At 64.0% G+C, this 55,362-nt stretch carries 59 protein-coding genes, 1 tRNA gene, 1 other RNA gene and 2 pseudogenes (1 of these 63 only partly in view); 43 read left to right on the top strand and 20 right to left on the bottom strand.

Annotation, left to right across the window (positions count from 1 at the left end; all coding sequences use genetic code 11):
* Positions 1–84: 84 nt before the first annotated feature.
* Positions 85–174, bottom strand: a tRNA-Ser gene (locus LB551_RS23350).
* Between the two features lie 325 nt (positions 175–499).
* Here LB551_RS23350 and LB551_RS23355 point away from each other — a divergent pair.
* From LB551_RS23355 to LB551_RS23365, 3 genes are all read left to right on the top strand, one after another.
* Entirely contained in the window at positions 500–1,168 is a 669-nt protein-coding gene (locus LB551_RS23355; protein WP_224660550.1) for a 50S ribosomal protein L21, read from the top strand.
* Between the two features lie 100 nt (positions 1,169–1,268).
* On the top strand, positions 1,269–1,538 hold the full coding sequence (gene rpmA, locus LB551_RS23360) for a 50S ribosomal protein L27 (protein WP_140493012.1): 270 nt from the start codon (positions 1,269–1,271) through the stop codon (positions 1,536–1,538).
* Positions 1,539–1,675: 137 nt separating this feature from the next.
* Positions 1,676–2,263, top strand: coding sequence for a GNAT family N-acetyltransferase (locus tag LB551_RS23365; protein ID WP_140729415.1), 588 nt, complete (start codon positions 1,676–1,678; stop codon positions 2,261–2,263).
* Positions 2,264–2,364: 101 nt separating this feature from the next.
* Here LB551_RS23365 and LB551_RS23370 read toward each other — a convergent pair whose 3' ends face one another.
* The gene (locus LB551_RS23370; protein WP_224660551.1) at positions 2,365–3,234 is read right to left on the bottom strand and encodes an endonuclease/exonuclease/phosphatase family protein; all 870 of its coding nucleotides are present in this window, start codon (positions 3,232–3,234) and stop codon (positions 2,365–2,367) included.
* 128 nt (positions 3,235–3,362) lie between these two features.
* Here LB551_RS23370 and obgE point away from each other — a divergent pair, with 128 nt between their 5' ends.
* The 5 genes from obgE (at position 3,363) to LB551_RS23395 (ending at position 9,067) form a co-directional block, all read left to right on the top strand.
* Positions 3,363–4,394 carry a GTPase ObgE gene (gene obgE, locus LB551_RS23375; RefSeq protein ID WP_224660552.1) on the top strand — a complete coding sequence of 344 codons (1,032 nt, stop codon included), beginning with the start codon at positions 3,363–3,365 and terminating at the stop codon, positions 4,392–4,394.
* Between the two features lie 4 nt (positions 4,395–4,398).
* Positions 4,399–5,538, top strand: a complete 1,140-nt coding sequence (proB, locus tag LB551_RS23380; RefSeq protein WP_224660553.1) for a glutamate 5-kinase — start codon at positions 4,399–4,401, stop codon at positions 5,536–5,538.
* 3 nt (positions 5,539–5,541) lie between these two features.
* A complete protein-coding gene (locus LB551_RS23385; RefSeq protein ID WP_140550796.1) occupies positions 5,542–6,828 on the top strand; it encodes a glutamate-5-semialdehyde dehydrogenase in 1,287 nt (428 codons plus the stop codon).
* Between the two features lie 251 nt (positions 6,829–7,079).
* Complete coding sequence (locus LB551_RS23390) at positions 7,080–7,667, top strand: nicotinate-nucleotide adenylyltransferase (protein WP_224660627.1); 588 nt, start codon at positions 7,080–7,082, stop codon at positions 7,665–7,667.
* 101 nt (positions 7,668–7,768) lie between these two features.
* Positions 7,769–9,067, top strand: a complete 1,299-nt coding sequence (locus LB551_RS23395) for an MFS transporter (RefSeq protein WP_224660554.1) — start codon at positions 7,769–7,771, stop codon at positions 9,065–9,067.
* On the opposite strand, the gene LB551_RS23400 is transcribed toward LB551_RS23395, so the two are convergent.
* Positions 9,068–9,919: a mechanosensitive ion channel family protein gene (locus LB551_RS23400; protein ID WP_140550798.1), complete on the bottom strand. Its 852-nt coding sequence runs from the start codon at positions 9,917–9,919 to the stop codon at positions 9,068–9,070.
* 241 nt (positions 9,920–10,160) lie between these two features.
* Between LB551_RS23400 and rsfS the strand changes: the two genes are divergently transcribed.
* The 10 genes from rsfS (at position 10,161) to LB551_RS23450 (ending at position 19,760) form a co-directional block, all read left to right on the top strand.
* Positions 10,161–10,538, top strand: coding sequence for a ribosome silencing factor (gene rsfS / locus LB551_RS23405; RefSeq protein WP_010912111.1), 378 nt, complete (start codon positions 10,161–10,163; stop codon positions 10,536–10,538).
* Between the two features lie 84 nt (positions 10,539–10,622).
* A complete protein-coding gene (rlmH, locus tag LB551_RS23410) occupies positions 10,623–11,105 on the top strand; it encodes a 23S rRNA (pseudouridine(1915)-N(3))-methyltransferase RlmH (protein ID WP_140550799.1) in 483 nt (160 codons plus the stop codon).
* 167 nt (positions 11,106–11,272) lie between these two features.
* Positions 11,273–12,634 (top strand): murein hydrolase activator EnvC family protein, encoded by a 1,362-nt coding sequence (locus tag LB551_RS23415; protein WP_224660555.1) that lies wholly within the window; start codon positions 11,273–11,275, stop codon positions 12,632–12,634.
* A gap of 1 nt (position 12,635) precedes the next feature.
* Entirely contained in the window at positions 12,636–13,967 is a 1,332-nt protein-coding gene (locus tag LB551_RS23420) for a S41 family peptidase (protein ID WP_224660556.1), read from the top strand.
* 198 nt (positions 13,968–14,165) lie between these two features.
* A complete protein-coding gene (locus LB551_RS23425; RefSeq protein WP_224660557.1) occupies positions 14,166–15,341 on the top strand; it encodes a divergent polysaccharide deacetylase family protein in 1,176 nt (391 codons plus the stop codon).
* 30 nt (positions 15,342–15,371) lie between these two features.
* Positions 15,372–15,893 carry an RNA pyrophosphohydrolase gene (locus tag LB551_RS23430; RefSeq protein WP_224625273.1) on the top strand — a complete coding sequence of 174 codons (522 nt, stop codon included), beginning with the start codon at positions 15,372–15,374 and terminating at the stop codon, positions 15,891–15,893.
* Between the two features lie 92 nt (positions 15,894–15,985).
* Positions 15,986–17,125: an alanine racemase gene (gene alr / locus LB551_RS23435; RefSeq protein ID WP_224660558.1), complete on the top strand. Its 1,140-nt coding sequence runs from the start codon at positions 15,986–15,988 to the stop codon at positions 17,123–17,125.
* Between the two features lie 275 nt (positions 17,126–17,400).
* A complete protein-coding gene (gene rnk / locus LB551_RS23440; protein ID WP_224660559.1) occupies positions 17,401–17,823 on the top strand; it encodes a nucleoside diphosphate kinase regulator in 423 nt (140 codons plus the stop codon).
* Positions 17,824–17,837: 14 nt separating this feature from the next.
* Positions 17,838–18,380 carry a nucleoside-diphosphate kinase gene (locus tag LB551_RS23445; protein WP_224660560.1) on the top strand — a complete coding sequence of 181 codons (543 nt, stop codon included), beginning with the start codon at positions 17,838–17,840 and terminating at the stop codon, positions 18,378–18,380.
* 123 nt (positions 18,381–18,503) lie between these two features.
* The gene (locus tag LB551_RS23450) at positions 18,504–19,760 is read left to right on the top strand and encodes a D-amino acid dehydrogenase (protein ID WP_140566787.1); all 1,257 of its coding nucleotides are present in this window, start codon (positions 18,504–18,506) and stop codon (positions 19,758–19,760) included.
* 44 nt (positions 19,761–19,804) lie between these two features.
* Here the strand turns inward: LB551_RS23450 and LB551_RS23455 are convergent, their stop codons facing one another.
* Positions 19,805–19,954 carry a hypothetical protein gene (locus tag LB551_RS23455; protein ID WP_224660561.1) on the bottom strand — a complete coding sequence of 50 codons (150 nt, stop codon included), beginning with the start codon at positions 19,952–19,954 and terminating at the stop codon, positions 19,805–19,807.
* Positions 19,955–19,998: 44 nt separating this feature from the next.
* A complete protein-coding gene (locus LB551_RS23460; protein WP_224660562.1) occupies positions 19,999–20,880 on the bottom strand; it encodes a LysR family transcriptional regulator in 882 nt (293 codons plus the stop codon).
* 210 nt (positions 20,881–21,090) lie between these two features.
* Between LB551_RS23460 and LB551_RS23465 the strand changes: the two genes are divergently transcribed.
* Complete coding sequence (locus LB551_RS23465) at positions 21,091–22,587, top strand: CoA-acylating methylmalonate-semialdehyde dehydrogenase (RefSeq protein ID WP_224625202.1); 1,497 nt, start codon at positions 21,091–21,093, stop codon at positions 22,585–22,587.
* Positions 22,588–22,833: 246 nt separating this feature from the next.
* Entirely contained in the window at positions 22,834–23,133 is a 300-nt protein-coding gene (locus LB551_RS23470) for a hypothetical protein (RefSeq protein ID WP_140550808.1), read from the top strand.
* 84 nt (positions 23,134–23,217) lie between these two features.
* Here LB551_RS23470 and LB551_RS23475 read toward each other — a convergent pair whose 3' ends face one another.
* Positions 23,218–23,862: a GntR family transcriptional regulator gene (locus tag LB551_RS23475; RefSeq protein WP_224660563.1), complete on the bottom strand. Its 645-nt coding sequence runs from the start codon at positions 23,860–23,862 to the stop codon at positions 23,218–23,220.
* Between the two features lie 116 nt (positions 23,863–23,978).
* On the opposite strand from LB551_RS23475, the gene LB551_RS23480 reads away from it, so the two are divergent.
* From LB551_RS23480 to LB551_RS23540, 13 genes are all read left to right on the top strand, one after another.
* Positions 23,979–24,872 (top strand): dihydrodipicolinate synthase family protein, encoded by an 894-nt coding sequence (locus tag LB551_RS23480; RefSeq protein ID WP_224660564.1) that lies wholly within the window; start codon positions 23,979–23,981, stop codon positions 24,870–24,872.
* A 48-nt stretch (positions 24,873–24,920) separates the two neighbouring features.
* Positions 24,921–26,213: an NAD(P)/FAD-dependent oxidoreductase gene (locus tag LB551_RS23485; protein ID WP_411970963.1), complete on the top strand. Its 1,293-nt coding sequence runs from the start codon at positions 24,921–24,923 to the stop codon at positions 26,211–26,213.
* Positions 26,214–26,229: 16 nt separating this feature from the next.
* A complete protein-coding gene (locus LB551_RS23490) occupies positions 26,230–27,231 on the top strand; it encodes a 4-hydroxyproline epimerase (RefSeq protein WP_224625206.1) in 1,002 nt (333 codons plus the stop codon).
* A 335-nt stretch (positions 27,232–27,566) separates the two neighbouring features.
* Entirely contained in the window at positions 27,567–28,469 is a 903-nt protein-coding gene (locus LB551_RS23495; protein WP_140493067.1) for a branched-chain amino acid ABC transporter permease, read from the top strand.
* 52 nt (positions 28,470–28,521) lie between these two features.
* Positions 28,522–30,072, top strand: a complete 1,551-nt coding sequence (gene livM / locus LB551_RS23500) for a high-affinity branched-chain amino acid ABC transporter permease LivM (protein ID WP_411970964.1) — start codon at positions 28,522–28,524, stop codon at positions 30,070–30,072.
* Positions 30,072–31,574 carry an ATP-binding cassette domain-containing protein gene (locus LB551_RS23505; protein WP_224660567.1) on the top strand — a complete coding sequence of 501 codons (1,503 nt, stop codon included), beginning with the start codon at positions 30,072–30,074 and terminating at the stop codon, positions 31,572–31,574. Before livM ends, LB551_RS23505 begins: the two co-directional genes overlap by 1 nt.
* Positions 31,574–32,302 carry an ABC transporter ATP-binding protein gene (locus tag LB551_RS23510; RefSeq protein ID WP_140493077.1) on the top strand — a complete coding sequence of 243 codons (729 nt, stop codon included), beginning with the start codon at positions 31,574–31,576 and terminating at the stop codon, positions 32,300–32,302. The genes LB551_RS23505 and LB551_RS23510 overlap by 1 nt, the downstream gene beginning before the upstream one ends.
* Positions 32,303–32,319: 17 nt before the next feature.
* On the top strand, positions 32,320–32,667 hold the full coding sequence (locus LB551_RS23515; protein WP_140493080.1) for a DUF6867 family protein: 348 nt from the start codon (positions 32,320–32,322) through the stop codon (positions 32,665–32,667).
* A gap of 137 nt (positions 32,668–32,804) precedes the next feature.
* Positions 32,805–33,923 carry a branched-chain amino acid ABC transporter substrate-binding protein gene (locus tag LB551_RS23520; RefSeq protein ID WP_140550815.1) on the top strand — a complete coding sequence of 373 codons (1,119 nt, stop codon included), beginning with the start codon at positions 32,805–32,807 and terminating at the stop codon, positions 33,921–33,923.
* 272 nt (positions 33,924–34,195) lie between these two features.
* Positions 34,196–37,654, top strand: coding sequence for a pyruvate carboxylase (pyc, locus tag LB551_RS23525; protein WP_224660568.1), 3,459 nt, complete (start codon positions 34,196–34,198; stop codon positions 37,652–37,654).
* Between the two features lie 167 nt (positions 37,655–37,821).
* Positions 37,822–38,082: a DUF2312 domain-containing protein gene (locus tag LB551_RS23530; RefSeq protein ID WP_140493089.1), complete on the top strand. Its 261-nt coding sequence runs from the start codon at positions 37,822–37,824 to the stop codon at positions 38,080–38,082.
* Between the two features lie 32 nt (positions 38,083–38,114).
* Complete coding sequence (locus LB551_RS23535; protein ID WP_224660569.1) at positions 38,115–38,555, top strand: DUF4268 domain-containing protein; 441 nt, start codon at positions 38,115–38,117, stop codon at positions 38,553–38,555.
* A gap of 7 nt (positions 38,556–38,562) precedes the next feature.
* Complete coding sequence (locus tag LB551_RS23540) at positions 38,563–38,874, top strand: hypothetical protein (RefSeq protein WP_224660570.1); 312 nt, start codon at positions 38,563–38,565, stop codon at positions 38,872–38,874.
* Positions 38,875–38,935: 61 nt separating this feature from the next.
* On the opposite strand, the gene msrB is transcribed toward LB551_RS23540, so the two are convergent.
* The 5 genes from msrB to LB551_RS23565 all read right to left on the bottom strand — a co-directional run bounded on the left by msrB (position 38,936) and on the right by LB551_RS23565 (position 42,847).
* Positions 38,936–39,337 carry a peptide-methionine (R)-S-oxide reductase MsrB gene (gene msrB, locus LB551_RS23545; RefSeq protein WP_140525027.1) on the bottom strand — a complete coding sequence of 134 codons (402 nt, stop codon included), beginning with the start codon at positions 39,335–39,337 and terminating at the stop codon, positions 38,936–38,938.
* A 113-nt stretch (positions 39,338–39,450) separates the two neighbouring features.
* On the bottom strand, positions 39,451–40,248 hold the full coding sequence (locus LB551_RS23550; protein WP_224660571.1) for an MBL fold metallo-hydrolase: 798 nt from the start codon (positions 40,246–40,248) through the stop codon (positions 39,451–39,453).
* Positions 40,249–40,273: 25 nt separating this feature from the next.
* A complete protein-coding gene (locus tag LB551_RS23555) occupies positions 40,274–41,464 on the bottom strand; it encodes a vWA domain-containing protein (RefSeq protein ID WP_224660572.1) in 1,191 nt (396 codons plus the stop codon).
* A 7-nt stretch (positions 41,465–41,471) separates the two neighbouring features.
* Positions 41,472–41,918 carry a GNAT family N-acetyltransferase gene (locus LB551_RS23560; protein WP_224660573.1) on the bottom strand — a complete coding sequence of 149 codons (447 nt, stop codon included), beginning with the start codon at positions 41,916–41,918 and terminating at the stop codon, positions 41,472–41,474.
* A 65-nt stretch (positions 41,919–41,983) separates the two neighbouring features.
* On the bottom strand, positions 41,984–42,847 hold the full coding sequence (locus tag LB551_RS23565) for a LysR family transcriptional regulator (protein WP_224660574.1): 864 nt from the start codon (positions 42,845–42,847) through the stop codon (positions 41,984–41,986).
* Between the two features lie 144 nt (positions 42,848–42,991).
* Between LB551_RS23565 and LB551_RS23570 the strand changes: the two genes are divergently transcribed.
* A complete protein-coding gene (locus tag LB551_RS23570; protein ID WP_224660575.1) occupies positions 42,992–44,557 on the top strand; it encodes an MFS transporter in 1,566 nt (521 codons plus the stop codon).
* Between the two features lie 40 nt (positions 44,558–44,597).
* On the opposite strand, the pseudogene LB551_RS23575 reads toward LB551_RS23570, so the two are convergent.
* Positions 44,598–45,432, bottom strand: a pseudogene (locus tag LB551_RS23575) (AAA family ATPase).
* A 159-nt stretch (positions 45,433–45,591) separates the two neighbouring features.
* Here LB551_RS23575 and ssrS point away from each other — a divergent pair.
* From ssrS to LB551_RS23595, 4 genes are all read left to right on the top strand, one after another.
* Positions 45,592–45,747, top strand: a non-coding RNA gene (gene ssrS / locus LB551_RS23580) — 6S RNA.
* Between the two features lie 95 nt (positions 45,748–45,842).
* The gene (locus LB551_RS23585; RefSeq protein WP_140550825.1) at positions 45,843–46,430 is read left to right on the top strand and encodes a 5-formyltetrahydrofolate cyclo-ligase; all 588 of its coding nucleotides are present in this window, start codon (positions 45,843–45,845) and stop codon (positions 46,428–46,430) included.
* A gap of 61 nt (positions 46,431–46,491) precedes the next feature.
* Positions 46,492–47,316 carry a YmdB family metallophosphoesterase gene (locus tag LB551_RS23590; RefSeq protein ID WP_224660576.1) on the top strand — a complete coding sequence of 275 codons (825 nt, stop codon included), beginning with the start codon at positions 46,492–46,494 and terminating at the stop codon, positions 47,314–47,316.
* A gap of 70 nt (positions 47,317–47,386) precedes the next feature.
* On the top strand, positions 47,387–48,154 hold the full coding sequence (locus LB551_RS23595) for a TerC family protein (RefSeq protein ID WP_224660577.1): 768 nt from the start codon (positions 47,387–47,389) through the stop codon (positions 48,152–48,154).
* 12 nt (positions 48,155–48,166) lie between these two features.
* Here the strand turns inward: LB551_RS23595 and LB551_RS23600 are convergent, their stop codons facing one another.
* The 4 genes and pseudogenes from LB551_RS23600 to LB551_RS23610 all read right to left on the bottom strand — a co-directional run bounded on the left by LB551_RS23600 (position 48,167) and on the right by LB551_RS23610 (position 49,732).
* A complete protein-coding gene (locus LB551_RS23600; RefSeq protein ID WP_224660578.1) occupies positions 48,167–48,628 on the bottom strand; it encodes an SRPBCC family protein in 462 nt (153 codons plus the stop codon).
* A gap of 26 nt (positions 48,629–48,654) precedes the next feature.
* Positions 48,655–48,842 (bottom strand): annotated as a pseudogene (locus LB551_RS30170) (hypothetical protein); the annotation flags it as partial.
* Positions 48,843–49,232, bottom strand: coding sequence for a VOC family protein (locus tag LB551_RS23605; protein ID WP_224660579.1), 390 nt, complete (start codon positions 49,230–49,232; stop codon positions 48,843–48,845).
* A gap of 17 nt (positions 49,233–49,249) precedes the next feature.
* Entirely contained in the window at positions 49,250–49,732 is a 483-nt protein-coding gene (locus LB551_RS23610) for an SRPBCC domain-containing protein (RefSeq protein WP_224660580.1), read from the bottom strand.
* Between the two features lie 51 nt (positions 49,733–49,783).
* Between LB551_RS23610 and LB551_RS23615 the strand changes: the two genes are divergently transcribed.
* The 3 genes from LB551_RS23615 to LB551_RS23625 all read left to right on the top strand — a co-directional run bounded on the left by LB551_RS23615 (position 49,784) and on the right by LB551_RS23625 (position 51,377).
* Positions 49,784–50,107 carry an ArsR/SmtB family transcription factor gene (locus LB551_RS23615; protein WP_140493140.1) on the top strand — a complete coding sequence of 108 codons (324 nt, stop codon included), beginning with the start codon at positions 49,784–49,786 and terminating at the stop codon, positions 50,105–50,107.
* A gap of 211 nt (positions 50,108–50,318) precedes the next feature.
* Entirely contained in the window at positions 50,319–51,068 is a 750-nt protein-coding gene (locus LB551_RS23620) for a YebC/PmpR family DNA-binding transcriptional regulator (protein WP_224660581.1), read from the top strand.
* Positions 51,069–51,080: 12 nt separating this feature from the next.
* On the top strand, positions 51,081–51,377 hold the full coding sequence (locus tag LB551_RS23625; RefSeq protein WP_224660582.1) for a SelT/SelW/SelH family protein: 297 nt from the start codon (positions 51,081–51,083) through the stop codon (positions 51,375–51,377).
* A gap of 21 nt (positions 51,378–51,398) precedes the next feature.
* On the opposite strand, the gene LB551_RS23630 is transcribed toward LB551_RS23625, so the two are convergent.
* Together LB551_RS23630 and LB551_RS23635 are read right to left on the bottom strand one after the other, a co-directional pair.
* Positions 51,399–51,560, bottom strand: coding sequence for a hypothetical protein (locus LB551_RS23630; RefSeq protein WP_181172467.1), 162 nt, complete (start codon positions 51,558–51,560; stop codon positions 51,399–51,401).
* Between the two features lie 52 nt (positions 51,561–51,612).
* The gene (locus LB551_RS23635; protein WP_224660583.1) at positions 51,613–52,092 is read right to left on the bottom strand and encodes a DUF1772 domain-containing protein; all 480 of its coding nucleotides are present in this window, start codon (positions 52,090–52,092) and stop codon (positions 51,613–51,615) included.
* A 220-nt stretch (positions 52,093–52,312) separates the two neighbouring features.
* Between LB551_RS23635 and LB551_RS23640 the strand changes: the two genes are divergently transcribed.
* Positions 52,313–52,969, top strand: a complete 657-nt coding sequence (locus LB551_RS23640) for a TetR/AcrR family transcriptional regulator (protein WP_224660584.1) — start codon at positions 52,313–52,315, stop codon at positions 52,967–52,969.
* A gap of 73 nt (positions 52,970–53,042) precedes the next feature.
* Here the strand turns inward: LB551_RS23640 and rpmE are convergent, their stop codons facing one another.
* The gene (rpmE, locus tag LB551_RS23645; RefSeq protein WP_006327661.1) at positions 53,043–53,264 is read right to left on the bottom strand and encodes a 50S ribosomal protein L31; all 222 of its coding nucleotides are present in this window, start codon (positions 53,262–53,264) and stop codon (positions 53,043–53,045) included.
* A 208-nt stretch (positions 53,265–53,472) separates the two neighbouring features.
* On the opposite strand from rpmE, the gene LB551_RS23650 reads away from it, so the two are divergent.
* On the top strand, positions 53,473–55,272 hold the full coding sequence (locus LB551_RS23650; protein WP_224660585.1) for an ABC transporter transmembrane domain-containing protein: 1,800 nt from the start codon (positions 53,473–53,475) through the stop codon (positions 55,270–55,272).
* A gap of 19 nt (positions 55,273–55,291) precedes the next feature.
* On the opposite strand, the gene LB551_RS23655 is transcribed toward LB551_RS23650, so the two are convergent.
* Positions 55,292–55,362 carry the 3' portion of a carboxypeptidase M32 gene (locus LB551_RS23655; protein ID WP_224660586.1) on the bottom strand. The gene runs 1,417 nt beyond the window's last position, so only the last 71 of its 1,488 coding nucleotides appear in the window; its start codon lies beyond the right edge, outside the window; its stop codon occupies positions 55,292–55,294.

Below are 55,362 nucleotides of genomic sequence, written 5' to 3' on the forward strand. Positions count from 1 at the left end.
TCGACAATCCGTTCGGCACGAGATTGTCACCCATGTCTTAGGTACAATACGTTACCTATGTCTCCGGGTTGTACAAAGCAGAAATGGCGGAGAGGGAGGGATTCGAACCCCCGATGGGCTTGCACCCATGCCGCATTTCGAGTGCGGTGCATTCGACCACTCTGCCACCTCTCCGCGGTCATGGTCCGCCGTTGCCGGCGCGGCGCACTAGATAACGGCTCGCCCGACAGGTTACAAGGCCAAATCCGTCCCGGTATCCCGGTTCTTTTCGCGGTTGTCAGGCACACGCCGGTGCTTGCGGTGTTGCCGGAGCCAAAAGCCCCACGGTTCGATGGCTCCTTTGCCTTGACTCGCAACGAACCTTCGGTTAGGGACAGCGCGCAATCGGCGTGGAGGGTTCTTCCGCGCCGCTTGTTTTTTGAACCCGCAGACTGACAAAAAGACGGCCGAACCGCCACAGGCGGTTCATCGAGGCCGACCGAACAGCGAAAGGCAAAAAATGTTCGCAGTCATCAAAACGGGCGGCAAGCAGTATCGCGTCGCCGCCAACGATCTCCTGAAGATCGAAAAAGTCGAAGCCAATGTCGGCGACATCGTCGAGATCGGCCACGTGCTCGCGCATGGCGAGGGCGAGAATGTCACGTTCGGCGCACCGTTCGTCGACGGCGCGGTTGTCACCGCCGAAGTCGTCGAGCAGGGCAAGAACCGCACGGTCATCGCCTTCAAGAAGCGCCGCCGCCAGAATTCGCGCCGCAAGATCGGCCATCGCCAGTTGCTGACCACGGTCCGGATCTCCGAGATCCTGCTGGGCGGCGCCAAGCCGGCCAAGAAGACCGCTGCCAAGGCGGAAGCCAAGGCCGAGGTAGCCGCCGACACGGCGCCGAAGGAAGCCAAGGCCAAGAAGGACGCCCCGAAGGAAGAGGCAAAGGCCGAGACCGCGGCAGCGCCGCTGTTCAAGGCGCCGAAGGGTGAGCCGGACGATCTGACCGTGATCAAGGGCATCGGCCCGGTTGCAGCAAAGGATCTCAACGAACAGGGCATCATCACCTTCGCGCAGCTCGCCAAGCTGACCGAGAAGGATGTGGCCAAGATCGACGAGAACATGCCGTTCAGCGCCGACCAGATCAAGGACTGGCGCGAGCAGGCCAAGGAACTGGCAAAGAAGTAAGGCGAACCGGCGCGAAACGTCGCCGGATCGGACTTGAAACGGAACGCGAACGCGTTCATAAGACCATTCAAGCGCCCTTGGGCGCATCGGAGTTAGTTAGATGGCACACAAGAAAGCTGGCGGCTCGTCGCGCAACGGTCGCGACTCGCATTCCAAGCGTCTGGGCGTGAAGAAGTTCGGCGGCGAAGCCGTCATCCCGGGCAACATCATCATCCGTCAACGCGGCACCACCTGGCATCCCGGCGTCAATGTCGGCATGGGTACCGACCATACGCTTTTCGCGCTCGAAGCCGGCGCCGTGACGTTCAACAAAAAAGCCAACGGCCGAACCTACGTATCGGTCAACCCGATTACCAAAGCAGCGGAGTAGCCGGTTCCGCACCACAACACCGGCAGCCCATCTCGGGAACCGGTGTCTGGAAGCCAGAAGGTTTGGCAAAGCCAGGAAAAGGATCAGGGGAGATGGGTTTCCATCTCCCCTTTTTCTTGTGCCTGGAGGACTTTGACATGGTTGCCGAAGCGGAAGACTCAGAAGACGAAAGTTATGCCATCGATTGCCCGGTGCTGGTCACCGAGCGGCTGGTGATGCGGGCTCCGCGCGAAAGCGACATCGCGCAACTGGTCGAGCTCGCCGACAACCGTCATGTCGCCGAGATGCTGGCGCGCATGCCGCATCCCTATGGCGAGGCGGAGGCCCGCGCTTTCCTGGCCATGACCAAGTCGCGCCGCGCCGGCATCGCCTACGCGCTGACGCTGGCCGGCACCGAAACCTTCGTCGGCTGCGCCGGATTGAACACAACCGACCGCGGACTGGAGCTCGGCTACTGGATCGGTGAGCCCTACTGGAAGCGCGGCTTCGCCACAGAGGCGTCGCACGCCCTGGTAGATCTCGCGTTCCAACGGACAAATATCCAGGTGCTGCATGCCTCGACGCGGGTCATCAATCCGGCCTCGCGCCGGGTGATCCACAAATGCGGCTTCCAGTATGCCGGCCAGGGCATGCTCAACTCGATCGTCGCCGGCCAGGTGCCGGTCGAGCGCTACCGGCTCGACAGGAAGACGTGGACCAGCCTGCGCAACTGGGTGCATTTTTGATGTGCCGATATTTCAGGTGAGGCCGGCCTCACCTGAATCTCAGCACATCGGCGCTGGGCCTCCGGTCAAAGGTTCGGAAAGAATCGTGCATCGATTTGGGCTCAGCCCAGTTCGGCCCATACCGGCAGATGGTCCGAGCCGACAGCCTTTCGGTCGACCCACAGGCGCTTCAGCGACCGGGCAAGCGAGGCGCTGGTGAAGATATAGTCGATGCGCTTGTGACGGTCGGTATTGCCGGGATCCTTGGGGTCGACCCAGCTGACGAGATCGTCGCCGGCGACATTGAGGCGAAGGGCGGCGTCGACGGCGAAATCAGCGGTCAGCGGCATGCCGAATTCGTGGTCCGGCCGGCCGGCGAGTTCGACATATTCGGGCGATCCGGCCAGCATGTTGAAGTCGCCCATGCCGACGAAGGCCTCGGGATGCGGCAGTTCCGGCAGGCCGATCTCGGCGACGCCGGACAGCGCGCCGCCTTCAAGCGCATAGTTCAACAGGCGCCGGCGCAGGAACTGGATCTGGCTGGCGCGCTCGACCGGGCTGCGGTGATCGAGATGGATGGAATAGAAGCGGATGAAACCAAGCGGCGTCTCGATCAGCGCCTCCAGCGCGCCGCGCTGGAAGTTCATCATCTCGAAGCTGCGGCTGCGCGGCAGGAGCAGGTTGCGCGACAGATGAATGGGCGTCTTCGACAGCACCATGTTGCCGAGCTGGAAGGTGATGGTGATGGCGCGGCCGTTCTCGATGCGCGAGCCGATATTGGCCTCGAAATTGCTGCCATAGACGGCAAAATAGTCGGGCAGCGCCTCGCCGATCTCGGCGACCATGTCGCGTCCGCCGTTCCTGGGATTGTTGCGGGTGACCTCCTGCAGCGCGATCACGTCGGCACCGCGCACGGCTTCAGTGATGCGCGCGACATCGTACTGCCCGTCAAGACCGATGCCGTACTGGATGTTGTAGGTTACAAGCTTCATCCGTCATCTCCGGCCAACCCCGCGCGGCCATTGTCATAAAACGGCCTCGCCCTTCGCCGCGCCTTGGTTTAGAGCAAGGCGCAAGGTTTAGAGCAATGCCGCAAGGCCAATAAAGAAACTGCTGTCCGATGAAATTTCTCGATCAAGCCAAGGTCTATGTCCGCTCCGGCGACGGAGGCGCCGGTTCGGTGTCGTTCCGGCGCGAGAAATTCATCGAGTTCGGCGGACCGGACGGCGGCGATGGCGGACGCGGCGGCGACGTCTGGCTGGAAGCGGTCGACGGGCTGAACACGCTGATCGACTACCGTTACCAGCAGCATTTCAAGGCCAAGACCGGCACCCATGGCATGGGCCGCAACATGACCGGCGCCAAGGGTGCCGACGTCACGCTGAAAGTGCCGGCTGGAACGCAGGTGTTCGAAGAGGATAACGAGACGCTGATCTGCGATCTCACCGTGGTCGGCCAGCGCTTCCTGCTGGCCAAGGGCGGCAATGGCGGCTTCGGCAACCAGCATTTCAAGACCTCGACCAACCAGGCGCCGCGCCGCGCCAATCCGGGTCAGCCCGGCGAGGAGCTCAACATCTGGCTCAGGCTGAAGCTGATCGCCGATGCCGGGCTGGTCGGGCTGCCCAATGCCGGCAAATCGACCTTTCTCGCCGCCGTCACCGCCGCCAAGCCGAAGATCGCCGATTATCCCTTCACCACGCTGCATCCCGGCCTGGGGGTGGCGCGCATCGATGCGCGTGAATTCGTCATCGCCGACATTCCCGGCCTCATCGAGGGCGCGCATGAGGGCGTCGGCATCGGCGACCGTTTCCTTGGCCATGTCGAGCGCACGCGCGTGCTGCTGCACCTGGTGTCGGCGCAGGAAGAAAATCCCGGCAAGGCCTACAAGACGGTGCGCGCCGAACTCGAAGCCTATGGCCACGGCCTGACCGACAAGGCCGAGATATTGGCCCTTTCACAGGTCGATACGCTCGATGCGGATGAGCGCAAGAAAAAGATCGCCTCGCTGAAGCGCGCCGCCGGCCGCGCGCCGATGCTGCTGTCGGCGGTCACCGGCGAAGGTGTCGAGGCGGTGCAGCGCGCGCTGATGGCGGTGATCGCGGAGGCCCGCGCGCAGATCGCCGCCCCGATCGAGACGCGCTGGGAAAAGTAAGGCCATGCAGTCGCTGAAGAAATACCGGCGCATCACCGTCAAGATCGGTTCGGCGCTTCTGGTGGACCGCACGGCCGGGCTGAAGCGCGACTGGCTGGCCTCGCTGGCCGACGACATCGCCGTGCTGGCTCAGGGCGGTGCGGAAATCCTGGTCGTGTCGTCGGGCGCCATCGCGCTTGGCCGTACCATTCTCGACCTCGGAAAAAGGGCGCTGAAGCTCGAGGAGAGCCAGGCGGCGGCCGCCGTCGGGCAGATCGCGCTGGCCGGCGCCTGGTCGGATGCGCTCGGCAAGGGCGGGCTGAAATCGGGCCAGATCCTGCTCACGCTTGGCGACACCGAGGAGCGCCGCCGCTACCTCAACGCCCGGGCGACGATCTCGACGCTGTTGAAGATGAAGGCGGTGCCGGTCATCAACGAGAACGACACCGTGGCGACCTCCGAGATCCGCTATGGCGACAATGACCGGCTGGCGGCGCGGGTGGCGACGATGATGGGCGCCGACCTTTTGGTGCTGCTCTCCGATATCGACGGGCTCTACACCGCGCCGCCGGCGCGTGACCCGGAGGCCAAATTCGTCGCGGTGGTCGACCGCATCACGCCTGAAATCGAGGCGATGGCGGGCGCCGCGGCTTCCGAACTGTCGCGCGGCGGCATGCGCACGAAGCTCGACGCCGGCAAGATCGCCACCGCGGCCGGCACCGCCATGATCATTACCGCCGGCACGCGGCTTTCGCCGCTGATGGCGGTCGAGCGCGGCGAGCGCGCCACCTTCTTCCGGCCGAGCGCCAACCCCGTGAAAGGCTACAAGAGCTGGATCGCCGGCCAGCTCGAACCGGCGGGAAGGCTCACCGTCGATGCCGGTGCCGTCGGGGCGCTGACATCGGGCAAGTCGCTGCTGCCGGCCGGCGTCAAGCTGGTCAGCGGCAATTTCTCGCGCGGCGATACGGTGGCGATCCTGTCGCCCGAGGGCCGCGAGATCGCCCGCGGGCTGGTTGCCTACGATGCCGCGGATGCCGTAAGGATCGCAGGCCTGAAGACGACCGAAATCGAGACCGTGCTCGGCTACGAGGCGCGTTCGGCGATGATCCACCGCGACGACCTTGTGGTCAGCCTCGCGGGCGACCAAGTAACGAGCGGAGGATGAGCCATGCTGAAGCTGCATGAAAAATCCCGGAACGATACAGTGGCGACAATGGCCGACCTCGGCCGCCGTGCCCGCGCCGCCGCACGACCGCTGGCCATCGCCACGACAGCCGCCAAGAACGCGGCACTGGCCGCCATGGCGGAGGCGATCATCGCCCGCGAGCGAGCCATACTCGACGCCAACGCCATCGACATCGCGAACGGTCATGAAGCCGGACTGTCGGCGTCCTCCATGGACCGGCTGAAGCTCAATCCCGCCCGCATCCGCGCCATGGCGGACGGCATTCGCGAGATTGCCGAACTCGGCGATCCCGTCGGCGACGTGATCGCCAGTTGGGAGCGGCCGAACGGCCTCAGGATCGAACGCGTGCGCACGCCGCTCGGCGTCATCGGCGTCATCTATGAGAGCCGGCCCAACGTCACGGCGGATGCCGGCGCGCTCTGCCTCAAGGCCGGCAACCCGGTGATCCTGCGCGGCGGCTCGGATTCGCTGAACTCGTCGTCGGTGATCCACGCCTGCCTGGTCGACGGCTTGAAGACAGCCGGCCTGCCGCAGGACGCCATCCAGCTTGTGCCGACCACCGACCGCGCCGCCGTCGGCGAAATGCTGAAAGGCCTCGGCGGCAATCTCGACGTTATCATCCCGCGTGGCGGCAAGAGCCTGGTCGAGCGGGTGCAGACCGAGGCGCGGGTGCCGGTCTTCGCGCATCTGGAAGGCATCTGCCATCTCTATGTCGACCGCTCGGCCAAGCTCGACATGGCGGTCGGCATCGCCGTCAACGCCAAGATGCGGCGCACCGGCGTCTGCGGCGCGGCCGAAACGCTGCTGGTCGACCGTGCGGTTGCCTCCACCCACCTGGTGCCGATCCTCGATGCCTTGCGCGCTGCCGGCTGCGAGATCCATGCCGATGCCGAGGTGCTGAAGCTGTTCTTCGACGCCAAGCCGGCGACCGATGCCGACTGGGTCACCGAATATCTGGACGCCGTCATCGCGGTGAAGCTGGTCGACGGCGTCGACGGCGCGATCGAGCATATCGAGACTTTCTCCTCACACCATACCGAGGCGATCGTCGCCGAGGATGCGCAGGCGGTGGAACGGTTCTTCAACGAGATCGACTCGGCGATCCTGTTGCACAACGCCTCGACACAGTTCGCCGATGGCGGCGAGTTCGGCATGGGCGCCGAGATCGGCATCGCCACCGGCAAGATGCACGCGCGCGGGCCCGTTGGCGTCGAGCAGCTGACCTCGTTCAAATACCGCGTGCGCGGCTCGGGACAGGTGAGGCCTTGACGTTTTTCGCCGTTAGAGTCTGAGAGGCGTGTGCGCGCGGACCCCCCTCTGCCCTGCCGGGCATCTCCCCCTCAAGGGGGGAGATGGGCTGTTGTTTCTGATTTCGCCAATCGCTGTCGTCGCAGAATTTCTGCAGTCGGTGACGTTGCCAATCTCCCCCCTTGAGGGGGAGATGTCCGGCAGGACAGAGGGGGGCACCTAGCACCATGCTTTCCCTGCCTGAACAACCTATCCCGTCCAGCTACCTCAAAATGCCGCATGCCGGCAAAGGCCTTGCTGTCGGCCTGTTCGGCGGCTCGTTCAATCCGCCACATGCCGGCCACGCGCTCGTCGCCGAGATCGCGCTCAGGCGTCTGGCTCTCGATCAGTTGTGGTGGATGGTCACCCCGGGCAATCCGCTGAAGAACACGCACGAGCTGGCGCCGCTGGCCGAACGGCTGCGCCTGTCCGATCGGATCGCCAAGAACCCGAAGATCAAGGTCACCGCCTTCGAAGCGGCGCATCATGTGCGCTACACCGCCGACGCGCTGGCGCTGGTCAAGGCGCGCAATCCCGGCGTCGACTTCGTCTGGATCATGGGCGCCGACTCATTGCGCGATTTCCACCGCTGGCAGCGCTGGCGCGAAATCGTCATGACCTTCCCGATCGCGGTCATCGACCGTCCGGGCGCGACGCTGTCGTTCCTGTCGTCGGTCGTGGCCAAGACCTTCGACTATGCCCGCGTCGACGAAGGCGATGCGCCAAGGCTCGCCCGCATGAAGGCGCCCGCCTGGACCTTCATCCACGGCCCGCGCTCGTCGCTCTCGTCGACGGCTATCCGCAAGCAGGCGAAGGGCTGATCGGCACGCACGGCGCCCTTTCTTCGCAAGGAAGAAGGCAAGTCCGGCAATGTCGCTTTTACGGCGGTCTTTCGTCATCGAATGGATGATCTTGCGCTGACATGGCCACTCTCGTGAAAAACCAGACCGAAGCGGAATCGAGCCACGGCGACACGCCCACGCCGCTGATCGCGATTGCCAGCGTCGTGGTGTCGATGGCGCTAATCGCCATCGGCAACGGGCTGATGTTCGCCTACATTCCTGTCCGACTCGGGGTGGAAGGTTTCGATCCGACCTGGGCCGGTCTGATCGTCACCGGCCTGTCGGCCGGCGGCCTCGCCGGCTGCATCTTGACCGGGCCGCTGGTGCGCAGGGTTGGCCATGCCCGCGCCTTCATGGTGCTGTCGGCGCTGATCGCGCTGTCGAATGCCGCAATCGGCGCCGGGCCGCACCCCCTGTCGTGGATCGCGGCGCGCGCTCTCTACGGCTTTGCCATATGCGGGCTTTTCATCGTCGCGCAGAGCTGGCTCAACGATGCCGTCGCCAACGCCATACGCGGCAGGGTAATGGCCGTCTTCTACGTCGCCTATGTCGGCGGGCTCGGCATCGGCTATGCGACGCTGGCGCTGGTCGACATCAGGACGGCGGATGCATCGTTGATCGGCATAGCCTTCACCGCGCTATCCATCCTGCCCGTCGGGATGACCCGGCTGGCCCAGCCGCCGGCGCCGCAGGCGGCATCGGTGGCGCTGCGCCGGGCCTGGCGGATTTCGCCGGTCGGCGTCGCCGGCATGCTGGCGGTCGGTGGCCTGTCCATGTCGATTTCCGGCTTCGCGCCGATCCACGCCACCGCGAAAGGGTACAGCCAGGCCGACGTGGCGCTGTTGCTGTCGGTGATGCCGCTCGGCACGCTGATCCTGCAGGTTCCGCTCGGCTGGATTTCCGACCGCACCGATCGCCGCTATGTGCTGGTAGCGGCATCCGCGATCGCCGCGGCGGCAGGGATGTTCGCGCTCGGCTTCGACGGCGGTACGCTGGCACTGCTGCTGGTGGTCTATGTGATGTGGGACGGCGCCTCGGAATCGATCTACTCGTTGGCCAGTGCGCATGCCGCCGACCGCGCCGGCAAGGACGACATGGTGGCGCTGTCGAGTTCGCTGTTGTTTGCCTGGTCGCTGTCCGGCTTCATCGTGCCGGGCATCGTGACCGCGCTGTCGGCCGTCTTCGGCACGCAGGCCTTCATCTATGTGACTGTGGTCATCGCCTGCGTCTTCTGCCTGTTCGTGCTTTTGCGCGTGTTCACCACGCGGCCGGTGCCGGCAACCGAAACCGGCAGCTTCGCGCCGATGACGGCGCAGGCGCCACTGCCGGTGGAACTCGCCTTCGCGCCGGACGAACAGCACCGGCACAGGGGCGATTGACTATTGCCGGCGGGTTTCCGGTGCCGGGGCCTGCGGTGGCGGCAGCGGGATCGATATGCGTTCGCGGTCGAACTCCTGCTTGGCCCGCTTGGTGAGATCGGCCTGGGCGGCGAAGAAATCCGCCGATGATGTCCAATAGCGCAAGGTGATCGAGACGGTGCTTTCGCCCAATGCCGCGACAAAGGCGGTCGGCGCCGGCTCACGCTTGATGCGGCGCTCGGCGGCGGCGATCGCAAGCAGCGTCTTCTGGGCGCGGTCGATGTCGTTCCAGGAGCCGATCGAGAGCGTGATGTCGCCGCGCCGCACGCCGTTGCGCGAAAAATTGCGCACCGGCTGGTTCCACAGCGTCGAGTTGGGCGCCAGGATGTAGACGCCTTCGGATGTCCGGAGCTTGGTGGCGAAGAGGCCGATTTCCTCGACCGAGCCGGCAATGGACCCGACTTCGACGGATTCGCCGATGCGGAACGGCCGCAATGCCAAAAGCATGATGCCGGCGGCGATGTTCTGAAGCGTGCCTTGCAGCGCCAGGCCGATGGCCAGGCCGATGGCGCCGATCGCGGCGATGATCGAGGCCGTCTGCACGCCGAACTGGCCGAGCACCATGATGACGACGAGGACGAGGATGGCGTAGCGGACGATCTTGGAAAAGAAGTGCCGCAGCGTCTGGTCAAAGCCATGGATGTGGCCCAGGCCGGCAAAAATCGAACGCTCGGCAAAGCCGGCGACGATGTAGCCGACAACCAGAAGGATGACGGCGCCGACCGCCGAGAGGGAATAGGAGACAATGAGTGCGCTGAGTTGAGAGAGCCCCGCCTGCACGGTCAGGAGGGCATTTTGCGGGTCGATCGGCATAATGGGATTCCGGTTGATCAATCAGCCGATAACCGCTGCGGAACGCCTGGGTTCCGATCTTTTGCGTGTCGCGCGGAACAAGCGGGGGCTCAATGAGTTCGCATGGAAGCGGGGCTCCGTCTTGAAACTGCAACGGAACTCTGCCTATCTAAGCGGTGTCACCCGCTTTAAGGGTGATTTGGTTGTTCTTGCTGCGAAAGGAAATACACTGAGAACAGCACTGCGGAAGAAGGCCGACATCGTGCCTTCGCCGGCCGGGATCAGCGTAAACGACGCCGTGTCCCGCGCCATCAACACAGTCCTTGCCAGTCTGGAAGACTCCAAGGCCGAAAACATCGTCTCAATCGACATTCAGGGAAAATCGAGCCTCGGCGACTACATGGTCGTCGCGTCGGGCCGATCGCACCGCCATGTCTCGGCTGTTGCCGACCATCTCCTCAAGGCGTTGAAGGATGCCGGCCTCGGCACGGCGCGCGTCGAGGGGCTGTCCGGCGCCGACTGGGTCCTGATCGATTCAGGCGACATCATCGTCCATGTCTTCCGCCCCGAAGTCCGCGAATTCTACAATCTCGAAAAGATGTGGCAGGCGCCGGACCTCGAGGAAGAGACCCTGCACTGAGCCGGTTGGTTCGGATGCGTGCCGTGGTTCCAGGCCTATTGACGATTTTCGGGCGACACGCATCGGCGGCCCTCTGAGGCGAGGATGAAGATTACCGTTCATGCCGTGGGCCGGATGAAAAGCGGCCCCGAGAGAGAACTCGCCGACCGCTATTTCGAGCGTTTCTCCAAGAGCGGCCCGGCTGTCGGCCTCGAATTCTCCGGCATCGCCGAGATCACCGAAGGCCGCGCCCAGAACGCCGATGAACGTCGGCGCGATGAAGGGGCAAGGCTGCAGGCGCAGTTGCAGCCCGGCTCGGCGCTGGTCCTGCTCGACGAGCGCGGCAAGAACCTGTCCTCGGAAGAGTTCGCCGGCCGCATCGGGCAGTTGCGCGACGCCGGTCGCAAGGCGCTGGCGCTGGCCATAGGCGGCGCCGACGGCCACGATCCATCGCTGCGCGCCCAGGCCGAGCTGGTGATGTCTTTCGGTGCGCTGACATGGCCGCACCAATTGGTGCGGGTGATGCTGGCAGAGCAGCTTTACAGGGTCTCGACGATCCTGTCCGGCCACCCCTATCACAGAGCCTGAAGGTCGCATCGCACCGAATTCCGCCCCAATGCCGCGCAAGATCACGGCTTTGGGCCGGCTTTTCCTGTTTTGTTAACCGGTGTGCGAAACCGCTGCACATTTTTGGGCGATGCGCATTAATATGGTTGATGGTTCGTTAACGAAGCCGCAGATAGAGTCCATCCCGCATGGCTGAAGGCTGGAAATCGACGACGGGCTCATCGACAGCGGGCTCCTGGCGCGCGCGCTGCGGCATCGCGGCGGCGGCGGTCATCCTGTCGCTCAATGCCGTGTGGGCCGAGAACACGCTCGACATGGCCCCCGATCCGGACCAGAGCCGCGCCGAATACGAACAGATCTCCAAGGAGATAAGCCTATCGTCCGAACGATTGGCCAAGCTCGCCGCCGACATTGCCGCGGTCAAGAAGGACCACGCTTCGATCACCGCCGCGCTGATCCAGTCGGCGATGACCGAGCAGAAGCTTGGGCAGGACATCGAGGACATCGGCGCCAAGCTGGAAGGGCTGAAGAGCCAGCAGCAGAAGATCCGCGCCTCGTTGATGGCGCGGCGCGACGTGCTGGCGGAGGTGCTGGGCGCATTGCAGCGCATGGGGCTGAACCCGCCGCCGGCGATCCTGGTCAAGCCGGAGGACGCGCTGTCGTCGGTGCGCAGCGCCATTTTGCTTGGCGCCGTGGTGCCTGAATTGCGCCAGCAGACCGACAGGCTCCTGGCCGACCTCAAGGAGCAGACGAGGGTGACGGCCTCGATCGAGGCCGAGCGGGCACGGCTGACGACGGCGGTCGGCGAGCAGGCGGCGGAGAAGAAGCGGCTCGGCATGCTGCTGGAAGCCAAGCAGAAGCTCGAAGCCGACACGCAGGCGCAGTTGTCGGCCGAGCGACAGCATTCCGAGACGCTGGCGGCCAAGGCCAGCAGCCTGAAGGAGTTGATCGCTTCGCTCGAAGCGCAGGCCGAGCGCAACCGCAAGGCCGCGGATACCGCAAAGGCCGCGGATGCCGGTCGAGCCGGCGACAAGGCAGGCGGGGATAAGGCGGGCGGCGATCTGACGGCGTCGCTGCCGCTTCCCGAGGCCAACCGGCTTGCCGCGGCGGCACCCTTCTCGGCGCTGCAAGGACAGATCGCGCTGCCGGTCATCGGCCGCATCAAACGCCGGTTCGGCGCCGAAGACGGTAACGGCGCGGTGATGCTTGGGGACATGGTTGCGACACAATCGGGCGCCATCGTCACCGCACCGGCGGATGGGAATGTGCTTTATGCGGGGCCGTTTCGCTCCTACGGTCAACTCTTGATCCTGAATGCCGGCGACGGTTATCATGTCGTCCTGGCGGGGATGAGCAGAATCAGCGTCGCCACCGGCCAATCAGTGCTCGCAGGAGAGCCGGTCGGTGCGATGGGGGAGGCCCGGGTGGCAAGCACCTCGGCTTCGAAGAATGGAAATGCCACGCCGGAGCTCTATGTCGAGTTCCGCAAGGATGGAAAACCCGTCGATCCGGCCCCATGGTGGGCGGACCGTTTTTCTGGAAGGACGTGAAATGATGCGGAAACTGTCGCTTCTGTTTGCCGGTGCGCTGATGGGCGCGTCCGCCATGAGCCTGGTCTATGGCGCGCCCGGCTCGGCAGCGAACGCTGCGGGGTCGGAGACCTACAAGCAACTGGCGATCTTCGGCGATATCTTCGAGCGGGTGCGGGCGCAGTATGTGACGCCGCCCGACGACAAGTCGCTGGTCGAGAACGCCATCAACGGCATGCTTGCCTCGCTCGACCCCCACTCCTCCTACATGAACGCCGAGCAGGCGCAGGACATGCGCGTGCAGACCAAGGGTGAGTTCGGCGGCCTCGGCATCGAGGTCACCATGGAGAATGACCTGGTCAAGGTGATCACGCCGATCGACGATACGCCGGCCGCCAAGGCGGGCGTGCTGGCCGGCGATTACATCGCCAAGATCGACGGTGAGGAGGTTCGTGGCCTGACGCTGAACGACGCGGTCGACAAGATGCGCGGCCTGGTCAACACGCCGATCAAGCTCACCATCCTGCGCCAGGGCGCCGACAAGCCGATCGAGCTGACGGTGGTGCGCGACATCATCAAGGTCAAGGCGGTCAAGTTCCGGGTCGAGAACGACATCGGCTACATGAAGATCACCTCCTTCACCGAAAAGACCTATGACGACCTCGAGAATGCCATCGACACCATCAAGAAGCAGGTGCCGAACGACAAGCTCAAGGGCTATGTGCTCGACCTGCGCCTCAATCCCGGCGGTCTGCTCGACCAGGCGGTAAGCGTATCGGACGCCTTCCTCAACCGCGGCGAGATCGTGTCGACGCGCGGTCGCGATCCGAAGGATGTCACCCGCTTCGACGCCAAGTCCAAGCAGGTCGACGATATCGGCGGTAAGCCGCTGATCGTGCTGGTCAATGGCGGATCGGCCAGTGCGTCCGAAATCGTCGCCGGCGCGCTGCAGGACCTGCGCCGCGCCACGGTGGTCGGAACGCAGTCCTTCGGCAAGGGTTCGGTGCAGACCATCATCCCGCTTGGCGAGAATGGCGCGCTCAGGCTGACGACGGCGCTCTATTACACGCCGTCCGGCAAGTCGATCCAGGGCAAGGGCATCACGCCCGACATCAAGGTCGACCAGCCGCTGCCGCCGGAATTGCAGGGCAGGGACCTGACGCGCGGCGAATCCGACCTCAAGGGCCACATCAAGGGTGCCGACGAGAGCTCGACCGGTTCGGGCTCGGCAGCCTATGTGCCGCCGGATCCGAAGGACGACCTCCAGCTCATCTATGCCGAGCAGCTTCTGCGCGGCCAGAAGACCGATCCGGCCTTCCCGCCCAATCCGCAGAAGGCCGTCCTCAACCAGTAACAGGTGGCGGCCAACAACGGGTCTGGCCGCCCGATGGAAGCAATGCGATGCTGCCGGGACCGAAAGGTTCCGGCAGTTTGATTCGGGGGCAAGGCGAATCCCTCGCTGCAGGGCGCCAGGGGTGCGCCGGGATGAAGAATTCACGCATGTCTCTTCGAAAGGGTTCCATGTTCGAAGCCATGCGGACGGGGACAGGGCTTGGCTGATATCGGCAAGGACATCGAACGACCGCTCGGGCTGACTGTCCGTCCGCCGCGCACCGCCGGCAAGGTCAGCGCGGGTGCGCTCGTGGCTGCGTTCGTCGTGCTGGCGATTGTCGGCGTCTCCGGCGCGATCGCGCTCAGGGACAAGCCGTTTCGCAAGCCCCAGGAAGTCGCCGTTTCGACGCCGAAGATGGTGCCGGAGCCGACCGCTGCGCCGTCCGCTTTGGCGCCGGTCACGACGCCAAAGGCGGAAATGCCGGCCAAGGCTGGAGGCCCGCAGATCATCCATGTGCAGACGGAGGAAGGCGATGGTCCGCCCAAGGCGGCAATCGTCATCCGTGATCCGTCGACCATCGGCCAGAACCTGAAGATCGCGCATATCCCCGACAGGGCACTGATTGAGGCAAGCGAAACCGGCCCCTTGCCGGTGCGCGCCGCAGACGGAAGGCGGCCGTTCGATGTCTATGCGCGGCCATGGTCGGGCGCGCGCGGCGCCCGCGTGGCGATCGTCATCGGCGGGCTCGCTGTCTCACAGACCGGCACCCAGGCGGCCATCGCCAAGCTGCCGGCGGAAGTGACGCTGGCCTTCGCGCCGCAAGGCAATAGTATCGGCCGCTGGATGCAGGCCGCCCGGCAGAGCGGCCATGAGATCGTCATGCAGGTGCCGCTCGAACCATTCGACTATCCCAACGTCAACCCCGGGCGCAACACGCTGACGGTGGCGGCGAGCGCGGAAGAAAACCTGAAGAGCCTGCGCTGGGCGCTGTCGCGGACGACGAATTATACCGGCGTCATGAACTATATGGGCGCGCGGTTCTCCGCCGACCCGGCGGCCATGGAGCCGTTCATGGCCGAGCTCGGCAAGCGCGGGCTCGCCTATATCGACGACGGCTCGTCGGCGCGCAGCCTGGCGCCGGATCTGGCGCTGAAGGACGGCGTGCCCTTCGTCGCCGGAGACACGGCGATCGACGCCGTGCAGGATCGCGGCGCCATCCTGAAGAAACTGGACAGCCTGGAGGCGACCGCCCGTGCCAAGGGCACGGCGGTCGGCATCGGCTCCGCTTTCGACCTGACGGTCGACACGGTGTCGTCATGGGCGGCCGAGGCCAAGAAACGCGGCATCGAGATCGTGCCGATTTCAGCGGTGGCGATCGATCCGCAAAAGGGCTAGCCACCGGGAAACAGCTTGAAAGACTGAATGATGCCGAAGACGAAGAAGGTCGACCGCGAGACGCTGCCCTACCGTCCCTGTGTCGGGCTGATGATCCTCAACGCCGAGGGCCTGGTCTGGGTCGGCCATCGCATCGCCGAGCCGGACAGCGAGTTCGCCGGCACCACGCAGCTCTGGCAGATGCCGCAAGGCGGCATCGACAAGGGCGAGGAGCCGCTACAGGCGGCGCAGCGGGAGCTCTATGAGGAGACCGGTATGCGCAGCGTCTCGCTGCTTGCCGAGGCGCCGGATTGGATCAACTATGATCTGCCGGACAACCTCGTCGGCGTCGCCTTCAAGGGGCGCTATCGGGGTCAGACGCAGCGATGGTTCGCCTTCCGCTTCCATGGCGATACCAGCGAGATCCAGATCAATCCGCCGCCGGGCGGCCACACCGCCGAATTCGACAAATGGTCGTGGCGGCCGATGCAGGATCTGCCCGGCCTGATCGTGCCGTTCAAGCGCAAGGTCTATGAAGACGTGGTGACGGCGTTCCGTCACCTTGTGCCATAGCTGGACGGGCCGCGGCCGCAGTTCAAACGCCCGCGGTTGCCGCGCCGGTTCGACCGTCTTATTGATGTCCATCCGCCACAAGAAGGGTCGCCATGCACGACGCCCCCAAAAGATCGCTGCCCGAAGAAGCCGACGTCACAAGCGAGGCTGCTGCCGGGGCCATCCTCACCATCGACCTTGGCGCGATCCGCGAAAATTACCGGCGGCTGAAGGCGCGACTGGGCGGCGTGCGCTGCGCGGGCGTGGTCAAGGCCAACGGCTACGGTCTCGGCGCCGCGCGAGTGGCATCGGCGCTGATGAAGGAAGGCTGCGACATCTTCTTCGTCGCGCTGCTGTCCGAAGGCATCGCGCTGCGCAAGGCGGTGGGGGCCGGACCGGACATCTACGTGCTGAACGGGCTGCCGCCGGGCTCCGAGCCGGAAGCGGTGGCGGCTGGCTTGTGCGCCGTCATCAACAGTAGCGCACAGTTGCAAGCCTGGCGCGCAGCGATACACCGCGCCGGGCGCCGGCTCCCGGCTGCCGTCCAGGTCGACAGCGGCATGTCGCGGCTTGGGATGGCGCCAGCCGAGGTCGAGGCGATGGCCGGGGATGTCGGCGCTTTCGATGGCATCGACGTCAGATATGTGATGAGCCATCTGGCCTGCGCCGATGAACCGCGCCACCCGGCCAATGAACAGCAGAGGCTGGCATTCGAGCGGTTGCGCGCCATGCTACCCGTGGCGCCGGCCTCGCTTGCCAACTCCTCCGGCATCTTTCTAGGCCCGCCCTATCATTGCGATCTCGCCCGGCCCGGTGCCGCCCTCTACGGCATCAACCCGACGCCTGGCGAACCCAACCCGATGCTGCCCGTGGTGCGGCTGCAGGCCAAGGTGGCGCAGACGCGCAGTGTCCAAAAGGGCACTGGCGTCGGCTATGGCCACAGCTACCATGCGCAGGGCCCGCTCAGCCTGGCGACGATTTCATTCGGCTATGCGGACGGCTGGCTGCGCCGCTCCGCTTCGGCCGCATGGTTCGAGGCGGTGCGCCTGCCTTTCCTCGGGCGCGTGTCGATGGATTCGATCATTCTCGACATTTCCGCCTTGCCGCCCGGCCGGCTCGGAGAGGGCGACCTGGTGGAGTTGCTAGGGCCCTCACAGAGCGTCGACGATGCTGCCGACCATGCCGGCACCATCGGGTATGAAATCCTGGCCAGCCTCGGAACGCGTTTTCACCGGCGCTATCTGGGCGGTTGAGCGGTTTGGCCGCGCTTGACAAGCGGGCGCCATTCGGCAAGCTTTGGCACATGAGCAAGCTCGCTTATATCAAAACCTTCTTCAGGGTCTGCCCGATCGCGGGATCGTAGCCCCGGCGCGGCCGCCTTCCGGCGTCCGTCCGTACCGGGGCATCCATACTTCCACAACCGCCATCAAGCCGAACAGCCCTTCGCGGCTGCCGGCCTTTCATCACGCCGTCGCCAACGCGCCGGCAGGCGCGCATCCGCTCGATGCGCCGATCCATGAGGTTTGCCATGCGACACGCAAAAGAACTGCATCCAAACAGCCATATTCTGATCAGTGACGCCGACCATGACAGGCTGACGGGCCTGGCGAGGGCTTTGCTCGATCGCGCGCCCGAGACGGCCGAGGAGCTGCTTTCGGAAATGGACAGGGCCGTCGTCAGGAGCGCGGCGGCGATGCCGGCCGGTGTGGTGCGAATGGGTTCGACGGTGATCGTGCGCGGCGAAAGCGGCGACGCCCAGCGCATCATGCTGGTCTATCCGGGTGAGGCCGACATAGCCGAGAACCGCATTTCGGTGCTGACACCGATGGGAACCGCGCTCATCGGCGCCAGCGTTGGGCAGGCGGTTTGCTGGAACGCTCGTGGCGGCCGGGAACTGTCAGTGACCGTCGAAGCCGTCGATGCGCCTGCTTGCGGCCCGCAACGAGCTTGATGGCGGAGGCGGTGATGACGAGCACGAATTGCTGCCTGACGACGAAGGATTTCGCCGTTCTCGAAGTGATGCTGGAGCGCCGGCGGGCGTTCGCGGATCCGATCGTGCGCATGCTCGAACACAAGCTTTCACGCGCCGATGTCGTGCCGATCGATTCGGTCGACCCCGACATCGTCACGCTGAACAGCAGGGTGGTGTTCGGCGTCGATGCCGGTCCCGCCGAGACGCGAACCCTGGTGCAGCACGAGGTGCGCGGGCCGGTCGGCTCCAGCCTGTCGGTCGCAACGAGGCGCGGGCTCTGCATGCTTGGCATGGCGCAGGGCCAGACGGCAACGGTCGAACACGCCGACGGCAGGCAGGAATCGATCCTGATCAAGGCCGTGCTTTACCAGCCGGAGGCTGCCCGGCGCACGGTCAGGCAGAAAGACCAGGCTGACGCGCGGCGACCGCACGGGCTCAGGCTCGTCTACAGTGCCGCAGCCGATTGGCGGCCTCTTGGCGAGACGGCCGGAATGCGGCAGACAGAAGAAGACGACCCCGGTCCCTCGGCGGCGTGAATGGGCAACAGCGCCTGGTCTCGAAGATCGACATCGATTTTCGCTTGGGGTCATGCGCAAATCGAAAATACGGCCGCGTCCACGGGCGTCCTGAGGACGCTCGGCGCGGCAAGGAGTGAATGAATGAAAATCATGGTGCTGGGCAGTGGCGTGATCGGGGTGACCACGGCCTATTATCTCGCCGAGGCTGGCCACGAGGTGACCGTGATCGATCGCCAGAAAGGGCCGGGACTGGAAACCAGCTTCGCCAATGCCGGCGAGATTTCGCCCGGCTATGCCTCGCCTTGGGCCGGACCCGGCATCCCCCTCAAGGCGATCAAATGGCTGCTGATGAAGCATGGTCCGCTGGTGGTGCGGCCGGCCTTCGATCCGCATATGTGGACGTGGCTGGTCAAGATGCTGCGCAACTGCACAGCCGAACGCTACGCGGTCAACAAATCACGCATGGTGCCGCTGGCCGAATACAGCCGCGATACGCTGAAGGCGCTGCGCGAGGCGACCGGCATCGCCTATGACGAGCGGACGCAGGGCACGCTGCAGCTGTTTCGCACGCAAAAGCAGCTCGACGGCACATCAGGCGATGTCGAGGTGCTGAAGAGATATGGCGTGCCCTACGAAATCCTCGACCAGGACGGCTGCATCGCGGCGGAACCGGCTCTGGCCGCGGTGCGCGAGAAATTCGTCGGCGGCCTGAGGCTGCCGGGCGACGAGACCGGTGACTGCAAGATGTTCACCGACAGGCTGGCCGAGCTTTGCGTGGCACGCGGGGTCAAGTTCGAATACGACACGACGATATGGCGCGTGATCCGCAGCCGCAACCGCGTCAACAATATGAGCACCAGCAAGGGCTGGCTGACCGCCGACGCTTATGTGATGGCGCTGGGCAGCTATTCGGCGGACTTCATGCGCCGGATGAAGCGGCCGATCCCGGTCTATCCGGTCAAGGGCTATTCGATCACGGTGCCGATCAAGGATGCCGCCGCCGCGCCGGTGTCGACGGTGATGGACGAAACCTACAAGGTCGCGATCACGAGGCTCGGCGACCGCATCCGCGTCGGCGGCACGGCCGAGATTTCCGGCTTCGACCTCAGGCTGCATGAATCGCGGCGGCGCACGCTGGAACACTCGGTCGGCGACCTGTTCCCGGGAGCCGGCGCCATGCGGGAGGCGACGTTCTGGTGCGGGCTGCGGCCGATGACGCCGGACGGGCCGCCGCTGATCGGGCGCACGGAGCTCTCCAATCTCTACCTCAACACCGGCCATGGAACGCTCGGCTGGACCATGGCCTGCGGCTCGGCCAAGGTGCTGGCCGACATCATCTCGAACAAAGTGCCCGATATCGACGCTCGTGCACTGGCGCAGGAGCGCTATCTGAAATAGGCGCTGTTCGCCCGCCTTCGGCGGGCGCGCCACCGGATTTCGCGTCAGAACGCCTGTTTCACCCAACCCTCGTCGAACAGCAGCCGGTAGGCCCACGGGATCATCACGTCGGTGGCGACCGGTTTGGAGTGAGAGAGATACTCGTCATAAATTGGCGTCATCCTGGCGTAGAAGGCGGGGTCGAGCACGATCATGCCGTTCTCCGAGTCGTGGAAGAAGCCGCGATGGCCGACATGCGTCAGACGAAAAGATTTCTCTCCCGCTCCACCGTCTTTGTAATGAAGGAGGCAACGATCTGGACGCGGCGCAGCGGCCTGACCGATTCGTGATAGACCAGCCAGTAGGCACGGCGGATGGGCGCCACCACGTCGACGGCCACCAGTTCCGGCATCGAGCGGGCGACGAAAGTGTGCAGGATGCCGATGCCGGCGCCCGACCGCACCGCTTCGGCCTGCCCGAGCGCGGAGGAAATGGCGAAGCTGGTGCGCCAGTCCGCGCTGAATTCGGCGGCGTAGTCGAGCGATGGGCTGACGATGAGGTCCGGCACATAGCCGATCAATGTGTGCCGTCCCAGCTCGGCAGCGGTCTGGGGCAGGCCGTGGGCTTCAGCATAGGCACGCGAGGCAAACAGGCCGAGCGAGTAGTCGACCAGCTTGCCCGCTACCAGCCGGCCCTCGGTCGGCCGCTCGACGGTGATGGCAATGTCGGCCTCGCGGCGAGACAGGGAGAAGGAGCGCGGCACCGGTACGAGCTGAATCGTCAATTCACGATGCAGCGCGGTCAGTGCGCCGAGGCGCCGGGCGAGGAACGCGACGCCAAACCCGTCCGGCGCGCCGATCCGCACCGTGCCCGAAACGTCGTCGCCTTCGCCCGATATTGTCGAGCGGGCGGCGATCATGTCGCCCTCCATGCGCTCGGCAATGTCGAGGAAGCGCTCGCCGGCGGGCGTCAGTTCGCTGCCGGTGGTCAGCCGGCGAAAGAGTTTCGTGCGCAGCGCGTCTTCAAGTGCGGCGATGCGGCGCGAGACGGTGGCGTGATTGAGTTCCAGGCGCTTCGCCGCGCCAAGGATTTGCCCGGCGCGCGCCACGGCGAGAAAGATGCGGACGTCATCCCAGTTCATGGAGACCGTCCGGCAGGACAGAGGGGGGCGCGAAGGAACTCAACCTATCAATCCTTGGACCTCGTCTTTGTGACCCTTCTCATTTGCGAGAATTGATGCTCTCCCGTCAACCGCTGTCTATTCTCCGCACAACGGTTGCGTTCTCCCTCGCGTTGCCATCGGCCTGCCAAAAGCGGACAATGCCCCATCACAAACCCAGGGAGAGACATCATGATCGAATACGGTCATTTCATTGGCGGCAAGCGTGTCGCAGGAACCAGCGGCCGCAAGCAAGATGTGATGCAGCCGATGGACGGCTCGGTGCGCGGCACGGTGGCGCTGGCCTCGCAGGCGGAACTGCGCGCGGCGGTCGAGAACGCCAAGGCGGCGCAGCCGAAATGGGCAGCGACCAACCCGCAGCGCCGGGTGCGCGTCCTGATGAAGTTCCTTGAACTGGTCGCGCGCGACTATGACGAACTGGCCGACATCCTGGCGCGCGAGCACGGCAAAACCATCGCCGATGCCAGGGGCGACATCCAGCGCGGCCTCGAAGTGGTCGAGGTCTGCATCGGCGCGCCGCACATGATGAAGGGTGAATTCACCGACGGTGCCGGCCCCGGCATCGACGTCTATTCGATGCGCCAGCCGCTCGGCGTCGTCGCCGGCATCACGCCGTTCAACTTTCCGGCGATGATCCCGCTGTGGAAGATCGCGCCTGCGATCGCCTGCGGCAACGCCTTCATCCTGAAGCCCTCCGAACGCGACCCGGGCGTGCCGATCCGCATCGCCGAGCTGTTCATCGAGGCGGGCCTGCCTGCCGGCATCCTCAATGTCGTCAACGGCGACAAGGAAGTCGTCGACGCCATCCTTGACGATCCCGACATCAAGGCCATCGGCTTCGTCGGCTCGACACCGATCGCTCACTACATCTATTCGCGCGGCACCGCGTCGGGAAAACGCGTGCAGTGCTTCGGCGGCGCCAAGAACCACATGATCATCATGCCCGACGCCGACATGGATCAGACCGTCGATGCGCTGATCGGCGCCGGCTACGGCTCGGCCGGCGAGCGCTGCATGGCGATTTCGGTGGCGGTCCCTGTCGGCAACGACACCGCCAACCGGCTGATGGAGAAACTGGTGCCGCGCGTCGAAAGCCTGAAGGTGGGCCCCTCCACGGATTCCGCCGCCGATTTCGGCCCGCTGGTCACCGCTCAGGCGCTGGAGCGGGTCAAGGGCTATGTCGATCTCGGCGTCAAGGAAGGCGCCAAGCTGGTCGTCGACGGCCGCGGCTTCAAGATGCAGGGTTACGAGAACGGCTATTATATGGGCGGCTGCCTGTTCGACAACGTCACATCGGACATGCGCATCTACAAGGAAGAGATCTTCGGGCCGGTGCTGTCGGTGGTGCGCGCGCCGACCTACGAGAACGCCATCAAGCTCGCCAACGACCACGAGATGGGCAATGGCGTCGCCATCTTTACCCGCGATGGCGACGCCGCGCGCGACTTCGCCTCGCGCGTCCAGGTCGGCATGGTCGGCGTCAACGTGCCGATCCCGGTGCCGATCGCCTACTACACGTTCGGCGGCTGGAAGGCATCGTCCTTCGGCGACCTCAACCAGCACGGTCCGGACGCGTTCCGCTTCTACACCAAGACCAAGACGGTCACCTCACGCTGGCCGTCCGGCATCAAGGACGGGGCCGAGTTCGTCATCCCGACGATGAACTGACCGGACGCTTGTCCGCTTGCGCGTCCTCGCCTTCGGCTGCGGGGGCGGGCCGGCATGACCACCCCAAAAATCTCCGGCCCGAGTCCCCTGGCTCGGGCCGTTTATTTTGCAAACGCTAATGTGATGGAACCGGCGAGGGCGCCAGGACTTAGAGCTACGATCCTGCCCTGGAGGAGGCATGGCAGGCAACCAGAGCGCCGACGGCTGACCGTTAGCATCGCATCGTTGGGCGCAAGGAGGTGTCCGATGGCACAACGTCTTATGTCCATGTTGCTATGCGCCGTGGCGGCGCTATCGATAGGGCCGGCGAATGCAGCCGGCCAATGTGCGGCACGCGCCGACATCGTCAAGGCGCTCGGCGAGAATTTCCACGAAAGCGAGGCCGGGCGTGGCCTGATCAATCCCAACGTGGTCCTTGAGGTGTTCGTTTCCGAACAGGGCAGTTGGACCGTCCTCGCCTCCGACACCAAGGGCCAGAGTTGCATCCTGTCCGTGGGCGAGGGCTGGGACAGCCCGACGATCAAGGCGGCCTTGCCAGGAGCCTGAGCCGCATTGCGTAGAAGCGGTTCAGCCGACGCGTAGTCTTGGGCATGCACTGGCCCCAACCGAGGTCGGTGTCGGCGGCATGCTTCAACGTGTGGCGGCCGCCTCGGCATGGCCGCGCAGCAATGCCATCAGCCGCTTGGCATCCTTTGCGGCGGCTTCCTCGTCACCGTCGACAATCGAGCGGATCAGCGCGACGTGATGCTCGGCCGATTCCGCCAGGCCGGTATCGGCCTTGTAGCGGAACCAGAAGCGGCGGCTGTGGGTCTGCAGCGGGGCGGCCAGCCTGGCCGCGAACGGATTGTCGGCAGCCCGTGCCAGCGCCTCGTCCAGCATCTTGTCGGCCTGGATGAAGGCAAGCACGTCGCCGGAGATGACAGCCTTCTGCATAGCAAGCGCGGCATCGTGGAAGAGGTCGGCTGCGTCGCGGGTGACGAAGCGCGCCGCGGAGCGGGCCAGCACCACCTCGACGCCGCGGCGCGCGTCGAGGACGCGCAGCCAGTCGCCGGGGTGCAGCGGCGCGATGGCGATGCCCGCGCGTGGCCGCACGTCCAGCAGCCCTTCCCAGGCCAGCCTCTGGATCGCCTCGCGCACCGGCGTACGGCCGAGCGCCAGCTTCTCGATCAGGCCGCCTTCGGTGACGAAACTCGCCGGCGCCAGTTCGAGCGTGACAATCATATGCTCGAGCATGCGGTAGGCCTTGGTCGCAGCTGGCTCGAACGCAGTGCTCATTTGCATGGATATCAAAGGCGATCTCCTGATATATTTTGCATATATCATAGGGGAATCCGTGTTGACAGCGGCTTTCTTAATAGATATACGCCTGATATATCAGAGGAGCGATGACCATGTGGACCGGAGTTTTTCCAGCCGTCACGACCAAATTCACCACGGACGACCGCCTCGACCATGCCGAAATGGAGCGCTGCTTCGGCTTGCAGATGGAGGCCGGCTGCGACGGCATCATCGTCTGCGGATCGCTCGGCGAAGGGCCGATGCTGTCGCATGACGAGAAAATCGAAGTGCTGAAAACCGCGCAGAAAGTGGCCGGCAAGAGACCGGTGCTGCTGACGGTGAACGAGGCCGGGACGCGCGAGGCCGCCAGCATCGCCCGCCGCGCCGCCAAGGAAGGCGCCAACGGCCTGATGGTGGTGCCCAGCCCGATCTACCATACCAATGCGGAAGAGACGGTGGCGGCGCTGCGCGCCGTCGCGGAGGCCGGCGACTTGCCGGTCATGATCTATTCCAACCGGCTCGCCTACCGCGTCGATGTCACCGTCGACCAGATGGAGGAGCTGGCGTCGGACGAGCGCTTCGTCGCCATCAAGGAATCCTCCGACGACATCAGGCGCTCGACCGAGATCATCAATCGTCTGGGCAGCCGCTACGACCTGTTCACCGGCGTCGACAATCTGGCGTTCGAGGCGCTGTCGGTCGGCGCTATCGGCTGGGTGGCCGGTCTCGTCACCGCGTTCCCGCGCGAGACCGTCGCCATCTATCAGCTGATGAAGCAGGGTCGCCGCGAAGAGGCGCTCGCCATCTATCGCTGGTTCCGGCCGCTGCTCGACCTCGACGTCTCGACCTATCTGGTGCAGAACATCAAGCTTGCCGAGGTGTTCGCCATCCAAACCAACGACCGCGTCCGCATGCCGCGCCAGCCGCTGTCGGGGGAGCGCCGCAAGGCGGTCGAGAGGGTCGTCAAGGACGCACTGGCGGTGCGGCCGACACTGCCGGCGTTCTGAGGCTTTCTTCCGAGAGGCGGCGCCCACGTGACAGGAAGTTCCAAATCGATGGAAGCGCGGCGGCGCCCCGCCCTGCGGGCGTCTTCTCCCCGTGAACAGGGAGAAGCAATGGATATCGCCATCGTCGGTGGCGGCATCATCGGCATCTGCGCGGCGGCGTTTCTTGCCGAGGCGGGGCGAAACGTCACGGTCTACGACCGCACCGGCATCTGCGAGGAGACGAGCTCCGGCAATGCCGCCGCCTTCGCCTTTTCCGACGTGCTGCCACTGGCGCACAAGGGCATGATCCGGCAATTGCCGAAATGGCTGGCCGACCCGCTCGGCCCCCTCGCCATCCCGCCCGCCTACCTGCCGAAGCTGCTGCCCTGGCTGATCCGCTTCTGGCGTGCCGGCTCGGCGAAGCACTATGAGGCTGGCCTGGCGGCGCAGGCCGCAATGATGGCGCTCGCCGAAGCCGAATGGATGGGCCTGCTCGACCGCTCCGGCACGAGACGGATGCTGCACGAGGATGGCTCGCTCGAACTCTACGAAAGCGAAGCCGAATTCCAGGCCTCGCTGTCCGGCTGGGCGGCGCGCCAGCGCTTCGGCATCGGCTTCCGCCATGTCGGCGGCGAGGAGCTGGCGGAGCTGCAGCCCGGCCTGTCATCGCGCTTCGGCAAGGGCACGTTCGTGCCGGGCTGGAAGACGGTCGCCGATCCAAAACTGCTAGGCAAGGCGATCTGGGACTATGCGCAATCCAAGGGCGCGCGGTTCGAGAAGGCCCGCATCGCCGGCGTCGCCGCGGACGGGAACGGCGCGACGTTGATGCTGGCCGACGGCACGACGCGGCAAGCCCGGCACCTGGTCGTCACCGCCGGCGCCTGGTCGCATCTGCTGGCGCGGCAGCTCGGCGATCGCATTCCGCTCGAAACCGAGCGCGGCTACAACACGACATTGCCAAAGACCGCCTTCGAGGTGAAGCGGATGCTGATCTTCTCCGGCCAAGGCTTCGTCATCACGCCGCTCGACACGGGCCTGCGCATCGGCGGCGCGGTCGAGCTCGGCGGCATCGAGCGGCCGCCCAACTACGCGCGCTCGAAGGCGCTGCTGCGCAAGGCTCAAGACTTCCTGCCGGGCCTCGATCCTTCGGGCGGACGCGAATGGATGGGTTTTCGTCCCTCGCTGCCGGATTCATTGCCTGTCGTCGGCCGCGCATCGGGAAGCCGGCCGGTGGTCTACGCTTTCGGCCACGGCCATCTTGGCCTGACCCAGGCTGCCGCGACGGGACGGTTGATCCGCGAGCTTGTCCTGGGGCAGACTCCGCCGGTCGACGTGGCCCCCTTCAGTCCACAACGGTTTTGAATTTTCGAGGAGCGTCATGGCCAGGAAATCCTTCTTCTGCATCGACGGCCACACCTGCGGCAACCCGGTGCGACTGGTCGCCGGCGGCGGCCCGCTGCTCCAGGGTTCGACGATGATGGAGCGGCGCGCGCATTTCCTGGCCGAATATGACTGGATCCGCACCGGCCTGATGTTCGAGCCGCGCGGCCACGATGTGATGTCCGGCTCGATCCTCTACCCGCCGACGCGCGAGGATTGCGACATCGCCATCCTGTTCATCGAGACCTCGGGCTGCCTGCCAATGTGCGGCCACGGCACCATCGGCACGGTGACGATGGCCATCGAGCACGGGCTGATCAAGCCGAAGACGCCCGGCGTGCTCAGGCTCGACACACCGGCCGGCCTGGTCATCGCCGAATACAAACAGGTCGGCGAATATGTCGAGGAGGTGCGCATCACCAACGTGCCCTCCTTCCTCCATGCCGAGGGCCTGACGGTCGAATGCCCCGGGCTCGGCGAGATCGTCGTCGACGTCGCCTATGGCGGCAATTTCTACGCCATCGTCGAGCCGCAGAAAAACTATCGCGACATGGCAGACCATTCGGCGGGCGACCTCATCGCCTGGAGCCCGGTGGTGCGGCAGCGGCTCAACGAGAAATACTCGTTCGTGCATCCGGAGAATCCGGGCATCAACCGGCTGTCGCACATGTTGTGGACCGGCGAGCCGACGGTGGCGGGTGCGGACGCGCGCAACGCGGTCTTCTACGGCGACAAGGCGATCGACCGCTCACCCTGCGGCACAGGCACCTCGGCACGCATGGCGCAGCTCCACGCCAAGGGCAAGCTCAAGGCCGGCGATGCGTTCGTCCATGAATCGATCATCGGCTCGCTGTTCAAGGGCAAGGTTGAAAAGGACGTCACGGTCGGGGGCAAGCCGGCGATTATTCCCTCGATCGGCGGCTGGGCGCGCATGACCGGGCTCAACACGATCTTCATCGATGACCGCGATCCGTTCGCACACGGCTTCGTCGTCAAATAAGCGATTCATCACGCTGCGGAAGGTCGGGAAGGACAAAAAGGATTGCTGTCACGAGCGCAACGAATCGTCTCATCAACTTATTTTGACGGCGATTTCTTCGAAATGGAGCGCATGATGACGCTTAATCGTCAAAGACATTGCGTTATGCCAATGATAGGGTCCGCGATAGTCCAGGGGGCGGGTGCGAAAAAACGGGCAATCGAACGGCGTGCAGTTGCAAACACGCATGACGATCAAAAAATGACGTTGCAATCCCGCCTCGAAACTTTACGACTAGGGGAAATACGAAAAGGAATGCGTCTGCATGGGCGACATTCCAGGGGAGCCATGTACACATGCAGTATTTTGTCCAGCAGCTTATCAACGGGCTGACGCTGGGATCGATCTATGGGCTGATCGCGATCGGCTACACGATGGTCTACGGCATTATCGGCATGATCAACTTTGCTCATGGCGATATCTTCATGGTGGGCGCTTTCACGGCGCTGATCGTTTTCCTCATCCTGGGTGCCCTGTTCTATTCGGTTCCCGTGGTCATCGCGCTGCTGGTGATGATGATCGTGGCGATGCTGCTGACCAGCCTCTACAACTGGACGATCGAGAAGGTGGCCTACCGGCCGCTGCGCGGCTCGTTCCGGCTGGCGCCGCTGATCACCGCCATCGGCATGTCGATCGCGCTGTCGAATTTCGTGCAGGTGACGCAAGGCCCGCGCAACAAGCCGATCCCGCCGATGGTGTCGAAGGTCTACAACATCGAAGGCATCAGCGTGTCGCTGAAGCAGATCATCATCGTCGTCGTCACCGCGCTGCTCTTGGTGCTGTTCTGGTACCTGGTCAACAAGACCTCGCTTGGCCGGGCGCAGCGCGCCTGCGAGCAGGACCGCAAGATGGCGGCGCTGCTCGGCATCGATGTCGACCGCACCATCTCGATCACCTTCATCATGGGCGCTGCACTTGCCGCGGTCGCCGGCACGCTGTTCCTGATGTATTACGGCGTCATCGCCTTCTCGGACGGCTTCGTGCCCGGCGTGAAGGCATTCACCGCAGCGGTGCTGGGCGGCATCGGTTCGTTGCCGGGCGCGGTCCTGGGCGGCCTGTTGATCGGCTTCATCGAGAGCATGTGGTCGGCCTATTTCTCGATCGACTACAAGGATGTCGCCGCCTTCTCGATCCTGGCCATCGTGCTGATCTTCCTGCCTTCCGGCATTCTCGGCCGGCCAGAAGTCGAAAAGGTCTGAGATCATGGCCGTCACCGTATCTCCCGAGCGCGACACCGTCGCCGCCACGCCCATGCAGCGCGCCTTGCGCGAGGCCTTCTATGCCGGTGCCATCGCGCTCGGCCTGTTCGTGCTGTTCATCGGGCTCAAGACCGACCAGAACATCTCAAACGAGCTGATCCTGGTGCAGCGGTGGGGCCTGCTCGCCGCAGTGGTCATCGCCACGGCCGTCGGCCGCTTCCTCTATGTCGCCTACGGCCAGCCCTTTTTGGCCAACCAGAAGATCGCCGACGTCGCCACCGGTTTGCTGCCGGCCAGCGTGGCGTCGCGCTTCTTCCTCTTTCCAGCCTTTATCGTGGCCGTCATCGTCGCGGCGCTGCTGTTCGTTTTCAGCAGGTCTCTCGCCGGCTGGGTAGGGGCGGAGCCGGCCGGCTATCTGCAATTCCTGCGTGCCCTGGCGGTCATCTACGCGCTGGCCTGCGTGATCTACTATTTCCGCGGCTTCATCCATGCCAACTTCACAAAACTCGGCATTGCCGCACTGGTGCTCTATCCGATCATTGTCGTGGGCATGCTGTCGCTGATGTCGTGGTCGCTCGTCGGCGGGCTGCAAGGGTCGCTGAAATGGGTCGATAATTTCGGCATCCAGATCCTGATCTATGTCATGCTGGCCTGGGGACTGAACATCGTCGTCGGCCTGGCCGGCCTGCTCGACCTCGGCTATGTCGCCTTCTATGCGGTCGGCGCCTATGCCTATGCGCTGCTCGGCACGCAGTACGGCCTCTCCTTCTGGATCCTCCTGCCGGCCGCTGGCGCCATGGCCGCCTTCTGGGGCGTGCTGCTCGGTTTTCCGGTGCTGCGCCTGCGCGGCGACTACCTGGCGATCGTGACGCTTGCCTTCGGCGAGATCATCCGGCTGGTGATCATAAACTGGCGCGAGGTGACCAACGGCTCGGCCGGCATTTCCGGCATCCCGAAGGTCACCTTCTTCGGCCTGATGAGCTTCAACGTCTCGGACCCGAACTACATCGGTAAGGTGCTGAACATCGCGACGTCGAGCGCCTATTACAAGATCTTCCTCTATTACCTGATCCTGGGGCTGGCGCTGCTCACGGCCTTCGTCACGATCAGGCTGAGGCGCATGCCGGTCGGCCGCGCCTGGGAAGCCTTGCGCGAGGACGAGATCGCCTGCCGCTCGCTCGGCATCAACACCACGACCACCAAGCTGACCGCCTTTGCCACCGGCGCCATGTTCGGCGGTTTTGCCGGCTCGTTCTTCGCCGCCCGGCAAGGCTTCGTCAGCCCCGAATCCTTCGTCTTCCTGGAATCGGCCATCATCCTGGCCATCGTCGTGCTTGGCGGGATGGGGTCGCTGGTCGGCATTGCCGTTGCGGCTCTGGTCATGATCGGCGGCACCGAGGTGCTGCGCGAACTCGACTTCCTCAAGCAGGTCTTCGGGCCCGACTTCACGCCGGAACTCTACCGTATGCTGCTGTTCGGCATGGCCATGGTGATCGTCATGCTGTGGAAGCCGCGCGGCTTTGTCGGCAGCCGTGAGCCGACCGCCTTCCTCAAGGTGCGAAGGGCTGTCTCAAGTTCCTTCACCAAGGAGGGGCACGGCTGATGAACGCGAACCCCTCCATGAGCGACGCCATCCTGAAGGTCGAACACCTGTCGATGAAGTTTGGCGGCCTGGTCGCGATCGGCGACCTGTCCTTCACCGCCAGGCGCGGCGAGATCACGGCGCTGATCGGGCCTAACGGCGCCGGCAAGACCACCGTGTTCAACTGCATCACCGGCTTCTACAAGCCGTCGGAAGGCATGATCACGCTCACCCGGCAGGACGGCTCGAGCTACCTGCTCGAACGGCTGCCCAACCATGAGATCCCGGCGCGCGCCAAGGTGGCGCGCACCTTTCAGAACATCCGCCTGTTCTCGGGCATGACGCTGCTCGAGAACCTGCTCGTTGCCCAGCACAACAAGCTGATGAAGGCTTCGGGTTATACGGTGCTTGGCCTGTTCGGCTTCAGCGGCTACCGCAAGGCCTCGGCCGAATCCGTCGAACTTGCCAAGCACTGGCTGGAAAAAGCCGATCTGGTCGACCGCGCCGACGATCCGGCCGGCGACCTGCCCTACGGCGCGCAGCGGCGCCTCGAGATCGCGCGCGCCATGTGCACCGGTCCCGAGCTTCTGTGCCTCGACGAGCCCGCCGCCGGCCTCAATCCAAAGGAATCGGCCGCGCTCAACGACCTGCTGATGGACATCAAGAACAACACCGGCACCTCGATCCTGCTGATCGAGCACGACATGTCGGTGGTCATGCAGATCTCCGATCACGTCGTGGTGCTGGAATACGGCCGCAAGATCTCCGACGGCAATCCGCAGTCGGTGCGCACCGATCCGCGCGTCATCGCCGCCTATCTCGGCGTCGACGACGAGGAGGTCGAGACCGTGCTGACCGAAGTCGGTGACGAGGACGTCATCGAGCAACTCGATACCGGTCCCGATGCCGCGCATGGTCCGGGAACGTCGTCGTCCTATCTCGCGGGCCCGGTGAGCGACACGGTCGGCCACAGCCAAGGCGAGCGCGTCACCGTGTCGAAGGGGGCCTCGAAGGCAGCGCAGGTCGATGCGCGAGCGGCGACCGTTGCAAGCAAGGCTGTCGCGCCAACACCTGCTTCGCGGGCCAAGCCGGCGGCGAAGCCGGCCGCCAAAGCGACAGTCAAGACAGGGGCCAAGGCGCCGGCCGCGAAGGCCGCCGGCATCTCGAACCGCCTCGCGGCGCCCCGCGGCGGCAAAGCCGACAATCTCACCCGCATCAAGGGGATCGGCGCGGTCAACGAGAAGAAGCTCAACGAACACGGCATCTTCCACTTCGACCAGATCGGCGCCTGGAAGAAGGCCGATGTCGAGGCAGTCGAAGCGTATCTCGCCTTTGACGGACGCATCGCCCGCGAAGAATGGGTCAAGCAGGCCAGGCTGCTTAGCCAGGGCAAGGACACGGAATTCTCGCGCCGCGTCGATGCCGGCAAGGTGGCGACGAGCCATGCTTCCGGTAAGCAGGCAGCAAAGCCCGCGACGGGAGCGGGCAAGCCCGTTCGGGCGAAGCGCGGAGGGGGCAAGTGATGGCCGGGAAGACGCTGCTCGATATCAAGGGCGTGCAGACCTATTACGGCAACATCCGTGCGCTGAACGGCGTCGACGTCACCGTCAACGAGGGCGAGATCGTGGCGCTGATCGGCGCCAACGGCGCCGGCAAATCGACGCTGATGATGACCATTTTTGGAGCGCCGCGCGCCCGCGCGGGCACCATCACCTTCGCCGGCGCCGACATCACCCAATTGCCGACGCACGAGATCGCGCGCTTGCGCATCGCCCAGTCGCCGGAAGGCCGGCGCATCTTCCCGCGCATGACGGTGATGGAAAACCTGCAGATGGGCGCCAGCCTCGACAACCTCAAGCACTATGACGAGGACGTCGAGAAGGTGTTCGCGCTGTTCCCGCGCCTGAAGGAGCGCATCGCCCAGCGCGGCGGCACGCTGTCGGGCGGCGAGCAGCAGATGCTGTCGATCGGGCGCGCGCTGATGGCGCGGCCGAAGCTGCTTCTTCTCGACGAGCCGTCGCTCGGTCTTGCGCCGCTGATCGTCAAACAGATCTTCGATGCCATTCGCGAGCTGAACCGCACGCAGGGGCTGACCGTGTTCCTGGTCGAGCAGAACGCCTTCGGCGCGCTGAAGCTGGCGACGCGCGGCTATGTCATGGTCAACGGCAATGTGACCATGAGTGGCACCGGCAAGGAACTGCTCGCCAATCCGGAAGTGCGCGCCGCCTATCTCGAAGGCGGCCATCACTGAGTTCAGGAGTCCTTACCATGCAAGGCATTCTCTACGAGGAACCGTCCATCTGGCAGTTCTTCTTCGTCACCTGCCTGCTCGGCGGCTGGGCGGCCTGGATGACCGGCAAGGCCAGCGCCCAGACCTGGCGCAGCTTCGTCCAGCTGTTCGCCTATCTGCTGGGTCTCGGCATCGGCATCCGCTTCATCCATCACGCGCTGTTCAACGGCACGATGTTCTCGCTGCATTACTATGTCGTCGACACCATCGTGCTGATGATCCTCGGCTTTGTCGGCTATCAATACACACGAACCAACCAGATGGTGACACAGTATAATTGGCTCTACGAAAGAGCTTCAATCTTGAGCTGGAAACCGAAAGGTTGACGTTCATCATTAACGCCGTTTCGGGGATGAATCGGCGTGACAAGTGCCTGAAAATCGGCAAACTATGCTTTCTGCGATAAGGGTGGGCATCGCATGAAAGCTTCATCCACGCCCACTCCGTTAATGGGAGCGTTTAAATGAAAAAATCACTTTTGTCCGCCGTCGCCCTGACCGCGCTGATCGCGTTCAGCGGCAATGCGTGGGCTGATCTAATGGTCGGCGTTGCTGGCCCGATCACGGGTCCGAATGCCGCCTTCGGCGCACAGTTACAGAAGGGCGCGGAGCAGGCGGTCGCCGATATCAATGCGGCGGGCGGCATCAATGGCGAGCAGATCAAGCTCGAAGTCGGCGACGACGTCTCCGATCCGAAGCAAGGCATTTCGGTCGCCAACAAGTTTGTCGGCGACGGCGTCAAGTTCGTGGTCGGCCACTTCAACTCGGGCGTCTCCATTCCGGCGTCGGAAGTCTACGCGGAAAACGGCATCGTCGAGATCACGCCTGCCGCGACCAACCCCCAGTTCACCGAGCGCGGCCTTTGGAACGTGTTCCGCACCTGCGGACGCGATGACCAGCAGGGCGGCATCGCCGGCGCCTATCTGGCGGCCAATTTCAAGGACGCCAAGATCGCCGTCGTGCACGACAAGACCACCTACGGCCAGGGCCTTGCCGACGAGACCAAGAAGGCGATGAACGCCAAGGGCGTGAAGGAAGTCATGTATGAAGGCGTCAATGTCGGCGACAAGGACTTCTCGGCGCTGATCGCCAAGATGAAGGAAGCCGGCGTTTCCATCATCTACTGGGGCGGCCTGCACACCGAAGCCGGCCTGATCATCCGCCAGGCGGCCGACCAGGGCCTCAAGGCCACGCTGGTTTCCGGCGACGGCATCGTGTCGAACGAACTGGCTTCGATCGCTGGCGACGCGGTCGCGGGCACTCTCAATACGTTCGGTCCGGACCCTCGTCTGATCCCGGCGAACAAGGAACTGGTCGAGAAGTTCCGCGCACAGGGCTTCGAGCCGGAGGCCTACACGCTCTACTCCTACGCAGCCATGCAGGCGATCGCCGAGGCAGCCACCGCTGCCAAGTCCAACGACCCGCAGGAAGTTGCCAAGGCGCTGCATGAGAAGGGTCCGTTCAAGACCGTGCTCGGCGACCTCTCCTACGACGCCAAGGGTGACCCGACTCTGCCCGGCTACGTCATGTACGAGTGGAAGAAGGGCGACGACGGCAAGTACACCTACGTCCAGAAGATGTAAGCCTAGACATTGACTTCGCGGAATGCCCGGCGCCTTGCGCCGGGCATTTTCTTTTGCGGAGCCGACGATCGCGCGTTTATTGGCTGGCGGCGATCCTCGTTTTTGAGGCGAGCGGCGACTTTCCGCTGATGTTCAGCCGTTTGGGGCACGCTTGAGGCGAAGAATCGACTTTAAATCGATTTAAACATGCATCAAATTTTGTTTGCACTGCAGCATTTTCACGCTAATCATGGCGCCGCTTGCTCTTCCCTTCCGCTGCTGGAGCCCAATCCTTGGCCATCACGAAGATCCTCGTCGCCAACCGGTCAGAAATCGCCATCCGCGTGTTCCGCGCGGCCAATGAACTCGGCCTCAAAACGGTGGCGATCTGGGCCGAGGAGGACAAATATTCGTTGCATCGTTTCAAGGCCGACGAGAGCTACCAGGTCGGGCGCGGGCCGCATCTCAACAAGGACATGGGGCCGATCGAAAGCTATCTCTCGATCGAGGAGGTGATCCGCGTCGCCAGGCTGTCGGGCGCCGATGCGATCCACCCGGGCTATGGGCTGTTGTCGGAAAGCCCCGAATTCGCCGAGGCCTGCGCCGAAGCCGGGATTACCTTCATCGGGCCCAAGCCGGAGACGATGCGCCGGCTTGGCAACAAGGTCGCGGCGCGCAATCTGGCCATCGAGGTCGGTGTGCCTGTCATTCCCGCCACCGATCCGTTGCCGGACGACATGGAGGCGGTCAAGAAACTTGCCACGGAGATCGGCTATCCCCTGATGCTGAAGGCTTCGTGGGGCGGCGGCGGCCGCGGCATGCGCGCCATCCGTGCCGAGGCCGATCTCGCCCGTGAAGTCACGGAGGGCAAGCGCGAGGCGAAAGCCGCCTTCGGCAAGGACGAGGTCTATCTCGAAAAGCTGATCGAGCGCGCCCGCCATGTCGAAGTGCAGATCCTGGGCGATACCAGTGGCAACGCGGTGCATCTGTTCGAGCGCGACTGCTCGATCCAGCGCCGCAACCAGAAGGTCGTCGAGCGGGCGCCCGCGCCCTATCTCAGCGAGGAGCTGCGCCAGGAGCTTTGCGGCCATGCGCTGAAGATCGCGCGCGAAACCAGCTATATCGGCGCCGGCACGGTCGAGTTCCTGCAGGACGCCGACACCGGCAAGTTCTATTTCATCGAGGTCAATCCGCGCATCCAGGTCGAGCACACCGTCACCGAACAGGTGACAGGCATCGACATCGTCAAGGCGCAGATCCACATCCTCGACGGCTTCGCCATCGGCACGCCGGAATCGGGCGTTCCGGCACAAAAGGACATCAGGCTGAACGGCCACGCGCTGCAATGCCGCATCACCACCGAGGATCCCGAGCACAATTTCATCCCGGACTATGGCCGCATCACCGCCTATCGCGGCGCCACCGGCTTCGGCATCCGCCTCGATGGCGGCACCGCCTATTCGGGCGCGGTCATTACCCGCTTCTATGACCCGTTGCTGGAAAAGGTGACCGCATGGGCGCCGACGCCGGCCGAGACGATTGCACGCATGAACCGGGCGCTGCGCGAATTCCGCATCCGCGGCGTGGCCACAAACCTGACGTTCCTCGAAGCGATCATCAACCACCCGAGCTTCGCCGACAATTCCTACACGACCAAGTTCATCGACACGACGCCGGAGTTGTTCGAGCAGGTCAAGCGCCAGGACCGCGCCACGAAGCTGCTCAACTATCTTGCCGACGTCAGCGTCAACGGCCATCCCGAGACGCGCGGCCGGCCGCAGCCGAAAGCCGATGCCGCCGCACCCGTGGTGCCCTACCTCAACGGCAATGTGCCCGGCGGCAGCAAGCAGAAGCTTGACGTGCTCGGTCCGGAAAAATTCGCCGCCTGGATGCGCACGCAAAAAGAGGTGCTGGTCACCGACACGACGATGCGCGACGGCCATCAATCTTTGCTGGCGACGCGTGTGCGCACGCACGACATCGCCGGCATAGCGGGCACCTATGCGCGTGCCCTGCCGCAGTTGCTTTCGCTGGAATGCTGGGGCGGCGCCACCTTCGACGTCGCCATGCGCTTCCTCACCGAGGATCCTTGGGAGCGGCTCTCGCTGGTACGCGAGGCGGCGCCCAACCTCCTGCTGCAGATGCTCCTGCGGGGCGCCAACGGCGTCGGCTACACCAACTATCCCGACAATGTCGTACAGCATTTCGTCAAACAGGCGGCATCGGGCGGCATCGACCTGTTCCGGGTGTTCGACTGCCTGAACTGGGTCGAGAACATGCGCGTCGCCATGGACGCGGTCGGCGCCGAGGGCAAGCTGATCGAGGCGGCGATCTGCTACACCGGCGATATTCTCGATCCCACGCGGGCGAAGTACGACCTGAAATATTATGTCGGGCTGGCGAAAGAGCTCGAGGCGGCCGGCGCCCACATCATAGCGGTCAAGGACATGGCCGGGCTGTTGAAGCCGAGCGCGGCGCGCGTGCTGTTCAAGGCGCTGCGCGAAGCGACAGACCTGCCCATCCATTTCCACACACACGATACATCGGGGCTCTCAGCGGCAACGGTTCTGGCGGCGGTGGAGAGCGGCGTCGACGCCATCGACGCGGCGATGGACGCGTTCTCCGGCAACACCTCGCAGCCCTGCCTCGGCTCTATCGTCGAGGCGCTGAAGGGCACCGAGCGCGATCCCGGGCTCGACCCGCAATGGATCCGGAGGATCTCCTTCTACTGGGAAGCGGTGCGCAACCAGTATGCCGCCTTCGAAAGCGACCTCAAGGGGCCGGCATCGGAAGTCTACCTGCACGAGATGCCGGGCGGACAGTTCACCAACCTCAAGGAACAGGCGCGTTCGCTTGGGCTGGAGACGCGCTGGCACGAGGTGGCGCAGACCTATCATGACGTCAATCTGATGTTCGGCGACATCGTCAAGGTGACCCCGTCGTCCAAGGTGGTCGGCGACATGGCGCTGATGATGGTCAGCCAGGACCTCACCGTCGCCGACGTCGAGAACCCGGCAAGGGACATCGCCTTCCCGGACTCGGTCGTCTCGATGCTGCGCGGCGATCTCGGCCAGTCGCCTGGCGGCTGGCCGCAAGCGCTGCAGAAGAAAGTGCTGAAGGGCGGCAGGCCGATCACGGCGCGGCCGGGCTCGCTGCTGAAGCCGGCGGACCTCAAGGCCAGCCGCAAGGAGATCGAACGGAAGCTCGAGCGCAAGCTCTCAGAATACGAGTTCGCTTCCTGGCTGATGTATCCGAAGGTCTTCTCGGACTTCGCGGCCGCGCAGGAAACCTACGGTCCCGTCAGCGTGCTGCCGACGCCGACCTATTTCTACGGCATGAAGCCGGAAGACGAGGTGTTCGTCGACATCGAGAAAGGCAAGACGCTGGTCGTACGCTGCCAGGCGATCGGCGACGTGGACGACAAGGGCATGGTCACCGTGTTCTTCGAACTCAACGGCCAGCCGCGTCGCGTCAAGGTGCCCGACCGGGCGCATGGCGCGTCCGCCGCGAAAGCAAGGCGCAAGGCCGAACCCGGCAACGAGGCGCATGTCGGAGCGCCGATGCCGGGCGTCGTCTCGGCGCTCGCGGTGGCCGCCGGCCAGGCCGTCAAGGCCGGCGACGTGCTGCTCTCCATCGAAGCGATGAAGATGGAAACGGCGCTGCATGCCGAGCGTGACGGCACGGTCGCCGAGGTGCTGGTCAAGGCCGGCGACCAGATCGATGCCAAGGACCTGCTGATCGCTTTCAATTGAGAGCTCGCAAGAGAGAGCCACAGACTGTCGGCTTCTGTCGGCAGCCCTGACGGCCTGTTCGATAACCGCTTGACCCGCGGTCCCCGGTCGGGCATCGAACCGCAGAAATTTGCGGCGGCACGGTTCCCCCGAGTCGCGGCGAAGCACCGATTTTTTTGGAGAAAAACATGGCCGACGATATCACAGAGACCAGCCAGACTGTTGCCGCCGGCCAGTTGCGTGCCTTCATCGAGCGCATCGAGCGGCTCGAGGAGGAGAAGAAGACCATTTCCGACGACATCAAGGAAGTGTTCGCCGAGGCCAAGGGCACCGGCTTCGACACCAAGGCGATGCGCGCGATCATCCGGCTGCGCAAGAAGGACCAGGCCGAGCGCCAGGAGGAGGAGTCCATCCTGGACCTCTACAAGGCCGCCCTCGGCATGGTGTAAGGCGAGGCATCTCGTGACGGCCGGGGTCGGCGATGAGTGAGTTCGACTTCGGTGGCCGAAGGGCCTCGGAGTTCCGCCAACGCTGCTTCTGGACGCTGTTTGCCGAGCGTCACCCGGAAGAAAGGACTCGGCTGGCGAGGCGAGGGCCCTGGTTCTGGCAGCGCGGGCTGCCGGAATTCGCGCTGGTGCTCTCCATGTACGTGGCGCCGAGCGAGAATGTGGTCGGCGTCTTCTTCGGCCGCAACGAGAAGCTTGGCGCAACCGACGTCTGGGCGCGCCTCAGGCGGTTCCAGCCGGCAATCGAGGAGCGGCTGAAGCTCAGGCCGGAACAGAGCGCACAAAACCTCGGCATCAATTCACAGTGGCGGGTCAACTGCTTTGCCGAGGACAATTGGCCGGCCATGACCGACTGGCTGGTGACCGAATGCTCACGTTTCGAGCGCGCCGTCACCGAAGTTCTGGGACAGGGATAGACATCCGGTGTCGCCGGGGGTTGTCAGATCCTTCTTTCGCTCACGCTGGCTCGGCCAGGTGCGGCTCGACCGGCTGTTCTGGCGCGATATGGTGCTCGTCGGCACGGCGATCAACATTGCATCGTCCGTGACGGCGCTCATTCTGCTGGGGTTGAAGATGCCGCTCGGTCTTGTGCTGGCGGTGCATTTCGCGCCGGTGCCCTACAACATCTTTCTGACTTCGGCCGTCTGGCGGACGGCGGAGCGAACCGGTGGCGCTAAGGCCTCCCTTGCTATGCTGGGTTCGGCGCTCTGGCTGATCGCAACAGTCGTCGTCTGACAATGCCGCACGAAAAGGGCGGCCGAGGCCGCCCTTCGCAGGAAATGATGGCGAGGCCCGCTCAGGCCGGCTCGAATCTCAGCGCCACGCCATTGATGCAGTAGCGCAGCCCGGTCGGCGGCGGGCCGTCCTCGAAGACGTGTCCGAGATGGCTGCCGCAGCGAGCGCAATGGCATTCCGTGCGGACCATGCCGTAGCTGCGGTCGGTCGTGGTCTCGATGGAACCGGGAACGGGGTCGTTGAAGCTCGGCCAGCCGGTGCCGCTCTCGAACTTCAGCTTGGATTCGAACAGCGGCTGGTCGCAGCCGACGCAAAAGAAGGTGCCGGCGCGCTTTTCGTGAAGCAGCGCACAGCTGCCCGGGCGTTCGGTGCCATGGTTGCGCATGACGGCATATTGCTCAGGCGTCAGCCGGGCTCGCCATTCGGCGTCGGTGCGGGTGACGGGATAGGTGTGGGTGTCCATGCAGAAAACTCCTCGGCCTTGACGGCTCATTGTTGATTGCAATCTCTATTCGCAACAAGATAGGCGTTTGTTACAGGATTTGCCCGCATTTTCGAGCGCTCCGCCCGCGCTCCTCACGCGATCGCCGTGAGATAGCGCGCAACGGAGGCCGCCAGCGCCTCTTTCGCGCCACCGACAACGTTCTGGTTCCACCACGCGCCATAGATGTCATCGAATGTGAAAGGCTCCAGCGCGGCCGCGATGCGGCGCACGGCGGCCGCGTTGAGCGGGATGTAGTTGGGATAGCTGTACATGAAGCTGACGTGGCGGCGGGTCGGCGTCACCTGCAAGATATCGCCGGCCAGGAGAGCAATGCCGCCTTCGCGCTTCCAGTGCAGCACCTGGCCGCCGGCAAAGTGACCGCCGCAGCGGATGAGCGTCAACGCCGGGTTCAAGTCCAGTATCTCGCCTTGCCAGCTGACGATCGACGGGTGCGGCCGCATGATCCACTGCCGGTCGTCGTCATGGAGATAGATCGGCACGCCGCCGAACGCCTCGCTCCACTCGACCATCACCGAGTAGTAGTGGCAGTGCGAGATGGCGATCCCGGCAAGGCCGCCGCGGCGATTGATCTCGGCCACCGCCTCGTCGGTCACCATCGAGATGCAGTCCCACAGGATATTGCCGTGCGGCGTCTGCGCCAGCAGTGCCCGCTGACCGATGGCGAAGCGCGGCTCGATGCCGAAGGCGAGAACGCCGGCATCGTCCTTCATCACAAGCCGGTGCCCGGCGGCTAGCTCTTCCGGTGTGGTCCAGGCCTGGCCTTCCCAGCGCACATATTGCCGCTCGTCCTCGCAGATCGGACAGTGCTGCGGGGGCGCTTCGGTCTGCGCGAACTGGACACCGCATTGCAGGCAGAGGAAACAGGTCATGGAACCTCCCGTCATTGTCCCCGGCTCAATGCTTGCGCGACAATTGCCTGGTGGCGCTTTCCAGTCCGGCGAGCGTCAGCGGAAACATGCGGCCGCCGAACATGTCGCGGATCATAGCGATCGAATGGGTGAAACCCCAGTTCTTCTGGCTCTCGGGGTTCAGCCATACCGCGTTCGGCCACTGCCGCAGCAGGCGGCCGAGCCAGACGGCGCCCGCCTCCGGGTTCCAGTGCTCGACCGAGCCGCCGGGATGCGCGATCTCGTAAGGGCTCATCGAGGCATCGCCGACCACGATCACCTTGTAGTCAGGCCCATATTTGTGGAGGAGGTCAAAGGTCGGGATCGTCTCGGCATGACGGCGGCGATTGTCCTTCCACACGCCCTCGTAGAGGCAGTTGTGGAAATAGAAATATTCGAGCTGGCGGAATTCGGCGCGGGCGGCCGAGAACAATTCCTCGACGCTTCTGATGTGATCGTCCATCGAGCCGCCGACATCGAAGAACATCAAAAGCTTCACCGCGTTGCGCCGCTCTGGCCGCGTCTTGACGTCGAGATAACCGTGCTCGGCGGTGGCGTGGATGGTACCGGGCAGGTCGAACTCCTCCTCGGCGCCTTCACGCACCCAGCGGCGCAGCCGCTTCAGCGCGATCTTGATGTTGCGGGTGCCGAGCTCGACGGCGTCGTCGAAATTCCTGAACTCGCGCCTGTCCCAGACCTTCACGGCCCGGCGGTTGCGGCTCTCATGCTGGCCGATGCGCACGCCTTCGGGATTGTAGCCATAGGCGCCGAAAGGTGAGGTGCCGCCAGTGCCGATCCATTTCGAGCCGCCCTGGTGGCGGCCTTTCTGCTCCTCGAGCCGCTGCTTCAGAGTCTCCATCAGCTTCTCGAAACCGCCGAGCGCCGCGACCAGCTTTTTCTCTTCCTCGCTCAGGTGCTTTTCGGCCAGCCGGCGCAGCCATTCCTCGGGGATATCAGCGACGTTGACGGCGTTTGGGCCACTGAGCGCCTCCACCCCCTTGAAGACATGCGCGAACACCTGGTCGAAGAGGTCGATATGGCGCTCGTCCTTCACCAGCGCTGCGCGAGCGAGGTAGTAAAAACCTTCGACGTCATAGTCGACCAGCCCGGCTTCCAGCCCTTCCAGCAGCGATAGATATTCCCTGAGCGAGACGGGAACGCGCGCTGCCTTCAGTTCGAGGAAGAAGGGGATGAACATTTTCTATCTATAGAAGATCATATTCGATGAAGCCGGTGCGGCGCGCGACATGGTCATACAGCTTGCGCGCCGTGGCGTTGGTTTCGTGCGTCATCCAGTAGACGTTCCTGACGCCGATCTTGCCGGCTTCCTGCTTCACGGCCTCGATCAGCGTAGCGCCGATCCCCTTGCCGCGCACTTCGGGGTCGGCGAACAGATCTTGCAAGTAGCAGTTGTTTTTCTCAGACCAGCAAGAGCGATGGTACAGGTAATGGGTGAGGCCGACGGCCTTGCCGTCGAGGAGGGCGATGAAGCCCTTCGGTTCGAACTCGCCTTGCGTGAACAGGCGCTTCCAGGTGACCTCATAGACCTCTTGCGGCAGCTTCGTCTCGTAGAAGGCAAGGTAAGCGGTCCACAGCCGACGCCAGTCGGCGTGATCGGATTCTGCGAGCGGGCGGATAGTGATCTCGGCCATTTCGTTCCCTCTGAAGTCTGGAACCCAATCCATACCAACAGAATCGGGATCGGGAACACCCTTGCCTATCCCGCCGGCGAATTATACTCGCGAAAAGCGGTCGCGAGGATGTGCAGCGCTTCTCGTGCCCGCGGCGCCAAGCCGCGCGAATGCAAAATGATCTCGGAAGGGGGGATTGGCGGCAGGCCGAGTTTGCGACCCACCTCGACCAGGCCGGGTGGCGCGACGCGGTAGGCGAGCGCGGCGACGGCGAAGCCGGCCGACACCGCGATGTTGACGGCTGCGCCGCCACCGCCCACGAAGGCCTCATTCCAGGCAATGCCTGCCTTATCCAGCGTCTCGATAGCTCTCACACGGTCAGGGCAATTGCACACGGTGCTTAGCAGCGCCAGGCGCAATGGCGTTCCCGGCCGCCATTCGAAGGCCGGGGCCGCGAACCAACCATATTGGGTGCGCGACAAGGCTTCGCCGCGGCGGCTGTCATCTTCCTGGTGGACAATCACCGCATCGAGCTCACCGCGATCGAAAGCCTCCTCCAGCATGGAGCTCGTATCGATCCTGATGTTGAGCGCGAGCGACGGATCGTGGGCATGCAACTGAGCTATCAATACGGAAAGCTCGGGCCCGGCGACGTGATCGACAAAGCCGAGAGCAAGCCGGCACGGCGCGTCGGAAAATTCCGTGACGGCGCGTTCGTGGGCGGCAAGAAATTCACGCGCCGCCGGGAGAAAAGCCGCTCCCCTTGCCGAGAGCGCCACGCGGCGCGGCGTTCGTTCGATCAGGCGCGCGCCGAGCTTCTCTTCCAGCCGACCCAGCTTGACGCTGATCGTCGCCTGGGTGCTGCCCAGCGCGGCAGCCGCACGCGTGAAGCTCTGCAGGTCGGCCACCATGACGAAGGTCCGCACGGCATCGACGTCAAGACTGGGCATTTCAGGTATTCCATTTTGTCATCTCTGAAATAGAGATGCATAGTCTTTTTTCATGGTCAAGTCCCGTCTATGTCAGCCTGACCGCAGTTGAAGAGCACTGCTCCCCAGCCGTCTCTCCGAATGTTCCGACAGAAAGTGACCGATATGACGTTTCAAATTGACCGAAACACCGTTGCGCTCGCTGGCGTTTGCTTGGCCTCGCTGCTGTTCGGCCTCGAAATCTCGAGCGTTCCGGTGATCCTGCCGAAACTGGAAACCGTGCTTGGCGCTGATTTCAAGGATCTGCAATGGATCATGAATGCCTACACCATTGCCTGCACCACGGTGTTGATGGCGACGGGGACATTGGCCGACCGTTTCGGCCGCAAACGCGTGATGGTGAGCACCACCGTCGCCTTTGGCCTCGCCTCTCTGCTATGCGGCCTCGCAACGAGCGCTCCGCTGCTGATCATCGCCCGGTTTCTTCAGGGCCTGGCGGGCGGAGCGATGTTTACCTGCAGCGTGGCGGTGTTGTCCCACCAGTTTCAAGACGGCAGTGAACGCGGCAAAGCCTTCGTCGCCTGGAGCGTCGTCTCGGGCATCGGCCTTGGCTTTGGCCCCGCCATTGGCGGATTGATCGTGACGCTGTCGAGCTGGCAATGGGTGTTCCTCATCCATGTGCCGCTTGCCGTTCTCGCCCTGACCTTCATCGGCGCCGGTGTCACCGAATCACGCGATCGCAACGCCCAGAAGCTTGACCGGGTCGGCATACTGACGCTCTCGTTCGCGGTGTTCGGCTTCTCCTATCTGATCACGCAAGGGGCCGATCTGGGTGCTGGCGCGCGCGTCGGCGTGGCGAGCGCGGCCGTGCTGGCCTTCGTCGCGTTCCTCGTAGCCGAGAAGATCAATCCCTATCCGATGTTCGATTTCTCCGTTTTCCGCATCCGCCAATTCTTGGGAGCCATCATGGGCGGCATCGGCATGAATTTCAGCTACTGGCCGTTCATCATCTATCTACCGATCTATTTTTCGGGGGTTCTCGGTCACGACAGCACCACGACTGGCCTGTTGCTGCTCGTCTACACGCTACCCTTCATGCTGATGCCGTCGATCGCCGAGCGTCTGCGTGCGCGCTATCAGGCGCGGGTGGCGATCCCGCTCGGCTTGCTGACATTGGGGGCCGGTTTCATGGCCATGTGGATAGGGTCCGGGCTCGAGGGCGCCAGCTGGCTGACCATGCTGCCCGGCACGCTGATCGCCGGCATCGGCATCGGCCTGACCAATTCGCCGACCACCAACACCACGACCGGCTCGGTGTCACCCGATCGTGCCGGCATGGCGTCCGGCATCGATATCAGTGCGCGGCTGATCACGCTTGCCATCAATATCGCGGTGCTGGGCCTGTTGCTGACGCAGGGTATCGTTTCTTATCTGCGCAATGCATTCGGCACGGCTGTCGACCCGAACGAACTGCGCGCCCTGGCGGAGAAGATCGCAGCCGGCAATCTCGGCGGCCTGGCGCAATACTCGCCCAAGCTCGCGATCCTCGACCCTACGGGCGCCATCGTGCATGCCGCCCTGATCAACGGTTTTGGTTGGGTCATGCTCTATTGCGGGATCGGCGTTCTGGCCCTTGCCGTGATCAGCTTCGTTATCTTCGGCCCCAACAATGTCACGCCGCAGGAGCGAAGGGGGCATCCTGTGCAGAATGCAGGCGAGGCGCGCTCGTAGCAATGCCTTGGGCTCGACGTCAGGGCGTCGAGCCGCTCCTTCAACCTTGCCGCCTAGCCATGAAGGCCAGCCGCTCGAACAGATGCACGTCCTGCTCGTTCTTCAGCAAGGCGCCGTGGAGCTTGGGCAGCGCGTTCTTCGGGTCGGCGCGCAGGTCCTCGGGCGCGATGTCGTCGGCGACCAGCAGCCTTATCCAGTCGAGCGCCTCTGAGGTCGACGGCTTCTTCTTCAGCCCCGGTACGTCGCGGATCTCGTAGAATTGGGTGAGTGCCGCCCGCACCAGGTTCTGCTTGATGCCGGGATAGTGCACGTCGACGATCCTGTGCAGCGTCTCGATGTCAGGGAAGCGGATATAGTGGAAGAAGCAGCGACGCAGGAAGGCGTCGGGCAGTTCCTTCTCGTTGTTGGAGGTGATGATGACGATCGGTCGCACCTCGGCGCGGATCGTCTCGCCGGTTTCGTAGACGAAGAACTCCATCCGGTCGAGTTCCTGCAACAGGTCGTTGGGAAATTCGATATCGGCCTTGTCGATCTCGTCGATCAGAAGCACGACTTTCTTGCCGGCCGCGAAGGCCTCCCACAATTTGCCGCGCTTGATGTAGTTCTTGATATCGTTGAACCTGCTATCGCCAAGCTGGCTGTCGCGCAGCCGCGACACGGCATCGTACTCGTAGAGGCCCTGCTGCGCCCGCGTCGTCGACGTGCCATTCGATGAGCTCCAGCCCGAGTGCCGCCGCCACTTGCCTGGCAAGCTCCGTCTTGCCGGTGCCGGGCTCGCCCTTGACCAGCAAGGGCCGTTCCAGCGCGATCGCGGCGTTGACGGCCACCATCAGATCCTTGTCGGCGACGTAGGCCGCCGTGCCTTCGAAACGCATTTTTGCTCCTTGGTTCAGTACGGACGACCGTAAGGAGACGGCTTGGCCCATGCAAGGGCGGGTTGGTGGCGGCGAAGCGTGAAGCCGGCAGGGAAAGAACGCCAACTCTCTGGCGCCAACTCTCTGGCGCTTGGGAGGGCATCGGCCTATATTGGGGCTGACGGTCTGCGCTTCCCGGCAGGAGACACTTTTCCCCGGGGCCTTAACGATCCTTAGGGAGCTGTCCCTGGGAAGACCCGTGGGTTTTCTCACACGGCGCCCACCTACTTTGTAGGCACCCGGGATCGACCTCTCCACCGGTTGTGTGGATCGTCACTTATTAGCCACATCCACGTATTTCGTGGATCATGCGATGGAAAACGTCGCTCCCAAAACGTCCATTCATGTCTGGCTTTTTCTAGCGTCTGCGCATGGCATCCTCAAAAGACTTGAAAAGACAGCTGCGCAAGGAAGCACTTGGCCGCCGCGACGCGCTCGATGAATTCTGGCGGGTGGAAGTCGCGCTCGATATGGCCGAAACCGCGCGCGACCAGCTTGCCATCGAGCCAGGCCAAATCGTGTCCGGCTTCTGGCCGATGCGCTCGGAAGTCGATGTCCGGCCGCTGATGTTCGCCTTGCGCGAAAAGGGCGCACGGCTCTGCCTTCCGGCGATCCTCGACAAGACGACCATCGTCTTTCGCGAACTGGTACGCGGCGCGCCGATGGTCGATATGGGATTTGGCACCGTCGGACCGCATGAGGAGGCCGAAGTTCTTGACCCCTCCGTCATGCTGGTGCCGCTCGCCGGCTTCGACGCGCGCGGCCACCGCATCGGTTACGGCGCGGGCTATTATGACCGTGCGATCGCCAAGCTTGTCGACAAGGGGCATGCGCCCCGGCTGATCGGCATTGCTTTCGACTGCCAGGAAGTGGCGATGGTTCCCAATGAGGACCATGACGTCATCATCCCGGAAATACTCACCGAGAGCGGGTTGCGCCGGTTCGAGCCAGAATTGTAGATAGTTCTTTGGAACGCATGATCTTTGCCGAAAGTCATGCCACTTTTCGGGATCAAGCGTGATGAGACTTCTCTTCCTCGGCGACATGGTCGGCAAGACAGGCCGCACGGCGGTGTGGGAGCAACTGCCGGGCCTGATTTCGGACTTCAAGCTCGATTTCGTCATCGTCAACGGCGAGAACGCGGCCGGCGGCTTCGGCATCACCGAGGAGATTTTTCGCGAGACCATCGCGGCCGGCGCCGATGTCGTCACCACCGGCAACCATGTCTGGGACCAGCGCGATGCGCTGGCCTTCGCGCCGCGCGAAGAGCGCTTCCTGCGCCCGTCCAATTTTCCCAAGGGCACGCCCGGGCGCGGCTCGGGCGTCTACATTGCCAAGAGCGGCGCGCGTGTGCTGGTCGCCAACATCATGGGCCGGGTGTTCATGCATCCCGAACTCGACGATCCCTTCCAGGCCGGCGAGCGCGAGCTTGCCGCCTGTCCGCTCGGCGAGCAGGCGGATGCCGTGGTCATCGACTTCCACGCCGAGGCGACCTCCGAAAAAATGTGCTTCGCGCATTTCGTCGACGGTCGCGCCAGCCTCGTGGTCGGCACCCACACCCACCAGCCGACCGCCGATTACCACATCCTCAATGGCGGCACCGGTTATATTTCCGACGCCGGCATGTGCGGCGATTACGATTCCTCGCTCGGCATGGACAAGGAGGAGCCGCTCAACCGGTTTCTGTCAAAAGTGCCGAAAGGGCGTTTCGAGGCAGCGACCGGACCGGCGACATTGTGCGGCGTCGGTGTCGATATTTCCGACCGCACGGGACTGACCGAGAAGATCGCGCCGTTTCGCCGCGGGCCGCGACTTGAGGAAACGGCGCCGTCCTTCTGGACGTGACATTGATATAGGGGCTCTCAATACCTAACTGCCGGCGACACTGCTCTAGATCGTAGAGGGGACGACCTCCATGCAGCTTATCGAGTTCCTGGCGCCGCACTTCGCCTTCATGTCCGATCCCACCGCCTGGGTCGCGCTGTTGACCCTGGTGGTGCTCGAGATCGTGCTCGGCATCGACAACCTGATCTTCATCTCGATCCTGACCAACAAGCTGCCGGAGGCGCAGCGGGCCCGCGCCCGCCGGCTCGGCATCTCGGCGGCGCTCGTCATGCGGCTGGTGCTGCTCGCCACCATCTCGATCATCGTCCAACTGACGGCGCCGGTCTTCACCGCCCTTGGTCATGGCTTTTCCTGGCGGGACCTGATCCTGATCGCCGGTGGCCTGTTCCTGGTGTGGAAGGCCACCAAGGAAATCCATCACACGGTCGACCCAGACGATCACCAGGACACGATGCTGGGCGAGACGGTGCAGATGAGCCTTGCCGGCGCCATCTTCCAGATCCTGCTGCTCGACCTTGTCTTCTCCATCGATTCCATCATTACCGCCGTCGGTATGACAGACGAGATCGCCATCATGTACATCGCCGTCATCGTGGCGGTTACGGTGATGATGCTGGCGGCTACGCCGCTGGCGAACTTCATCGCCAAGAACCCGAGCATCGTCATGCTGGCGCTGGGCTTCCTCCTGATGATCGGCATGACGCTGATCGCCGACGGCATGGGTTACCATGTGCCCAAGGGTTATATCTACGCGGCGATGGGTTTTTCGGCGCTCGTCGAAGGCCTCAACATGCTGGCGCGGAACCGCAAGAAGGCGAAATCCGGCGGCGGGCATTGAGGCTGGCCGGGCCTAATGCGCTCCTTTGGGGTGACGGTCGCCGACCAGGCCTAGTGTCAGGCCCTGTTCCAGCCAGGCCTTGGCACCGGCCAGAACGAGCGTGAAGCCGCCGGTTGAATCGACCGCCTGTTTTACCTGTTCGTCGCCATTGCCGGCAAAGCCGAAATTGTGGACCTCCAGGAAGGTCGCGTCACCTGGCATTTCGGTTAAGGTCCAGATCACCGTGGTCGGCGGATCGCCCCACTGCATGGAGATCTTTTCGTTGGCGACGATCTCGCTGACGAGCGCCGTCGTCGAGACGCCGTACATGCGCCACTCCCATTGAACCGGCTTGCCGCCGTCCAACCTGCCGCTGGAATGGGTGAACCAGAATTTCGTGGTGATCTCCGGGTTGACGATGGCCTCGAAAACGTCGGAGACCGGCCGCCGGATCAGCATGGCGGCTTCGGCCGTTGGTATCTGACGGATTTCCATAGCGTTCTCCTCTGCCGAATACGCCTTCACCACGCATCGGGCTCCCGCACCATATGAACGATGTTGGCGGGGCTGGTGATCCAAAACCGCGGAAGCCGTCTCCCAGCGGTTCGATGACATCGCATCGCTCGACGCCGGCCTTGGCCAAAAGATCGGCGGCGCCGGAGAAATCCCCGGCGAACAGTTCCAGCCAGATCTCGGCCTGACTCGGGTGCTATGGCAGATTGATCTGCCAGGAAACGCCGAACCTGTCGTTCAGCCAAGCGAAACGGCGGCTGAAGCCGTAATTGCCGGTCGGCATCAGAAACGTGCCGTCTTTGGACAGGGCCTCGACGATACCTTCCAGATCCTCTTCGGTGGAGCAGTCGACAAAGAGCGAGACCGACGGCGTGAAAGTGAAGGCGTGATGCACCGGACTGTTGAAGATCATGACCTGCGTGCCGCCGATGGAGGCGCGAGCCAGCTTGACCGTCCCTTCGGGCCCATCCTCGCCTGCACCGTAGCGCGTGAGGTCGAGGACGCGGCTCTCCGGGATGGTCTCGCAATAGAAGGCCATGGCCTCCTCGGCCTTGCCTTCGAACATCAGGAACGGGGTTACTTTCACGGCAGGCCTCGCTTCGCTCAAATATTGGTCTCGTTGGCAGGCTCGCCCTTCATCTCGCTGCGGTAGTAGCCGTCGCGCAGATTGATGCCGTGTTCGACATAGGCCTTCATGCAGGCCAGCATCTGCGACCAGCCCTCGCAATTGAGATAGGACTTCTTCAGCCCGGCCGCGTCCTCGTGCCAGCCGGCCTCGGCGATGGTGACGAAGGTGCCGCCATCGTCGAGCGGCTCGAAATTCATCTCGATGCGGGTCTTGTAGGCCGGCTTCCCCTCCTCGTCGGTGGCATCCCAGCGCAGCACGATGCGGGTGTCCCTGACGATTTCGTCGACTTCGACCGGCACCTTTCCCCACCACACGACATTGGTGCCCGGCTCCAGTGGCGCGCTGGCGCCGCCTATGGTGGTGAAATAGCAGCTGAGCTTCTTCGGATTGACGACCGCGTCGAAGACTTCGGCGACCGGTTTGCCGATGCGTCCTGAAACCCTGAATCCAAGAGACATATCCACAGCTCCTTCCTTGATTGATACAAGGATATGTTATAGAAATATAACATGTCAAGCCGATCGCAAGACGACAATGTTTTCAAGGCGCTGGCGCATCCGCGCCGGCGCGAGATGCTGGATCTGCTGAAGGACGCACCAAAGACGACCGGCATGCTGTGCGAGGCATTTTCCGATGTCGATCGCTGCACCGTGATGCTGCATCTCAAAGTGCTGGAAGAGGCTGATCTCATTGTGGCACGGCGCGAGGGGCGCGAGCGCTGGAACCACCTAAACGCACTGCCGATCAAGCAGATTCACGACCGCTGGATCAGCCAGTACGCCGGCCATGCGCTTAGCATCATCGACCGGCTGAAGTCCGATCTGGAGGGGTGAACAGCCGTCACCGCTTGCCGTGCATGGCAATGCGCGGCGCGGCTGGACGAATTGAGCCGATTTATCTATAAGCCGGCCATTCCGACAAAGAGCGCCGTACGTCCATTCGGACGCAGCAGGGACGTTCTGACATTTGTATCAGGGCATTTTGCGGAAGGCGGGCTCATGCATCTCGCCGCGGAATGCTATAGCCGAACACGACAGGGGTGCCATGGCTGGCCATTCACAGTTCAAGAACATCATGCACCGCAAGGGCCGTCAGGACGCGGTGCGGTCGAAAATGTTTTCCAAGCTGGCGCGCGAAATCACGGTCGCGGCCAAGAGCGGGACGCCCGATCCGTCGATGAATCCGCGCCTGCGCCTTGCCGTGCAGAACGCCAAGGCGGTGTCGATGCCGAAGGACAACATCCAGCGCGCCATCAACAAGGCCTCGATGGGTGATGCCGAGAACTACGAAGCCGTGCGTTACGAGGGCTACGGTCCCGGCGGCGTCGCCGTGATCGTCGAGGCGCTGACCGACAATCGCAACCGCTCGGCTTCGAATGTGCGCGCCGCCTTTACCAAGGCCGGTGGGGCGATGGGTGAAACCGGCTCGGTGTCGTTCATGTGGGATCGGGTGGGCGAGATCTATTATCCGGCATCGGCCGGCAGCGCCGACAAGGTCATGGACGCAGCGATCGAAGCCGGCGCCGATGACGTGGAGTCGGACGAGGAAGGTCACACCATCTATTGTGCCTTCGAAAACCTCGGCGAGGTGTCGAAGGCACTGGAAGCCTCTCTCGGCGAGGCGGAATCGGTGAAGCCGATCTGGAAACCGCAGAACAATGTTCCGGTCGATGAAGAACGCGCCCAGTCGCTGATGAAGCTGGTCGCCACGCTCGAGGACGACGACGACGTTCAAAGCGTCTACGCCAATTTCGAGGTCGACGATGAGACCATGGCCAAGCTCAGCGCTGCGTGAGCAAAGCCTGACATGACCGAAAAACCGCTGCCCACCATCCGCATCACCTATTGCACGCAGTGCCAGTGGCTGCTGCGTGCCGGCTGGATGGCGCAGGAACTGCTGTCGACGTTCGGCGTCGATCTCGGCGAGGTAACGCTGGTGCCTGGCACCGGCGGCATCTTCACCATATCCTGCAACGAGGTGCTGGTCTGGGACCGCAAGCGCGACGGCGGCTTTCCGGATGCGGCAAAACTCAAGCAACTGGTGCGCGACGTCATCGACCCGGACCGCGATCTCGGTCATGCCGACCGCAAGGCGAAGAGCTGAGACTTCCCGCAAAGCCGGACGTCATTTTCCTCGCCTCTGCCCGAAGATCGCGCCGATCCCGGCACCGATTGCTATGCCCATGCCGATGCCGACGGCAGGGTCGTCCATCGCCGCGCCAAAGACAGCGCCGAGGCCGACCCCCGCGGCAATGCCCAAGGCCATGATGGAATACGGGTCGTTCACGGCTCTTCTCCCGACAAACATTATAGGAGCCTTCGGCGGCCTCGATGCCGAGTCAACGCGCGGCGAACCAGAAGGATGCCAGCGCGGCGATGGCGGTGACCGTGCGCACGTGGTTCCACATCACCCAGTCCCTGAGGTAGGTGGTCCATACAGCAGCGCCGTTGCTGCTCGCCGGATCGACGGCGGCCAGCGCGTCGTTGAGCGGTACGTTGAAAACCATCGTCACGATCGGGTTGCCGACGAGATAGATGATCGCGCCGGCCAGCAGCCAGACGGAGCCTGGCTGGTGCCAGCCTATGATGGCGCCGGCGATCAGGACAAGGCAGATCAGGCCGGTGCCGAACAAGGCGGTCATGAACAACGGCGTGATGACGGTGACGTTGATCGAGTTCATGGCGGCGATGCCGCCCGACGCAGGCAGGCGAGCCATTGCCGGCATGACGAAATTGGAAAAGGCGAAGAACACGCCGCCGACAACGCCCGAGCCGATAGCGGCGATGAAGATGAGGCTGGGAAGTAGTTTCGCGATCATGTCAGTTGCTCCAGATGCCGGTTGCGGCGGTTTCAGTTTGCAATGGGCGGAAAAGTTTTGGGGGTGGTCGGGCACCTGTTCGACGCCTTCAAATCAATTACCCCGTCTGCCTCTTTCAAAACATGAGAAATCCTCATATTTGCAAAACGTGATAAACCCTCGTATTTTGCGAGTCAAGTCATTTCTGGGTGGCATTGCCGCCGGTGTCTGTTGAAGAGCCATGGAAAAAACCGCCACGTCCCCACAGGAACAGGTCGCCACGCCACGCCGCGCGCCGAGCCAGCAGCGCAGCCGTGAACGGGTCGAGCGCATGCTCGCAGCCGCCTCGGCGCTGATTGCCGAGCAAGGCAGCGATGCCATGCGCATGGGCGAGGTGGCGGAGCGGGCTGAGGTGTCGATCGGCTCGCTCTACCAGTTCTTTCCCGACAAGCGGGCGATCGTCTGGGCGCTGGCCGAGCGCTACACCGCCGAGAGCCAGGCCTGCATTTCAGCCGCGCTCAAGGACGTCGGCGACGCCGAGGGCCTTCGGCGGGCGTTCTCGGAGCTGGTGGACATTTACTACCGTCTGTTTCTCGCCGAGCCGGTGATGCGCGATATCTGGTCGGGCACGCAGGCTGACAAGGCGCTGCGCGAACTGGAGCTTGCCGACAGCCGTGCGAACGCCGAGTTTCTCACCGCGGCGCTCAAACGCCTGCGGCCCGATGCCGATGCCGTCGCGCTGGAGACGACGGCGTTTCTCGTCTGGCAGATGGGCGAGGCCGCCATGCGGCTGGCGATCTCGGTCGAGCGCCAGGAGGGCGACCGGCTGGTCGCCGCCTATAAGCGCATGGCGCTCCGGGAATTGCTGGCGGAACAGGATGCACGGGCAGCGCGCTAGCCTGAGTATCTAGCTGGTCACAAAAAACCCGCCACGAGGGCGGGTTCTCTGGTCTGCGAAAAGCTGATGAGGCCTAGAGGCCGAAACCTTCGAAGCGCTTCTTGAACTTCGACAGGCGGCCGCCGCGATCGAGCAGGGTCTGCTGGCCGCCGGTCCAGGCCGGGTGCGTGGTCGGGTCGATGTCGAGGTTCATCGTATCGCCTTCCTTGCCCCAGGTCGAACGGGTCATGTACTCGGTGCCGTCGGTCATGACGACCTTGATGGTGTGGTAGTCGGGATGGATATCGGTCTTCATGGCTCGGTTCCTGGCTTGCCGGGCGCGGCTGACGGGCTGAAAGCCTGCGTCGATGCGCCCCTTTTTAAAACTCGAAGCCGCAGCTATTGAGGAGCCACGGCTTCTAAAACGGTCGGCGAGCCTATACATCAGCCGGAATTGAATCACAAGGCCGCGGCAAGCGCATATTGAGGCGCATAGCTGAAGGCGGCCAAGAGGAAAGACCAGGATGGCGCAAACCAGCAGCGCAGACGAGCGCCGGCGCTCGCTCAAGCCGCTCAGGCGCCTGTTTCCCTACATCGGCCGCTACCGCACATTGGTGGCGGGCGCCGTCATCTCGCTGATCGTCGCGGCGGTGACGACGCTGGCGCTGCCGCTGGCGGTACGGCGCATGATCGATCATGGTTTCACGCCGTCCGGTTCCTCCTTCATCGCCGAATATTTCGCCGCGCTGGTGGCAATGGCCGCGCTGCTGGCGGCGGCATCGGCGGGCCGCTACTATTTCGTCATCACGCTCGGCGAGCGTGTCGTCGCCGACATCAGGCGCGATGTCTTTGCCCATGTGACGAAACTGTCGCCGGCCTTCTTCGACACTGCCCAGTCGGGCGAAATCGTGTCGCGGCTCGCCGCCGACACCACGCAGGTCAAATCGGCGGTCGGGGCGACCGCTTCGGTGGCGCTGCGCAATGTCATCCTTGGCCTCGGCGCGGTCGCGATGATGGTTTTCACCAGCCCGAAACTGTCCGGTCTGGTCATCGCAGCCATTCCAATCATCGTGCTGCCGCTGGTCGCCTTCGGCCGCTCGGTGCGGCGAAAGTCAAGGCAGGCGCAGGACACGCTGGCCGATGCCACCGCCTATGCCAGCGAGCAGATCGGCGCGGTGCGCACATTGCAGGCCTTCACCAATGAGACGCTGGTCACCGGGCGTTTTTCGGGTGCGGTGGAGGCCGCCTTCGAGGCCGCGCGCGCCTCGATCTTCGCGCGCTCGTTCCTCACCTTCTTCGCCATCTTCACGATTTTCTCCTCGGTCGTGGCGGTGTTGTGGTTCGGCTCGCGCGACGTGCTCGACGGCAATCTGTCCCCGGGTACGCTCGGCCAGTTCCTGCTCTATTCGGTATTCGCCGCCGGTGCGCTCGGCGCGCTGTCGGAGGTCTGGGGCGAATTGGCCCAGGCAGCAGGTGCCGCCGAACGGTTGACGGAAATCCTGGCCGAGGAGCCGGCGATCGTGGCGCCTGCCAATCCCAGGCCGCTGCCGGTGGCGAGCAAGGGAGCGATCAGCTTCGAGGCCGTGTCCTTCTCCTACCCGGCCCAGCCCGACCGCGCCGCCGTCCACGGCCTGAGCTTCTCGGTCAAGCCTGGCGAGACGGTGGCGATCGTCGGTCCCTCGGGAGCGGGCAAGAGCACGGTGTTCTCGCTGATCCTGCGCTTCTACGATCCAGAGACCGGCAGGATCCTGGTCGACGGCGTCGACATCCGCGAAGCCGCCCCCCTTTCGATACGGCAACGCATCGCCATCGTGCCGCAGGACGTCACCATCTTCGCGGCCAGCGCGCGCGACAATATCGGCTTCGGCCGGCCGGGCGCCAGCGAGTCGGAGATCGAAGCGGCGGCAAAGGACGCGCTTGCCGACGAATTCATCCTCAAGCTCGAGAAGGGCTATGACAGCCAGGTCGGCGAGCGCGGCGTGACGCTGTCGGGCGGGCAACGCCAGCGGGTGGCGATCGCGCGCGCCATCCTGCGCGACGCGCCGATCCTGTTGCTCGACGAGGCGACCTCGGCACTCGATGCCGAAAGCGAGACGCTGGTGCAAATGGCGCTGGAGCGGCTGATGCGGGGCCGCACCACGATCGTTATCGCGCACCGCCTGGCGACGGTGCTGAAGGCCGACCGCATCCTGGTCATGGATGGCGGCCGTATCGTCGAGGAAGGCACGCATCAGAGCCTGGTGACCAAGGGCGGCATCTATGCCCGGCTCGCCAAGCTGCAGTTCGAGACCGGCGCCAGCGCCTTCAGGGGCGCGGCTGAGTAGTCAGCCACCCCGGCGTTGCTCACGCGGCTCCATAGCGTTTGCGTAGATGGTCGGTGAAATACACGGCGTTGAGCTTTTCACCGGTGGCGC

The sequence above is a fragment of the Mesorhizobium sp. BR1-1-2 genome, from assembly GCF_020165435.1.
Taxonomy (GTDB): Bacteria; Pseudomonadota; Alphaproteobacteria; order Rhizobiales; family Rhizobiaceae; genus Mesorhizobium.

Coding starts and splice junctions, on each gene's coding strand:
- LB551_RS23570 (WP_224660575.1), top strand. CDS start 42,992: ATGACGTTTCAAATTGACCGAAACACCGTTGCGCTCGCTGGCGTTTGC.
- LB551_RS23455 (WP_224660561.1), bottom strand. CDS start 19,954: ATGATCGTGCTCGACCCCGCCTTCTACGCCAGGATGACGCCAATTTAT.
- proB (WP_224660553.1), top strand. CDS start 4,399: ATGCAGTCGCTGAAGAAATACCGGCGCATCACCGTCAAGATCGGTTCG.
- LB551_RS23505 (WP_224660567.1), top strand. CDS start 30,072: ATGAACGCGAACCCCTCCATGAGCGACGCCATCCTGAAGGTCGAACAC.
- LB551_RS23395 (WP_224660554.1), top strand. CDS start 7,769: ATGGCCACTCTCGTGAAAAACCAGACCGAAGCGGAATCGAGCCACGGC.
- LB551_RS23555 (WP_224660572.1), bottom strand. CDS start 41,464: ATGTTCATCCCCTTCTTCCTCGAACTGAAGGCAGCGCGCGTTCCCGTC.
- obgE (WP_224660552.1), top strand. CDS start 3,363: ATGAAATTTCTCGATCAAGCCAAGGTCTATGTCCGCTCCGGCGACGGA.
- LB551_RS23615 (WP_140493140.1), top strand. CDS start 49,784: ATGTCAAGCCGATCGCAAGACGACAATGTTTTCAAGGCGCTGGCGCAT.
- LB551_RS23625 (WP_224660582.1), top strand. CDS start 51,081: ATGACCGAAAAACCGCTGCCCACCATCCGCATCACCTATTGCACGCAG.
- msrB (WP_140525027.1), bottom strand. CDS start 39,337: ATGGACACCCACACCTATCCCGTCACCCGCACCGACGCCGAATGGCGA.
- LB551_RS23385 (WP_140550796.1), top strand. CDS start 5,542: ATGCTGAAGCTGCATGAAAAATCCCGGAACGATACAGTGGCGACAATG.
- LB551_RS23470 (WP_140550808.1), top strand. CDS start 22,834: ATGGCACAACGTCTTATGTCCATGTTGCTATGCGCCGTGGCGGCGCTA.
- LB551_RS23490 (WP_224625206.1), top strand. CDS start 26,230: ATGGCCAGGAAATCCTTCTTCTGCATCGACGGCCACACCTGCGGCAAC.
- rlmH (WP_140550799.1), top strand. CDS start 10,623: ATGAAGATTACCGTTCATGCCGTGGGCCGGATGAAAAGCGGCCCCGAG.
- LB551_RS23365 (WP_140729415.1), top strand. CDS start 1,676: ATGGTTGCCGAAGCGGAAGACTCAGAAGACGAAAGTTATGCCATCGAT.
- LB551_RS23445 (WP_224660560.1), top strand. CDS start 17,838: ATGACGAGCACGAATTGCTGCCTGACGACGAAGGATTTCGCCGTTCTC.
- LB551_RS23535 (WP_224660569.1), top strand. CDS start 38,115: ATGAGTGAGTTCGACTTCGGTGGCCGAAGGGCCTCGGAGTTCCGCCAA.
- LB551_RS23595 (WP_224660577.1), top strand. CDS start 47,387: ATGCAGCTTATCGAGTTCCTGGCGCCGCACTTCGCCTTCATGTCCGAT.
- LB551_RS23460 (WP_224660562.1), bottom strand. CDS start 20,880: ATGAACTGGGATGACGTCCGCATCTTTCTCGCCGTGGCGCGCGCCGGG.
- LB551_RS23515 (WP_140493080.1), top strand. CDS start 32,320: ATGCAAGGCATTCTCTACGAGGAACCGTCCATCTGGCAGTTCTTCTTC.
- LB551_RS23585 (WP_140550825.1), top strand. CDS start 45,843: ATGGCATCCTCAAAAGACTTGAAAAGACAGCTGCGCAAGGAAGCACTT.
- LB551_RS23400 (WP_140550798.1), bottom strand. CDS start 9,919: ATGCCGATCGACCCGCAAAATGCCCTCCTGACCGTGCAGGCGGGGCTC.
- LB551_RS23565 (WP_224660574.1), bottom strand. CDS start 42,847: ATGCCCAGTCTTGACGTCGATGCCGTGCGGACCTTCGTCATGGTGGCC.
- LB551_RS23550 (WP_224660571.1), bottom strand. CDS start 40,248: ATGACCTGTTTCCTCTGCCTGCAATGCGGTGTCCAGTTCGCGCAGACC.
- LB551_RS23355 (WP_224660550.1), top strand. CDS start 500: ATGTTCGCAGTCATCAAAACGGGCGGCAAGCAGTATCGCGTCGCCGCC.
- LB551_RS23430 (WP_224625273.1), top strand. CDS start 15,372: ATGCCGAAGACGAAGAAGGTCGACCGCGAGACGCTGCCCTACCGTCCC.
- alr (WP_224660558.1), top strand. CDS start 15,986: ATGCACGACGCCCCCAAAAGATCGCTGCCCGAAGAAGCCGACGTCACA.
- LB551_RS23480 (WP_224660564.1), top strand. CDS start 23,979: ATGTGGACCGGAGTTTTTCCAGCCGTCACGACCAAATTCACCACGGAC.
- LB551_RS23600 (WP_224660578.1), bottom strand. CDS start 48,628: ATGGAAATCCGTCAGATACCAACGGCCGAAGCCGCCATGCTGATCCGG.
- LB551_RS23635 (WP_224660583.1), bottom strand. CDS start 52,092: ATGATCGCGAAACTACTTCCCAGCCTCATCTTCATCGCCGCTATCGGC.
- LB551_RS23370 (WP_224660551.1), bottom strand. CDS start 3,234: ATGAAGCTTGTAACCTACAACATCCAGTACGGCATCGGTCTTGACGGG.
- LB551_RS23640 (WP_224660584.1), top strand. CDS start 52,313: ATGGAAAAAACCGCCACGTCCCCACAGGAACAGGTCGCCACGCCACGC.
- LB551_RS23610 (WP_224660580.1), bottom strand. CDS start 49,732: ATGTCTCTTGGATTCAGGGTTTCAGGACGCATCGGCAAACCGGTCGCC.
- LB551_RS23510 (WP_140493077.1), top strand. CDS start 31,574: ATGGCCGGGAAGACGCTGCTCGATATCAAGGGCGTGCAGACCTATTAC.
- LB551_RS23415 (WP_224660555.1), top strand. CDS start 11,273: ATGGCTGAAGGCTGGAAATCGACGACGGGCTCATCGACAGCGGGCTCC.
- LB551_RS23520 (WP_140550815.1), top strand. CDS start 32,805: ATGAAAAAATCACTTTTGTCCGCCGTCGCCCTGACCGCGCTGATCGCG.
- LB551_RS23650 (WP_224660585.1), top strand. CDS start 53,473: ATGGCGCAAACCAGCAGCGCAGACGAGCGCCGGCGCTCGCTCAAGCCG.
- LB551_RS23620 (WP_224660581.1), top strand. CDS start 50,319: ATGGCTGGCCATTCACAGTTCAAGAACATCATGCACCGCAAGGGCCGT.
- LB551_RS23495 (WP_140493067.1), top strand. CDS start 27,567: ATGCAGTATTTTGTCCAGCAGCTTATCAACGGGCTGACGCTGGGATCG.
- LB551_RS23450 (WP_140566787.1), top strand. CDS start 18,504: ATGAAAATCATGGTGCTGGGCAGTGGCGTGATCGGGGTGACCACGGCC.
- livM (WP_411970964.1), top strand. CDS start 28,522: ATGCAGCGCGCCTTGCGCGAGGCCTTCTATGCCGGTGCCATCGCGCTC.
- LB551_RS23465 (WP_224625202.1), top strand. CDS start 21,091: ATGATCGAATACGGTCATTTCATTGGCGGCAAGCGTGTCGCAGGAACC.
- rpmA (WP_140493012.1), top strand. CDS start 1,269: ATGGCACACAAGAAAGCTGGCGGCTCGTCGCGCAACGGTCGCGACTCG.
- LB551_RS23420 (WP_224660556.1), top strand. CDS start 12,636: ATGATGCGGAAACTGTCGCTTCTGTTTGCCGGTGCGCTGATGGGCGCG.
- LB551_RS23485 (WP_411970963.1), top strand. CDS start 24,921: ATGGAAGCGCGGCGGCGCCCCGCCCTGCGGGCGTCTTCTCCCCGTGAA.
- LB551_RS23530 (WP_140493089.1), top strand. CDS start 37,822: ATGGCCGACGATATCACAGAGACCAGCCAGACTGTTGCCGCCGGCCAG.
- LB551_RS23475 (WP_224660563.1), bottom strand. CDS start 23,862: ATGAGCACTGCGTTCGAGCCAGCTGCGACCAAGGCCTACCGCATGCTC.
- rpmE (WP_006327661.1), bottom strand. CDS start 53,264: ATGAAGACCGATATCCATCCCGACTACCACACCATCAAGGTCGTCATG.
- LB551_RS23590 (WP_224660576.1), top strand. CDS start 46,492: ATGAGACTTCTCTTCCTCGGCGACATGGTCGGCAAGACAGGCCGCACG.
- LB551_RS23390 (WP_224660627.1), top strand. CDS start 7,080: ATGCCGCATGCCGGCAAAGGCCTTGCTGTCGGCCTGTTCGGCGGCTCG.
- rnk (WP_224660559.1), top strand. CDS start 17,401: ATGCGACACGCAAAAGAACTGCATCCAAACAGCCATATTCTGATCAGT.
- LB551_RS23560 (WP_224660573.1), bottom strand. CDS start 41,918: ATGGCCGAGATCACTATCCGCCCGCTCGCAGAATCCGATCACGCCGAC.